The organism is Streptomyces sp. NPDC000594, from assembly GCF_040299965.1.
Classification (GTDB): Bacteria; Actinomycetota; Actinomycetes; order Streptomycetales; family Streptomycetaceae; genus Streptomyces.
The window spans coordinates 114,182-170,524 of record NZ_JBEPCY010000015.1 but is presented as its reverse complement, the minus strand read 5'-3'; the positions used below and the strand labels follow the sequence as shown (position 1 = coordinate 170,524).

The 56,343-nt window shown below is 72.9% G+C and carries 48 protein-coding genes, 1 other RNA gene, 1 pseudogene and 1 riboswitch (2 of these 51 only partly in view); of the genes and pseudogenes, 23 read left to right on the top strand and 27 right to left on the bottom strand.

All coding sequences use genetic code 11. The features are described 5' to 3' along the window. A protein-coding gene (locus ABT354_RS21820) for an MDR family MFS transporter (protein ID WP_351496255.1) crosses the window boundary here: on the top strand, window positions 1-1,518 show its 3' portion. 534 nt of this gene lie to the left of the window's left edge; only the last 1,518 of its 2,052 coding nucleotides appear in the window; the start codon falls outside the window, past its left edge; its stop codon occupies window positions 1,516-1,518. Window positions 1,519-1,551: 33 nt separating this feature from the next. On the opposite strand, the gene ABT354_RS21815 is transcribed toward ABT354_RS21820, so the two are convergent. Beyond that, window positions 1,552-1,905 (bottom strand): antibiotic biosynthesis monooxygenase family protein, encoded by a 354-nt coding sequence (locus tag ABT354_RS21815; RefSeq protein WP_351496253.1) that lies wholly within the window; start codon window positions 1,903-1,905, stop codon window positions 1,552-1,554. Window positions 1,906-2,080: 175 nt separating this feature from the next. On the opposite strand from ABT354_RS21815, the gene ABT354_RS21810 reads away from it, so the two are divergent. Beyond that, window positions 2,081-2,305: a hypothetical protein gene (locus ABT354_RS21810; RefSeq protein WP_351496251.1), complete on the top strand. Its 225-nt coding sequence runs from the start codon at window positions 2,081-2,083 to the stop codon at window positions 2,303-2,305. Further along, window positions 2,298-2,618: a hypothetical protein gene (locus tag ABT354_RS21805; RefSeq protein WP_351496321.1), complete on the top strand. Its 321-nt coding sequence runs from the start codon at window positions 2,298-2,300 to the stop codon at window positions 2,616-2,618. Before ABT354_RS21810 ends, ABT354_RS21805 begins: the two co-directional genes overlap by 8 nt. A gap of 61 nt (window positions 2,619-2,679) precedes the next feature. On the opposite strand, the gene ABT354_RS21800 is transcribed toward ABT354_RS21805, so the two are convergent. Beyond that, a complete protein-coding gene (locus ABT354_RS21800) occupies window positions 2,680-2,877 on the bottom strand; it encodes a DUF397 domain-containing protein (RefSeq protein ID WP_351496249.1) in 198 nt (65 codons plus the stop codon). Between the two features lie 172 nt (window positions 2,878-3,049). Between ABT354_RS21800 and ABT354_RS21795 the strand changes: the two genes are divergently transcribed. Further along, entirely contained in the window at window positions 3,050-4,078 is a 1,029-nt protein-coding gene (locus ABT354_RS21795) for an NAD-dependent epimerase/dehydratase family protein (protein WP_351496247.1), read from the top strand. On the opposite strand, the gene ABT354_RS21790 is transcribed toward ABT354_RS21795, so the two are convergent. Both ABT354_RS21790 and ABT354_RS21785 read right to left on the bottom strand, forming a co-directional pair. Next, window positions 4,060-4,332, bottom strand: a complete 273-nt coding sequence (locus ABT354_RS21790; RefSeq protein WP_351496245.1) for a hypothetical protein — start codon at window positions 4,330-4,332, stop codon at window positions 4,060-4,062. The genes ABT354_RS21795 and ABT354_RS21790 overlap by 19 nt on opposite strands. A 2,597-nt stretch (window positions 4,333-6,929) precedes the next feature. Then, window positions 6,930-7,634, bottom strand: coding sequence for an O-methyltransferase (locus tag ABT354_RS21785; RefSeq protein WP_351496243.1), 705 nt, complete (start codon window positions 7,632-7,634; stop codon window positions 6,930-6,932). 261 nt (window positions 7,635-7,895) lie between these two features. Here ABT354_RS21785 and ABT354_RS21780 point away from each other — a divergent pair, with 261 nt between their 5' ends. Next, the gene (locus ABT354_RS21780) at window positions 7,896-9,953 is read left to right on the top strand and encodes a bifunctional glycosyltransferase 87/phosphatase PAP2 family protein (RefSeq protein WP_351496241.1); all 2,058 of its coding nucleotides are present in this window, start codon (window positions 7,896-7,898) and stop codon (window positions 9,951-9,953) included. A 75-nt stretch (window positions 9,954-10,028) separates the two neighbouring features. Here the strand turns inward: ABT354_RS21780 and ABT354_RS21775 are convergent, their stop codons facing one another. Further along, on the bottom strand, window positions 10,029-11,294 hold the full coding sequence (locus tag ABT354_RS21775) for a cytochrome P450 (protein WP_351496239.1): 1,266 nt from the start codon (window positions 11,292-11,294) through the stop codon (window positions 10,029-10,031). A gap of 302 nt (window positions 11,295-11,596) precedes the next feature. Between ABT354_RS21775 and ABT354_RS21770 the strand changes: the two genes are divergently transcribed. After that, window positions 11,597-12,766, top strand: a complete 1,170-nt coding sequence (locus tag ABT354_RS21770) for a steroid 3-ketoacyl-CoA thiolase (protein ID WP_351496237.1) — start codon at window positions 11,597-11,599, stop codon at window positions 12,764-12,766. Window positions 12,767-12,890: 124 nt separating this feature from the next. Here the strand turns inward: ABT354_RS21770 and ABT354_RS21765 are convergent, their stop codons facing one another. The 7 genes from ABT354_RS21765 to ABT354_RS21735 form a co-directional block, all read right to left on the bottom strand. Continuing rightward, window positions 12,891-13,316, bottom strand: a complete 426-nt coding sequence (locus tag ABT354_RS21765) for an aggregation-promoting factor C-terminal-like domain-containing protein (protein WP_351496235.1) — start codon at window positions 13,314-13,316, stop codon at window positions 12,891-12,893. A gap of 275 nt (window positions 13,317-13,591) precedes the next feature. Further along, window positions 13,592-14,407: an ECF transporter S component gene (locus ABT354_RS21760; protein WP_351496319.1), complete on the bottom strand. Its 816-nt coding sequence runs from the start codon at window positions 14,405-14,407 to the stop codon at window positions 13,592-13,594. A 128-nt stretch (window positions 14,408-14,535) separates the two neighbouring features. Then, complete coding sequence (locus ABT354_RS21755; protein WP_351496233.1) at window positions 14,536-16,167, bottom strand: ABC transporter ATP-binding protein; 1,632 nt, start codon at window positions 16,165-16,167, stop codon at window positions 14,536-14,538. Then, a complete protein-coding gene (locus tag ABT354_RS21750) occupies window positions 16,164-17,519 on the bottom strand; it encodes an energy-coupling factor transporter transmembrane component T family protein (protein WP_351496231.1) in 1,356 nt (451 codons plus the stop codon). The genes ABT354_RS21755 and ABT354_RS21750 overlap by 4 nt, the downstream gene beginning before the upstream one ends. Before the next feature lie 761 nt (window positions 17,520-18,280). After that, the gene (locus ABT354_RS21745; protein ID WP_351496229.1) at window positions 18,281-18,967 is read right to left on the bottom strand and encodes an SCO2322 family protein; all 687 of its coding nucleotides are present in this window, start codon (window positions 18,965-18,967) and stop codon (window positions 18,281-18,283) included. Then, window positions 18,964-20,211 (bottom strand): SCO2321 family membrane protein, encoded by a 1,248-nt coding sequence (locus ABT354_RS21740; RefSeq protein WP_351496227.1) that lies wholly within the window; start codon window positions 20,209-20,211, stop codon window positions 18,964-18,966. Before ABT354_RS21740 ends, ABT354_RS21745 begins: the two co-directional genes overlap by 4 nt. Before the next feature lie 132 nt (window positions 20,212-20,343). Further along, window positions 20,344-20,424, bottom strand: a riboswitch (cobalamin riboswitch). A gap of 376 nt (window positions 20,425-20,800) precedes the next feature. Continuing rightward, window positions 20,801-21,865 carry a Strvi_7410 family MBL fold metallo-hydrolase gene (locus ABT354_RS21735; protein ID WP_351496225.1) on the bottom strand — a complete coding sequence of 355 codons (1,065 nt, stop codon included), beginning with the start codon at window positions 21,863-21,865 and terminating at the stop codon, window positions 20,801-20,803. A 252-nt stretch (window positions 21,866-22,117) separates the two neighbouring features. Here ABT354_RS21735 and ABT354_RS21730 point away from each other — a divergent pair, with 252 nt between their 5' ends. Then, window positions 22,118-23,614: an aldehyde dehydrogenase gene (locus ABT354_RS21730; protein WP_351496223.1), complete on the top strand. Its 1,497-nt coding sequence runs from the start codon at window positions 22,118-22,120 to the stop codon at window positions 23,612-23,614. After that, window positions 23,614-23,847 (top strand): ferredoxin, encoded by a 234-nt coding sequence (locus ABT354_RS21725; RefSeq protein ID WP_351496221.1) that lies wholly within the window; start codon window positions 23,614-23,616, stop codon window positions 23,845-23,847. Before ABT354_RS21730 ends, ABT354_RS21725 begins: the two co-directional genes overlap by 1 nt. A 74-nt stretch (window positions 23,848-23,921) precedes the next feature. Here the strand turns inward: ABT354_RS21725 and ABT354_RS21720 are convergent, their stop codons facing one another. Continuing rightward, the gene (locus ABT354_RS21720) at window positions 23,922-24,569 is read right to left on the bottom strand and encodes a TetR family transcriptional regulator (protein WP_351496219.1); all 648 of its coding nucleotides are present in this window, start codon (window positions 24,567-24,569) and stop codon (window positions 23,922-23,924) included. 256 nt (window positions 24,570-24,825) lie between these two features. Between ABT354_RS21720 and ABT354_RS21715 the strand changes: the two genes are divergently transcribed. The 3 genes from ABT354_RS21715 to ABT354_RS21705 all read left to right on the top strand — a co-directional run bounded on the left by ABT354_RS21715 (window position 24,826) and on the right by ABT354_RS21705 (window position 28,167). Continuing rightward, window positions 24,826-26,232 carry a glycosyltransferase family 4 protein gene (locus tag ABT354_RS21715; RefSeq protein WP_351496217.1) on the top strand — a complete coding sequence of 469 codons (1,407 nt, stop codon included), beginning with the start codon at window positions 24,826-24,828 and terminating at the stop codon, window positions 26,230-26,232. A 130-nt stretch (window positions 26,233-26,362) separates the two neighbouring features. After that, the gene (locus ABT354_RS21710; RefSeq protein ID WP_351496215.1) at window positions 26,363-27,094 is read left to right on the top strand and encodes a class I SAM-dependent methyltransferase; all 732 of its coding nucleotides are present in this window, start codon (window positions 26,363-26,365) and stop codon (window positions 27,092-27,094) included. Continuing rightward, the gene (locus tag ABT354_RS21705; RefSeq protein WP_351496213.1) at window positions 27,091-28,167 is read left to right on the top strand and encodes a prenyltransferase; all 1,077 of its coding nucleotides are present in this window, start codon (window positions 27,091-27,093) and stop codon (window positions 28,165-28,167) included. The genes ABT354_RS21710 and ABT354_RS21705 overlap by 4 nt, the downstream gene beginning before the upstream one ends. Before the next feature lie 58 nt (window positions 28,168-28,225). On the opposite strand, the gene ABT354_RS21700 is transcribed toward ABT354_RS21705, so the two are convergent. Beyond that, a complete protein-coding gene (locus tag ABT354_RS21700; RefSeq protein ID WP_351496211.1) occupies window positions 28,226-29,236 on the bottom strand; it encodes an LLM class F420-dependent oxidoreductase in 1,011 nt (336 codons plus the stop codon). 365 nt (window positions 29,237-29,601) lie between these two features. Here ABT354_RS21700 and ABT354_RS21695 point away from each other — a divergent pair, with 365 nt between their 5' ends. Continuing rightward, window positions 29,602-30,510 (top strand): S1 family peptidase, encoded by a 909-nt coding sequence (locus ABT354_RS21695; RefSeq protein WP_351496209.1) that lies wholly within the window; start codon window positions 29,602-29,604, stop codon window positions 30,508-30,510. A 110-nt stretch (window positions 30,511-30,620) separates the two neighbouring features. Here ABT354_RS21695 and ABT354_RS21690 read toward each other — a convergent pair whose 3' ends face one another. Next, on the bottom strand, window positions 30,621-31,439 hold the full coding sequence (locus tag ABT354_RS21690) for a hypothetical protein (protein ID WP_351496207.1): 819 nt from the start codon (window positions 31,437-31,439) through the stop codon (window positions 30,621-30,623). 347 nt (window positions 31,440-31,786) lie between these two features. Then, the gene (locus tag ABT354_RS21685; protein WP_351496205.1) at window positions 31,787-32,440 is read right to left on the bottom strand and encodes a class I SAM-dependent methyltransferase; all 654 of its coding nucleotides are present in this window, start codon (window positions 32,438-32,440) and stop codon (window positions 31,787-31,789) included. 219 nt (window positions 32,441-32,659) lie between these two features. Between ABT354_RS21685 and ABT354_RS21680 the strand changes: the two genes are divergently transcribed. Both ABT354_RS21680 and ABT354_RS21675 read left to right on the top strand, forming a co-directional pair. Then, on the top strand, window positions 32,660-33,853 hold the full coding sequence (locus ABT354_RS21680) for a thiolase C-terminal domain-containing protein (protein WP_351496203.1): 1,194 nt from the start codon (window positions 32,660-32,662) through the stop codon (window positions 33,851-33,853). A gap of 129 nt (window positions 33,854-33,982) precedes the next feature. Further along, entirely contained in the window at window positions 33,983-35,473 is a 1,491-nt protein-coding gene (locus ABT354_RS21675) for an MFS transporter (RefSeq protein WP_351496201.1), read from the top strand. Here ABT354_RS21675 and ABT354_RS21670 read toward each other — a convergent pair. Beyond that, a pseudogene (locus ABT354_RS21670) lies at window positions 35,433-35,864 on the bottom strand (response regulator); the annotation flags it as partial. The gene ABT354_RS21675 and the pseudogene ABT354_RS21670 overlap by 41 nt on opposite strands. Window positions 35,865-36,341: 477 nt before the next feature. Between ABT354_RS21670 and ABT354_RS21665 the strand changes: the two are divergent. The 3 genes from ABT354_RS21665 (at window position 36,342) to ABT354_RS21655 (ending at window position 39,485) form a co-directional block, all read left to right on the top strand. Then, window positions 36,342-37,196, top strand: coding sequence for a MaoC/PaaZ C-terminal domain-containing protein (locus ABT354_RS21665; protein ID WP_351496199.1), 855 nt, complete (start codon window positions 36,342-36,344; stop codon window positions 37,194-37,196). Window positions 37,197-37,304: 108 nt separating this feature from the next. Then, complete coding sequence (locus ABT354_RS21660) at window positions 37,305-38,381, top strand: Zn-dependent alcohol dehydrogenase (protein ID WP_351496197.1); 1,077 nt, start codon at window positions 37,305-37,307, stop codon at window positions 38,379-38,381. Window positions 38,382-38,546: 165 nt separating this feature from the next. Further along, window positions 38,547-39,485, top strand: coding sequence for a 3-oxoacyl-ACP reductase (locus ABT354_RS21655; protein ID WP_351496195.1), 939 nt, complete (start codon window positions 38,547-38,549; stop codon window positions 39,483-39,485). Window positions 39,486-39,850: 365 nt separating this feature from the next. On the opposite strand, the gene ABT354_RS21650 is transcribed toward ABT354_RS21655, so the two are convergent. Beyond that, complete coding sequence (locus ABT354_RS21650) at window positions 39,851-41,365, bottom strand: hypothetical protein (protein WP_351496193.1); 1,515 nt, start codon at window positions 41,363-41,365, stop codon at window positions 39,851-39,853. Window positions 41,366-41,655: 290 nt separating this feature from the next. Between ABT354_RS21650 and ABT354_RS21645 the strand changes: the two genes are divergently transcribed. From ABT354_RS21645 to ABT354_RS21635, 3 genes are read left to right on the top strand one after another with little or no spacing between them, the layout of a single operon-like run. Further along, window positions 41,656-42,495 (top strand): Nif3-like dinuclear metal center hexameric protein, encoded by an 840-nt coding sequence (locus tag ABT354_RS21645; RefSeq protein ID WP_351496191.1) that lies wholly within the window; start codon window positions 41,656-41,658, stop codon window positions 42,493-42,495. Further along, window positions 42,492-43,235 (top strand): zinc ribbon domain-containing protein, encoded by a 744-nt coding sequence (locus ABT354_RS21640; RefSeq protein WP_351496317.1) that lies wholly within the window; start codon window positions 42,492-42,494, stop codon window positions 43,233-43,235. Before ABT354_RS21645 ends, ABT354_RS21640 begins: the two co-directional genes overlap by 4 nt. Next, entirely contained in the window at window positions 43,235-44,569 is a 1,335-nt protein-coding gene (locus ABT354_RS21635) for a bifunctional RNase H/acid phosphatase (protein ID WP_351496189.1), read from the top strand. The genes ABT354_RS21640 and ABT354_RS21635 overlap by 1 nt, the downstream gene beginning before the upstream one ends. 192 nt (window positions 44,570-44,761) lie before the next feature. Here the strand turns inward: ABT354_RS21635 and eda are convergent, their stop codons facing one another. Both eda and yaaA read right to left on the bottom strand, forming a co-directional pair. Continuing rightward, window positions 44,762-45,379, bottom strand: a complete 618-nt coding sequence (gene eda, locus ABT354_RS21630; RefSeq protein WP_351496187.1) for a bifunctional 4-hydroxy-2-oxoglutarate aldolase/2-dehydro-3-deoxy-phosphogluconate aldolase — start codon at window positions 45,377-45,379, stop codon at window positions 44,762-44,764. A gap of 90 nt (window positions 45,380-45,469) precedes the next feature. Further along, the gene (gene yaaA / locus ABT354_RS21625) at window positions 45,470-46,270 is read right to left on the bottom strand and encodes a peroxide stress protein YaaA (protein ID WP_351496185.1); all 801 of its coding nucleotides are present in this window, start codon (window positions 46,268-46,270) and stop codon (window positions 45,470-45,472) included. Window positions 46,271-46,868: 598 nt separating this feature from the next. Between yaaA and ABT354_RS21620 the strand changes: the two genes are divergently transcribed. Next, the gene (locus tag ABT354_RS21620) at window positions 46,869-48,317 is read left to right on the top strand and encodes an RNB domain-containing ribonuclease (RefSeq protein ID WP_351496183.1); all 1,449 of its coding nucleotides are present in this window, start codon (window positions 46,869-46,871) and stop codon (window positions 48,315-48,317) included. 68 nt (window positions 48,318-48,385) lie between these two features. On the opposite strand, the gene ABT354_RS21615 is transcribed toward ABT354_RS21620, so the two are convergent. After that, window positions 48,386-48,994 carry a hypothetical protein gene (locus ABT354_RS21615; protein WP_351496181.1) on the bottom strand — a complete coding sequence of 203 codons (609 nt, stop codon included), beginning with the start codon at window positions 48,992-48,994 and terminating at the stop codon, window positions 48,386-48,388. Further along, window positions 48,991-49,818 carry a MerR family transcriptional regulator gene (locus ABT354_RS21610; RefSeq protein ID WP_351496179.1) on the bottom strand — a complete coding sequence of 276 codons (828 nt, stop codon included), beginning with the start codon at window positions 49,816-49,818 and terminating at the stop codon, window positions 48,991-48,993. Before ABT354_RS21610 ends, ABT354_RS21615 begins: the two co-directional genes overlap by 4 nt. 77 nt (window positions 49,819-49,895) lie before the next feature. Between ABT354_RS21610 and rnpB the strand changes: the two genes are divergently transcribed. Next, an RNA gene (gene rnpB / locus ABT354_RS21605) (RNase P RNA component class A) lies at window positions 49,896-50,296 on the top strand. A 169-nt stretch (window positions 50,297-50,465) separates the two neighbouring features. Here rnpB and ABT354_RS21600 read toward each other — a convergent pair. After that, window positions 50,466-50,987 (bottom strand): hypothetical protein, encoded by a 522-nt coding sequence (locus tag ABT354_RS21600; protein WP_351496177.1) that lies wholly within the window; start codon window positions 50,985-50,987, stop codon window positions 50,466-50,468. A 285-nt stretch (window positions 50,988-51,272) separates the two neighbouring features. Between ABT354_RS21600 and ABT354_RS21595 the strand changes: the two genes are divergently transcribed. Beyond that, entirely contained in the window at window positions 51,273-52,991 is a 1,719-nt protein-coding gene (locus tag ABT354_RS21595) for an ABC transporter substrate-binding protein (RefSeq protein WP_351496175.1), read from the top strand. 43 nt (window positions 52,992-53,034) lie between these two features. On the opposite strand, the gene ABT354_RS21590 is transcribed toward ABT354_RS21595, so the two are convergent. The 4 genes in view from ABT354_RS21590 to ABT354_RS21575 are tightly spaced (each overlapping or abutting the next) and all read right to left on the bottom strand, a layout consistent with a single transcriptional unit that may run on beyond the window. Next, window positions 53,035-54,216 (bottom strand): C45 family autoproteolytic acyltransferase/hydrolase, encoded by a 1,182-nt coding sequence (locus tag ABT354_RS21590; protein ID WP_351496173.1) that lies wholly within the window; start codon window positions 54,214-54,216, stop codon window positions 53,035-53,037. Beyond that, entirely contained in the window at window positions 54,213-54,950 is a 738-nt protein-coding gene (locus tag ABT354_RS21585) for an SDR family NAD(P)-dependent oxidoreductase (RefSeq protein ID WP_351496171.1), read from the bottom strand. The genes ABT354_RS21590 and ABT354_RS21585 overlap by 4 nt, the downstream gene beginning before the upstream one ends. Beyond that, window positions 54,947-55,723 (bottom strand): SDR family NAD(P)-dependent oxidoreductase, encoded by a 777-nt coding sequence (locus tag ABT354_RS21580; RefSeq protein WP_351496170.1) that lies wholly within the window; start codon window positions 55,721-55,723, stop codon window positions 54,947-54,949. Before ABT354_RS21580 ends, ABT354_RS21585 begins: the two co-directional genes overlap by 4 nt. Beyond that, a protein-coding gene (locus ABT354_RS21575) for a polysaccharide deacetylase family protein (RefSeq protein WP_351496168.1) crosses the window boundary here: on the bottom strand, window positions 55,720-56,343 show its 3' portion. The gene runs 162 nt beyond the window's last position; 624 of the gene's 786 nt are visible here — the last part of the coding sequence; its start codon lies off the right edge, out of view; its stop codon occupies window positions 55,720-55,722. Before ABT354_RS21575 ends, ABT354_RS21580 begins: the two co-directional genes overlap by 4 nt.

The following is a 56,343-nucleotide window of genomic DNA, read 5'->3' as shown; positions in this document are numbered from 1 at the left end:
TGGGTCTTCTACATCAATCTGCCCATCGGGGCGGTCGCACTGGTCGTCATCGCCGCCGTGCTGCATATCCCCGTCCGCTCCACCCCGCACCGCATCGACTACCTCGGCACCTTCCTGATCGCCGCCGTCGCCACCTGTCTGGTGCTGGTCGCCTCCCTCGGCGGCACCACCTGGGCCTGGGACTCGCCCGAGATCATCGGCCTCGCCCTGCTGGGCGCGGTGCTGCTGGCGATCTTCATCCCGGTGGAGATGCGGGCCGCCGAACCCGTACTGCCCCTGCGGCTCTTCCGGATCCGCACCTTCACCCTGGTCGCGCTGATCAGCTTTATCGTCGGCTTCGCGATGTTCGGCGCGATGACCTATCTGCCGACCTTCCTCCAGGTCGTCCATGACATCAGCCCCACCCTCTCCGGGGTGCACATGCTGCCGATGGTCGTCGGGCTGCTGCTCGCCTCCACCGTCTCCGGGCAGCTCGTCAGCCGCACCGGCCGCTGGAAGGTCTTTCCCGTCCTCGGCACCGGGATCACCGCCATCGGACTCCTGATGCTGCACCGGCTCACCGAGTTCAGCACCACCTGGCAGATGAGCGTCTGCCTCTTCGTCTTCGGCACCGGGCTCGGGCTGGTCATGCAGGTACTGGTCCTGGTGGTGCAGAACGCGGTGCGGTACGAGGATCTGGGCGTCGCCACCTCCGGCGCGACCTTCTTCCGCTCGATCGGCGCCGCGTTCGGGGTCGCCATCTTCGGCACCGTCTTCACCAACGGCCTGCACAGCAGACTCGACGCGGTCCTCGCCGGCCGGCCGGTCCCGCCGGGCGCCTCGGCGGCCATCGCCGCCGACCCCAAGGCCATCGCGAGCCTCCCCGCCGCGCTGCGGATGCCGGTGAAGCACGCCTTCTCGGAGGCGATCACCCAGGTCTTCCTCTACGCGGTCCCGGTGGTGCTGCTCGCCTTCGTGGTGGCGTGGTTCCTCAAGGAGGACCCGCTGCGCGGCTCGGTCACCGCGCCCGACCCCACCCAGACCCTTGCCAGCAACCCCGTGGAACGCTCGTCGCGGGAGGAGTGCGCACGGGCGCTCTCCGTCCTGGGCTCACGCGAGGGACGGCGGGAGGTGTACGAGAAGATCACCGCCAGGGCGGGGTACGGGGACATGCTCCCGGCGGCGGGGTGGCTGCTGCTGCGGATCCGCCGCAACGGGACCGTGGAACCAGGACTCCTCGCCGACACCACCCCCGTACCGCTGCGGGCCATCACCGACGCCTCCCGCCAGCTGGAGGAACGGGCCCTGGTCCGCCGGGAAGGGGTCCAGCTGCTGCTCACCGAGGACGGGCTGAGTGCGGCGGTACGGCTGGCCAAGGCGCGCGAGGAGTCACTGGCGGAGCTGCTGGGGGACTGGTGGGGGCCGGACCGGCCCACCGATCTGGTCCAGCTGGTGGAGGAGCTGAACGCGGAGCTGTGCGGCTCGGACCAGGAGCGCCCGAACGGCCAGCGCCCGGCCCGCGACCACCGGGCCCCCTGAGGGACCCTTTTCCCGCGCCGGGCGCCCGGGGCTTCAGCTCTTGGGGGAGGCCGACTGGACGACCTCGAACGACCACAGGGTGGACCCGGTCGCGGCGGGCTTCGGCTGCTCGCCACCGCCCTGTCCACCCGGGCCGCCCTGGCCACCGCCCTGCGGGGCGTGGGCCCCGCGCATGGAGGTCGCCATCCAGGCCTCGAAGTCGGCCTCGCTGCGCCAGCGGGTGTAGACCAGGTACTGGTCGGTGCCCTCCAGCGGGCGCAGCAGCTCGAACCACTCGAACCCGTCCGCGTTCTCCACCATCCCGGCGCGGGACGCGAAGCGCTTCTCCAGCACTTCGCGCTGCTCGGCGGGGACGGTCAGGACATTGATCTTCACCACACTGGCCACGGCACATCCTTATGTCTTGAGGTGATCCCGACCGTACTCCTCCCGGGGCGCGGCGGACCGGGAGGGCCCGGTTTCCGGCCGGGGTGGCCGGGGGTGTCCGGGGTATCGCTCGTTCGGGCGACTGGCCTTCGGTTCGGCCGCCGGTGCTGTCGCCGGGGCGTTAGTACGTGGTGGCATGGGACTCGGTGACCGGCACCAGAAGAAGGACGTGGAGGCTGCCCTCAAGCGGGCGGAGGCGGCAGGGCTCAAGGTGACCCACGACAAGAACCGTCATCGGTGGGGGTGGGTGCTTTGCTGCCCCTGTGACGCGAAGCATCGTGTGGTCTCTACCCCCAAGAGTCAAGGAGACGAGGCGACCAAGATCGATGAGTTCACCAGGAGCCACCGTGGCCATGCGTGACTGGAGTTTCACTCTGCATCTTCAGGAGCCTTTGACTCCGGAGCAGTCGGACACCCTGGATGGGCTGGACAGCTTCAACGACGGGCGCATGAGCCTGGTCGAGGGTCCCGGCTGGGCAAAGTTCAGCTGCATCTTTGAATCCGACAGCCTGAACGGGGCCATTGTGGAAGCGCTGAGCCTCTTCCAGGACTTCCCCGGACTGCTGGTGCGGAGCGTTGCGCTGCCCCCGATCCAGCTGGAGCGCAACGACATGATGACCCCCGCCGTGGTTCCCGCGCCGCCTCCGCTGGAGGAGGCTCCTCCGGGGGCCTGACCGCAGCGGACAGCCCCGCTCCCCTTGTGCCATGGAGGGGGCGGGGCTGTTCTTGTGGCTGCTACACGTCGGCGGTACGGGCGAGGGTGACGAGGCCGGCGAAGGCGTCGGTGGAGAGCATCAGCACGGGGCCGGTGAGGCGCTTGCTGTCACGTACCGGGACGGTGCCGGTGGTGGAGGCGTGGGCGGGTGCCCACTCGACACACTGGCCACCGCCGCCGCTGTACGAGGACTTTGTCCATTTGAGGGATTCAGTCATCACAAGATGCCCTTCGTACCTGCTCGATCATGGTTACGGACTGGGCTTGCGACGGCGCTTCCGTCTGCATGTGATGGTAGGCCCTCAACAGCGGCGGCGCTGTGGTGAGTTCCGGTGACGGAATACTTCTGAGCTGTACGGCACATGACGGTCAGCCCGTAGCGTGTGCTTCATGACGACTTCCGTTCTGGTGATGGGTGGCTCCCACTTCCTCGGTCGAGCCGTCGCGGCTGACGCCCTGCGGCGGGGCTGGTCGGTGACCGTGTTCAATCGCGGCAAGACCGGCAGGAACCCGGAGGGCGTGCACGCAGTCCAAGGAGACCGGACGCGTCAGGCGGACCTCTCCCATCTGGCCGGCCTCGGTCCCTGGGATGCGATCATCGACACGTCCGGTATGTCAGCGGATGTAGTGGACCGCGCGACGCGGACGCTCGCCTTGGCGACGAGCCGGTACGTCTATGTATCCACGGTCTCCGTGTACGCGGGTTGGCCGCTGCTGCCTCTCACCGAGGAGCTTCCGACCCTGTCCGATGCCGGGCCGATGCCGGATGTTCCGAGTGATGTGAACGTGGCCTACGGCCTGGACAAAGCCCATGCCGAGAAGGCGGCCCTGACGAATCTCGGGGACCTTCTCACCGTCCTGCGCCCAGGCGTGATCCTGGGGCCCGAGGAGTACGTCGGCCGACTCCCCTGGTGGCTGAAGCGCGTAGAGCGCGGTGGGCGCGTCCTGGCTCCCGGTGATCCGTACCAGCTCATTGCCCCGGTGGACGCGCGCGACGTGGCGACGTTCGCGTGCGACCGCGCGGTGGCCGCCCGGAAGGCCGAGGTGTTCAATCTGACCGCCCCGAAGAATCACGCGACGATGGAACACTTCCTCAGAGCATGCATCGGGGTCACCGGTTCCGACGCGGCCCTGGAGTGGGTGGACGGCGGCTTCCTGCTCGACCACGGGGCGAAGCAGTGGACCGAGCTGCCGTTGTGGAGGACATACCCGGGGACGTGGGCCGTGTCCGGCGTGCGCGCCCATGAGGCGGGCTTTGCGTGTCGGCCGCTGTCGGAAACCGTCACCGATACCTGGTCGTGGCTGAGCTCCGGGGAGACTGCTGTCGACCATGAGCGGGCAGCCCGGCATGGTCTGACCGAAGAGAAGGAAGCCGCTCTGCTCGCTGCGTGGGATGCCCGTCAGGTGCCGATTTCGTAGCGCGGGCTTCCGGGCAGGGTGGACCTGGCGGAGTCCCGCCCGAAGTCTTCGAGCCGACGCCCCAGCGCCGTAGCCTCACGGTGTCTGTGCAGCGCGGGGACCGTGAGTTGCCTGCGCACACCCTGAAGGCGGGACAGGAGTCCGTCCACCCGCTTCTCGGGTGGCAACTCGAACACCGGGCCCAGAGTCGTTGCTGCGGACTCCAGATCGTCGTCCAGGAGCCGGGCGAGCGCGAGATCTGCGGTGGCTTCCATCTCGACTTTGATCGAACAGTGCTCCCCGGGCCTGGATCGCAGCAGATCGAGCGCGCGCGAGGAAGCGATGGCGGCTTCGGTGCCGTTCCCGACCAGGAGTCAGGAGGTTCCGGCCGACATGGCGGCACGCTCCAGGGAGAACCCGAACTCGCCGCCCACCCCGTCGTGATGGTCATCCAGGACGTCCCTGTCGACCTGTGCTGCCGCTTCGAGTTCGTATCGGACGTGCTCGGGCCTGCCGAGGTGCCCGTATGCGCGGGCGGCGATGCTGTGAAGCCTGAGCTTCGCCGTCCCGGACCTGGCGAGCGCCTGAGCGGATGTGACGTGCTCCAGAGCCTCGGCCGGCCGACCGTCCCAGTAGGCCAGCAGTGCGAGGTTCCCTCCGCACCATGCGAGCAGCGGGGCATGGTCGATGGGCCGGGCGTAGGCGAGAGCGGCCCTGGTGAGGGTCTCAGCAGCGTCCTGAGATCCCAGGTCGAAGGCTGCGGAGGCCAGAAGCGCGCACGACTGCCCGGCAAGGAAAATAGCTCGGAGGTCTGGCTCGGACGGTGTGTGAGGGGCATCCGGCGTTCGATGGTGTCGCGGACGTTCCTGGCCGTGACGAAGATTTCGGCAGCGGGCTTCCGATGGTAATTGCGTGCCAGGCTCTGGAGCCGGCTGCGCAGCAGTTCGATTGTCTCGGGGGTCAGGAACGTGGAAGCGGCGTCGCCGGCATGTGCGGCGGCGTCGTTTGCGGTCATGATCAGATCTTCTTCCGTTATGTGTGGGTGCCGCGCTGTCGAGAGGGGGGACTCCGTCCTTGCCTTCGCCGCGCCCGCCGGAGCCATGAGCCGGTCCACGGGTTGTCCGAAGATCTCTTCCAGGATCAGGCAGGCGTAAGGCTGCGGGGTGACGCCGCCTCCGAGCCAACGGGTCCACTGCCGCGCCCCAACCGTCTCGCGGCTGAGTCTGGGGTCCCCGTTCAGCTGTCCTAATCGGCGCGCTGTCTGCTCGTACCTCGGGAGGAACAGGGCGTGCGACTCGACGCGCCCTGTTCGTGCGAGTGCGCGCAGGAGTGTTTCTTCCTGATTTTCGGTCATGCCGACTCTCCCGGGGCGTGACGAAGTCCTCTTGGAGTATCACCAACCGGGACCCCGGTGATGGGGTGTTCCAGGGCTTCACGGCGAGGAGTCCGGTCGAAGTCCTCCCAGCGACTTCAGCGGCAGTGGCGCGTCCTCAGGTGTCGGCCGTAAGTCGTGGAGAAGTCATTCCGCTGCTCCGATGCTTTACGTCACACCGGAACGGAACGTGGCGACGGAGGCACAGACGGTGGTTCGACGCCTCCTCCCGGGCGGGCCCGCTGTTGGCCGTGCCACCCGCACGTGAACCGCTCCATGGGAAGGGAGCGGGCGGAATGAGCATGACGATCAGGGTCTCCCGGGACGGCGGCAGGACCTTCACCGTTCAGGAGACGTACCGGACGGACAAGGCGAAGCCGCCACCCGTCTTGGCGACTTCCGTATGGCCGCCGTGCCAGTGCCCCGGCTGCAGGGAGAAGCGGTTGGCCTACCAGTTCGCGGCAGGTGCTGATAGCCCGCCGCCACGACCACAGGGCCGCCGCGAGGCTGGACCTGAGCCGGCCGGAGGACCCGGGCGGCTGAACCGGGCATCCCTATCGGGAGGTGATCTGTGAGTCAGCTGCCCCCACCGTTGCCTGAGCCGACCGAGGACAGCCTGCTGTTGCGGACTCTCCGCCTGCGGATACGGCAGGACCACCGCCTGCGTGAGCGATTCGGTCCGTTCCACGACACGGTCAGAAAGGCGCATGCGTGCGAGAGCGGCGAAGCGCAGGGTCCATAGCCCGCACGGTGGCCCTGCTGGCCGTGTGGTCGCTGTCCGTCGGTCTGCACGCGATCTGCGTGGCCGAGCGGATCTGATAGCTCCGTCCTCCGTGGCACCGGCAGGTTCAGCGGTGTTCCTCTCACCAGTGCCGCGGAGGGCGGTTCCAGAACGGCCCGCCCGAACCCCTGCCCTGGGCGGGCCCCGCTCTCGGACGCACCCCGTACGCCCTGGGGTTCCCGGGAGCACCAGGGCCCCGGCCGCTCGCCCCGCACGGGCGGCCGGGGCCCGTCCACGCCCGAGCCGGACCTTCTCTGACCTCTCCCCGTCGCGGACTGCCCGCACCCCCGGGCCCGTTCCTCGTGGCACGAGGTCGGGGGGTGCAGGGTCGCCTCCGCAGGGGACCGGCGTACGACTCCCTTGAACTGAACCCTCTTCCCGGTTCGCCGGCCCCGAGGAGGTGAGCCCGGAGGCCCCCGCCCCCGCACTTGCGAGTCACCTCGCCGCCGCCCCTTGTGGCAAGGGCTGCCCGCACAAATCCAGCCCGATGGGGGTCCCCCCGGACGAAGTCTGGGGGAGTTTGAGGACGGACCCCAGCCCCGAGTCACCTCGGGCGGACGTCGGGGGCCGGCCCCCGAAGCCCCCGCGCCTCAATCGCCGGCGAGGCTGGGATCAAGGCACCTGTCGGGGCCAGCCCCGAACCCCGCTCCTCAAACGCCGGAGGGGCTGAGTCTTGGCTTCCGTCCGGGGCGATCAGCTCGGGCGATCGTTCGACCGGGTCAAGAGCGGACGCGGGCGAGGAGGAAGCCGTCGTACCCCTTCGACCCCACCGTCTGGACCGCCGTCGCCTCCAGGCGGGGCTCGCGGGAGACCAGGTCGAACATCTCGCGCGTACCCCGCACCGAGGGGTCACCGTGCTTGTTCAGGACCGCGCCCCGGCGGATCACGTTGTCGACGACGATCACACTGCCGGGGCGGGAGAGCTTGAGCGCCCACTCGACATAGCGTGGGTTGTTGACCTTGTCCGCGTCGATGAAGAAGAGGTCGAAGGGGCCCGCGCCGGGCTCCGCCGCCAGGAGGGGGAGGGTGTCCAGGGCCGGACCGGTCCGGACCTCCGCCACCGTGTCCAGGCCCGCGCGGGCCAGATTCGCGCGGGCGACCTCGGCGTGGGCCGGGGCGTACTCCAGGGAGATCAGCCGCCCGCCCTCCGGCAGCGCCCGCGCCAGCCAGATCGTGCTGTAACCCGCGAGAGTGCCGATCTCCAGCACCGAGCGGGCTCCCACCATCCGGGTCAGCAGATACAGGAGCTTCCCCTGATTCCCCGCGACACCGATCGGCGGGAGCCCCGCTTCCTCCCCGGCGGCGAGCGCCGCGGACAGCGCCTCGTCGTCCGGGGCGAGGAGATCTGTGACATACCGGTCCACCTCCTCCCAGGGCTCGTCGGACCGGCCGGGCTGGTGGGGCTGCTGACTCCGCTCGCTCATACGTCAAACTTATGTCAGCGAGGGGTTCCCGGGTCCGTCCCGGAGACCGCGATTTCACAGGTCCAACGACCCCTCGCACCCCCTTGGGTCAGGCAAAGAGGGGGCTGCCCGAGTCTCTGTGACCGGGCAGTGCGACGCTCTGGTGACACAGAGCGGGACCAGACAGGACCGACCGGACGAAACGTAGGGGAGGCGCGGCGCGACGTGGCGAACGCGGAGCACAGCGTGCGCGGGAGTGCGACGACGGACACGAGGATGGGCATGGCGAGGATCGCGCTGTGGCTCGTGGCCGCTGTCCTCGCCATACGGCAGACGACGGTGGTTCTCAGACAGCCGCCCGGCGAACGGTTCATCGATCTGGAGACCTGGCTCGGCGAGAACGGGGTCCTCCGGGTCAAGGGCTCGCTCTACGAAACCGACCCCTTCACCGGGACCCCCTTCGCGGGGCTGGTGCTCAGACCCCTGACCCGCTCGGCCGAGCAGGCCCTCGGGGTCGGCTGGACCCTCGGCACCCTGCTGCTGGTCGCGGGGATCGGGGTGCTGATCGCCCGCGCCCTGCCCGGACCGGTCTCCCGCCGCACCCAGCTGCTGGCCGCCCCGCTCGCCATCAGTCTGCTGATGCTCTCGCTGCCCGTACGGAACAGCTTCCACCTCGGGCAGACCAGCATCATCCCGGTCCTTCTCGTCCTCCTCGGCGCCTTCGCCGCCCGGGGCGAACGCACCTCCGGGGTGCTGATCGGTGTCGGCGCGGCCCTCCAGCCCGCCGTGCTGCTCTTCGCCCCGCTGCTCTGGTTCACCGGCCGCCGCCGGGCCGCCGCGAGCAGCGTGGCCACCTTCGCCGCCTGCTCCGCCCTCGCCTGGGCCGCGCTGCCCCGGGACTCCTGGGCGTACTGGATCGACCATGTCGCGGGCGCCGGGCTCGGCACCCACCCCGACGGGGTCGCCAACCAGTCCCTCCACGGCATGCTGCTCCGCTTCGGCCTGGAGGGGCCGCTGGAGATCGCGCTCTATCTGCTGCTCGCCGCCGGGATCGCCTGGCTGGGTCTGCGCCGGGCGATCCGCTACGCCGACGACGGCCAGCTGCTGCTCGCCGTCGCGCTGACCGGCTGTGTCGCGGTCGCGGTGTCGCCCACCACCTGGCAGCACCAGGCCCTGTGGGTGCTGCTCGCGGTGGTCGGCCGGGTCGGCAAGCGGCAGCGGGACCGGATGCTCTGGCCGTTCCTGACGGTGGCCGTGGTCACCCTGCCCAGCAAGATGCTGCTGCCGAACATGCCGGTCACCCTGCCGGTCCGGGAGAACGCGGTGCTGCTGATGGCGGTGGCGGCGGCGTGCGCGGTGCCCTTCCTGAGCCGCACCTCGCCCCAGTTCCACCGGCCGATCCCCACCGAGTACGTCACTCCCGCGCCGTCGCGCTGGAGCCGGGTGCCGCTGCTGCCCTTCTGGCGGCGGGTGGTCAGCCGGCCGAATCTGCTGCTGGAACTGATCGCCATCCGGGTCGGCTACTCGATCTACTCCCAGATCCGGCTCGCGGCCACCGCCGGGGTCGAGGAGGCCCGCGCCCACGGCCGTCAGATCAACTCCATCGAGCAGGCCATCGGCATCGACATCGAGCACTGGTTCAACCAGTGGGTCGTCGGGATCGGCTGGCTGGAGGAGTTCTTCAACTTCTACTACACGTCGTTCCACTTCCCCATTCCGCTGATCATCCTGGGTCTGCTCTATGTCCGCCGCCCGGGGGACTACCGCTGGGCCCGTGCGGCGCTCGCCTTCGCCACGGTGCTGGCGCTGGTCGGCTTCTGGCTCTATCCGCTGGCGCCGCCGAGGCTCATGCCGGGCATGGGCTTCGTCGACACCGTCCACAAGACCCAGGACCTGGCCAACCCCGAGTTCGGGGCGATGACGGCGGTCACCAACCAGTACGCGGCGATGCCCTCGCTGCACTTCGGCTGGTCGCTCTGGTGCGGTGTGGTGATCGTGATGCTGGCGCCGAAGATGTGGATGAAGGCGCTCGGCCTGATCCATCCGCTGATCACCCTCGCGGTGATCGTCGGTACCGCCAACCACTGGATCCTCGACGCCCTGGGCGGCGCCGTGGTCGTGGCCGCCGGCTTCGCGCTCACCTATCTCCTGTCGGGGCGCCGCCGGCTCCTCCCGCCGGGTGCGGAGGAGCCGGAGAAGGAGGACATGGAAGGTACGGGCAAGGGGGCGGAGGTCCCCGTTCCGGTACTGGTCCCGGCGGCCCGGAAGTCCGTATCCCGGGAGTCCGCCGCCAAGGACCCGGGCGAGCCCCAGGAAGAGGCGCCCGTCCCGGCGCAGTAGTCCCGCCCCGCCCCACCTCCGCCGACGGGGGTACGGGTGCCCGTACCCCGGGCACCCGTACCCCCGTCGTCGTCCCTACCGCCCCGTCGTCACGCGCAGCTCCTTCACCCCGTTGAGCCAGGCCGAGCGGAGCCGCCGGGGCTCGGCCGCCAGCCGCAGATCCGGCAGGGCGTCCGCGAGGGCCTCGAACATCAGCTCGATCTCCATCAGCGCCAGGGACTTCCCCAGACAGAAGTGCGGACCGCCGCCGCCGAACCCCAGATGGGGATTGGGGTCCCGGCCGATGTCGAAGACCTCAGGGTTCCCGAAGACCTCCCGGTCGTTGTTGGCCGAGGAGTAGAAGAGCCCCACCCGGTCCCCCTGGGCGATCTCCGCCCCGCCCAGCACCAGATCCTCCGTCGCCGTCCGCTGGAAGGAGACGATGGGGGAGGCCCAGCGCACGATCTCGTCCGCCGCCGTGGGCGGGCGCTCCGCCCGGTACCGCTCCCACTGGCCGGGATGGGTGAGAAAGGCGTGCATCCCGTGGGTGATCGCGTTGCGCGTGGTCTCGTTCCCGGCCACCGCCAGCAGGATGACGAAGAAGCCGAACTCGTCCGAGGAGAGATTGCCCGCGCCCTCCGCCGCCACCAGCCGGGTGACGATGTCGTCGGCGGGACACTCCTTCCGGGCGGCGGCGAGGTTCATGGAGTACGCCAGGAACTCCATCGTCGCCTCCAGCCCCGCCTCCTCGGTGATCGCGAACTCGGGGTCGTCGTACGAGGCCATCGTGTTGGACCACTCGAAGATCCGCGCCCGCTCCTCCTGCGGTACGCCGATCAGCTCGGCGATGGACTGGAGCGGCAGCTCCACCGAGACCGCGCTGACGAAGTCGAAGGAGTCGCCCGTACGGGAACGGGCCACCGCGCCGTCCACGATGGCGCGGGCGCGCTCCCGCAGCGCCGACTCCAGCGACGCGACCGCCCGGGGGGTGAACCCCCGCTGCACGATCTGGCGCACCCGGGTGTGCTCCGGCGGGTCCATATTGAGCATGATCAGCCGCTGGACATCGATCTGGTCGCGCTGGATCGACTCAGTGAACCGGATCACGGCGGTGTTGCGGTACGAGGAGAACAGCTCCGGGTGGGTGGAGACGTGCTTGACGTCGGCATGGCGGGTCACCGCCCAGTACCCCTCGTCGTCGAAGCCCGAGACGCCGCGCCGCTGCGGGATCCAGCAGACCGGGGCGGTCTCCCGGGCGAGGGCGAACTCGGGGTGGGGCACACGGGTGCTCAGCAGATCGGGGTCGGTGAAGTCGAATCCCTCGGGAAGTCCGGACGCTCCGGGAGAACGGGGGCAGCGCATCGGCAACTCCTGGCCGGGTGTCGGCGCCGGGACACCGCGCCGCGCTTGCGATCCCGCCGACGCCTCGTCAGATGCTGGCGGAAAGCTAGTAACGAGTTCTACAACTAGCAAGGCCCGCAACGGGATTGACCGTCCCGTATAGGTGTTCCAGGGACGTGCACGACCCTTGCGTACTCGGGGTAACTCTCATAAGACTGGCGGAGGGGAACGAGAACGCGTACCAGTTCTCGCGTGGTGCGCGGAACGACCTCCATCGCCAGGACCGGACGCCGGGTCCGTCAGGAGAGGACGATTCACGAGTCATGGCCGCGGAACCCGTCATCGTCGAAGCCGTACGCACCCCCATCGGCAAGCGTGGAGGGGCGCTGGCCAACCTCCACCCCGCCTACCTCCTGGGCGAGACCTACCGTGAACTCCTGGGCCGCACCGGGATCCAGCCCGACTGCGTCGAGCAGATCGTCGGCGGTACGGTCACCCACGCCGGGGAGCAGTCCATGAACCCGGCGCGCACCGCCTGGCTCGCCATGGGGCTCCCGTACGAGACCGCCGCGACCACCGTCGACTGCCAGTGCGGCTCCTCGCAGCAGGCGGCCCACATGGTCGCGAACATGATCTCCTCCGGCGTCATCGACGTGGGGGTGAGCTGCGGTCTGGAGGCGATGTCCCGGGTGCCGCTGGGCAGCGCCACCCGCCACGGGCCCGGAAAGCCCTTCCCGGACGAGTGGAACGTCGATCTGCCCAACCAGTTCGAGGCCGCCGAGCGGATCGCCCGCCACCGGGGGCTGACCCGGGAGCGGGTCGACTCCCTCGGTCTGCTCTCCCAGGAGCGCGCGGCCACCGCCTGGGCGGAGGAGCGGTTCAAGCGCGAGACCTTCGCCGTGCAGGTCCCCACCACCGAGGAGGAGCAGGCGGCGGGCCAGGGCATGTGGCGTCTGGTCGACCGGGACGAGGGGCTGCGCGACACCAGCATGGAGGCGCTGGCCGGGCTGAAGCCGGTGATGCCCGCCGCCGTGCACACGGCGGGGAACTCCTCCCAGATCTCCGACGGGGCCGCCGCCCTGCTGTGGACGTCCAAACGGATGGCGCGGGCCCTGCGGCTGCGCGCCCGCGCCCGGGTGGTGGCGCAGGCGCTGGTGGGCTCCGATCCCCGGTTCCATCTCGACGGGCCGATCGACGCGACCCGGGCGGTGCTGGGGAAGGCGGGGATGTCCCTCAAGGACATCGATCTGGTGGAGATCAACGAAGCCTTCGCCTCGGTGGTGCTCAGCTGGGCGCAGGTCTTCGACCAGGACCTGGAGAAGGTGAACGTCAACGGCGGGGCCATCGCGCTGGGCCATCCCGTGGGGGCGACGGGGGCCCGGCTGATCACCACGGCCCTGCATGAGCTGGAACGCCGTGACCGGGAGTTCGCGCTGGTGACGATGTGCGCGGGGGGCGGTCTCGCGACGGCCACGATCCTTCAGCGGCTCTGAGGACGGCCCGCTCCCCGGGTGGGTGCGGACACGGCTGTGGGGCCGGGGCGGGTGCCCCGGCCCCACAGTGGGCCGTGCGGTACGGAAGGATCAGGTCAACGGGACCGGATCAACAGGGACCGGATCAGTACCAGCCCTGGGTCTGCCAGGCGGACCAGGCGGCGCACGGGCTGCCGTAGCGGTCCTTCATGTAGTCGACGCCCCACTTGATCTGGGTCTCGGGGTTGGTGCGCCAGTCCGAGCCATGGGTGGCCATCTTGCCGGCCGGCAGGGCCTGCACCAGACCGTAGGCACCGCTCGACGGGTTGGTGGCGGTCACCTTCCAGTCGCTCTCATGGTCCACGATCTTGTTGAAGCACTGGTACTGCGCGTCGTCCTTGATCACCTTCTTGGCCACCGCCTGCGCGGACGCGACCGTCGGCGCCGCGGGGGCGGCCGAGGCGGCGGGCGCGGTCACACCGAGGACCATGGCGGCCGAGGTCACCGCGAGAGCGGAGCCGACCAGCGCGGTCTGGGGACGGGCGATACGGCTGAGGATGGAGCGGGACAAGGCGGACACCTAACGTCGGGGACAGGGGCGTCACCGGAGCAGGCCGGACCCCGGGGGCGTCCACGGGGGATTCCGGCCGCCGGACGGTGGCGAGCGGGCCGCGGGGGCCGCGCCGCACCGGGCGACCAGACCGTTGTAGCGGTCCGCCGGGCCCCGCCGCAACGACCCCGCTTACTAGCCGGCCTCGGACCCGGCGCTCTGTGACCCGGCCGCTTGACAGGCCGTCGCCGCAGGTCGGCGCGGGGGTACGGGGTGGTCTGGGGGCGCCTTCGGATCTACTGCCCCGGGTAGTGGCGCACCGGGGCCCTGTGGGTCTCCTCACCCGGCCCCGGCCCCGCCGGGGGCTCGAATGTGACCTGGGCCTCGAAGTCCGCCCGGCGGGTGGCCCGGCGCAGCGCCCGCAGTACCGCCGTGCCCAGGGTCAGCGTGAGCACCAGGGTCATCACCGCCCGGCCCAGGTCCCAGCCGAGGGAGGTGGCCACGCAGTACGCCAGGAAGCGGACCAGGTTCTCGGCGAGCGGGTCGCCCGGCTGGAAGGAGATGCCCGAGGACAGGCCGCCGATATAGGTCCAGCCCTGGAGGTTCATGACCGTTCCATAGGCGAAGGAGGCCACCGTTCCGTACGCGCCGAGCATCCACAGCTCGGCCCGGCCCCGGATCCGCTCCTGGCCCGGCAGCAGCCCCGCGCCCAGCGTGAACCAGCCCATGGCCAGCATCTGGAACGGCATCCAGGGGCCGACCCCGCCGGTCAGCAGCGCGGAGGCGAACATCGTCACCGAGCCGAGGACAAAGCCGAAGCCCGGTCCCAGGACCCGGCCGCTCAGCACCATCAGGAAGAACATCGGCTCCAGACCGGCGGTGCCCGCGCCCAGCGGGCGCAGCGCGGCGCCGACCGCCGCGAGGACGCCCAGCATGGCCACCGCCTTGGCGCCGATCCCGGAGTCGGCGATCGTCGCCACCACCACGGCGACCAGCAGCGGCAGCAGCGCGGCGAAGAGCCAGGGGGCGTCCGTGTGGTGCGCGGCGACCCCGGAGTCCGGGTCGGCGAGGAGCGGCCAGCCGAAGGCGGCCACCCCGATCGCGCTGACCAGGGCGAGCGCGGCGGCGGCCCGGGGACCGAGCCGTACGGGACGGTCGGCGGTACGGGAACGGGGTCCGGCGCTCTGGGCAGGAGTGTCGGGGGCGGTACGGGTACGGGGTCCGGCGCCCCGGAGGGTCCTCACAGGGCGCTCCTGACCTGCTCCACCGTGAGCCAGGGCAGCGGCGCCAGCACCTTGGCGATCTGGGGCGCGTACGCGGGCGAGGAGACCACGACCTCGGCGGTGGGCCCGTCGGCCAGGATCTCGCCCTCCGCGAGGATCACCACCCGGTGGGCCAGCTCCGCCGCCAGCTCCACATCATGGGTGGCCAGCACGATGGTGTGTCCCTCGGCGGCGAGCCCGCGCAACACCGTGACGAGCCGCGCCTTCGCCGCGTAGTCCAGGCCCCGGGTGGGCTCGTCGAGGAGGAGCAGCGGCGGGCGGGCGGTGAGCACGACCGCCAGCGCGAGCGTCAGCCGCTGGCCCTCGGAGAGATCGCGGGGGTGGGTGGCGCCGTCGATGCCGGGGAGCAGGGTGCCCACCAGCTCCCGGCAGGTGCCGGGGTCGGCCCCGGCGTCCTCGTCGGCGGCGGCGCACTCGGCGGCCACGGTCTCCGCGTACAGCAGATCGCGGGGTTCCTGGGGGACCAGACCCACCCGGCGGATCAGCTCCGCCGCGCGGGTGCGGTGGGGTTCGGCCCCGCCGACGCGGACGGTGCCGGAGGCCGGCTCCACCAGTCCGACCAGGGTGGCGAGGAGGGTCGACTTCCCGGCGCCGTTCCGTCCCATGAGGGCGACGATCTCGCCGGGGGAGAGGGTGAGTCCGACGCCGCGCAGGGCCTCGATCCGGCCCCGGCGGACGGTGAGCCGCTCCACGACGGCGGGGGCGTCGGCCTTCTCGGGGGCGTCGGGGGCTTTGACGGATGTGGATACGGGTACGGGGGTCTCGGCGAGCCGGTCGCGCAGCCCGGCGGCGCGGCGGCGGGCGTCCCGTACGGTCAGCGGCAGCGGCTCCCAGCCGGCGAGCGCGCCCAGGTCGACCACGGGCGGCCGGACCGGGGACACCGCCATCACCTCGGCGGGGGTGCCCAGGACCGGGGGCAGGCCCCGGCCGGGCAGCAGGATCACCCGGTCCGCGTAGTGCACCACCCGTTCCAGCCGGTGCTCGGCCAGGAGCACCGTCGTCCCGAGGTCGTGGACGAGCCGTTGCAGTACGGCGAGGACATCCTCGGCGGCCCCGGGGTCCAGGGCGGAGGTCGGCTCGTCCAGGACCAGCACCCGGGGGTGCGGGGTCAGCACGGAGCCGATCGCGACCCGCTGCCGCTGGCCGCCGGAGAGGGTGGCGATCGGGCGTTCGCGCAGCTCCGCCAGGCCCAGCAGATCGAGGGTCTCCTCGACCCGGCGGCGCATCACGGCGGGCGGGATGCCCAGGGACTCCATCCCGTAGGCGAGTTCGTCCTCGACGGTATCGGTGACGAAGTGGGCCATCGGGTCCTGGCCGACCGTGCCGACGACATCGGCCAGATCGCGCGGCCGGTGGGTGCGGGTGTCCCGGCCGTCGACGGTGACCCGGCCGCGCAGGGTGCCGCCGGTGAAGTGCGGGACCAGCCCGGAGACCGTGCCCAGCAGGGTCGACTTGCCGGAGCCCGAGGGGCCGACCAGCAGCACGAGTTCGCCCTCGGGCACGGTGAGGTCGAGCCCGCTGAGGACGGGGGCGGCCGGAGCGGGGCCGTCCTGGGCGTAGCGGACCGACACATCCTCGAAGCGGATCACCGGGTCTCCTTTCCGTCCGGAGCGGCGGCTGTCTTTCCGGACGTACGGGTGGTGGGGCGGGCATCGGCGGGTACGGGGGCGACCAGCGCCGGGACCAGCCCGATCAGGACCGAGAGCGCGGGCAGCAGCGGCAGTACGGGTGCGGTCAGCGGGACGAGCGAGGGGTGCAGCGCGCCGGGGGCGTACCCGGTGGCGGCGATCATCAGGGCGGCGACCGCCGTACCGGAACCCGCCACCAGCCAGGAGCGCGGGCCGAAGCGGTCGGGGCGGTAGCGGGTGCGGGGCGAACGCCGTCCGCCCAGCCAGAGCCCGGCCAGGGCGGCGGCGAGCCCGGCGGCCAGCAGGGGCATCCCGTAGGCCGCGCCCTCGGCCGCCAGCAGTGCGTAGGTGCCCGCGCAGACGCCGATGAGCCCGCCGAGGGTGCAGACCGCCGTCAGCCGGCGGACGGCGGGGGGTACGGCGGCGGTCCGTCCGTAGCCGCGTGCGTCCATGGCGGCGGCGACCGCGACGGACCGTTCCAGCGCGCTCTCCAGCACCGGCAGCCCGATCCGGGCGACCGCGCCGATCCCGCCGGGGGACCGGCCGCGCAGCCGGCGGGCGGTACGGAGCCGGGCGACATCGGCGACCAGATGCGGGGCGAAGGTCATCGCGACGACGACGGCGACGCCCGCCTCGTACAGCGCGCCGGGCAGACAGCGCAGCAGCCGGGCGGGGCTGGCCAGGGCGTTGGCCGAGCCGACGCAGATGAGCAGCGCGGCGAGCTTGGCGCCGTCGTAGAGCGCGAACACGATCTGTTCGGCGGTGACCCGGCCGCCGATCCGGATGCCCTGGGCCCAGTCGGGGAGGGGTACCTCCGGCAGGGTGACCAGGGTGTGGGTGCCGGGCAGCGGCGAGCCGAGGAGTACGGAGAAGACGACCCGGATCGCGATCACCGCGAGCCCCAGCTTGAGGAAGGCGGTGTACGAGCGGGCCCAGGGCGCGTCGGTACGGCGGGCGGCGACGACGAGACCGGCGACGCCGACGAGCAGACCGAGCAGGAGCGGGTTGGTCGTGCGCGACGCGGCGACGGCGAGCCCGAGCGCCCACAGCCACCAGGCGCCGGGGTGGATGGCGTTCCCCCGCCCGCTCACAGGCGCCCGCCACCAGTCCTGCCGCTCGCCCCCGGCCCCTTCGCCGGCCGGCTCGCACCCGACCGCGCCCCGAGGGCCCCGTCCGACGATCCGCTCCCGCCGGGTGCTCGCGTTCGCGCCGACGGGGGGACGGCCTTCGGTGACCGTGGTCCGTACGCCGGGCTGTACGCCGATCCGTACGCCGGTCCGCGCGGGGGCGTCGACGGGCGTGGGGCCGTCCATGTGCCGGTGCCCCGCAGGGTCGGGTGAGGGTGCCTGAGGAGGGGCGCCGACCGGGGTACGCCCGGGTGTCGGCCCCCGGTGGGCGGGTGTTCCGCCCGTGCCGGGGCGCGTCGGCCCGGTCCCGGGTGCGGGGGACGCTGGGTGCCGGGTGCTCATGGGCCCGTGCTCCGCAGGCCCGGGTCCGGGCTGGTGGCGGCCACTGCCGGTGAGCGTTCCGTCCGTCCCGAGGCGCGCCGGGTCGGCTGAGGTCGCGGCGGAGCTGGGGTGCCGGGCGTCGGCGGTCCCGGTCGGAGATCCGTCGCGGGGTCCGGCGGTGCGTGTTCCCGCTGTACCGGTTGGCTCGGGGTCGGCCGGAGGCGCGTGCTTCGTGCCGCCGGTGGGTGTTCCGGCGGTGTCGGGGTGCGTGGGGTCGGTCCCGGGGGCCCCGGACGGGTCGTGCCGGGTGTCGGCGGGGCCGTCCGTGGGCCGGTGCCGTGCCGGGTCGGCCGGGGGTACGCGGTGGGTGCCGCCGGTGTGCGCTCCGGCCGTACCGGATCGCCTCGGGTCGGCCGTGGTCGTGGCGGAGGCGGAGGCGGGGTGCCGGGTGTCCACGGGGCCCGCCGGGTCGGCCGGAGGCGCGTGCTTGGTGCCGCCGGTGGGTGTCCCGGCCGTGCCGGGGTGCGAGGGACCGGCCCCCGGCGCCGTGGGCGCGGGGGTGTGGCCCGGGTCCTCCGGGGCGGGCGAGGGGGTCCCGGGGGCTCCCGGGTGGGGGGTGTCCGGGGTCATCGACGGCGGCGGCGGGACTGCCACAGGGCCGCCGCGCCCAGGGTGACGATCGCGCCGACCCCGACGAGGGGGCCCAGTGCGGGGCCGTCGTCGGATGCGGCCCCGGAGGTTGCCTGCGAGTCAGCGGTGGTGTCGGCGGAGGTCTTCCCGGACCCGGTCGCGGCGACCTGCTCCCCGCAGCCCGTGCGCGGATAGCCGGAGATCCCGCAGAGCAGCGCCTGCGTGTTGTAGCGGAGCGGCTTGGCGACCGCCGCCAGCGCCTCCGCCGTGGTCGCGGACTCCGGCACCCGGGCACAGGCGCTCCGGCGCTCCGGCGGGGTCTCGCCGTTCGGGGCGTCCACCCGGGTGCCCGGGTCGATGACCAGGGCGATCCGCTTGGCGCCCGGCTCGGCCGGGGTGGATCCGCAGATGGCCGCGAAGTCCGGCGCGGTCCTCGGCCGTGCCGAGTCCGCGCTGTTCTCGCTGACGGCGAAGCGGAACCCGGCGACGGAGCCGTCGGCGGGCCGGTGGGTCGCCGGGCCCACGGTCGCGTACGTCCAGCTCTCCTTCCCGTCCAGCCAGAACGACCAGTAGCGGTATCCCGCCGCCTGCGCCGGACCGGCGCCGAACAGGGTCAGCGCCGCCGCGAGGGCCAGCACCGCCCCGAGGGCGCGCGCACCCCCCGTACCCGCCGCGCGCCTCATGAGCGGGGCTTGCGGCGGCCCGCGAGGAGGAAGCCCGCACCGGCGCTCGCCGCGAAGAACGCGCCGACGAACCACCACACCCCGGAGCCGGAGTCGTCCTTCTCGCCGGACTTCCCGCTCTTCTCCGCCTGCTGGGCCTGCTGGGCCTTCTCGGGAGCGGGACCGGTCGCGTTCAGGGCCGCCACCAGGTCCGTCCCGCCGAAGTCACGGGGGTCGGTGCCGGTTGCGTGCGCCGCGAGGACCAGCTGTGCGTACGCCGCCGGGCCGGACTCCTTGGCCCAGTCGGAGGCGTTCCGCTCCAGCCAGGCCAGCGGCTTGGCCGCCTGCTCGGTCAGACCCTGCGCGGCGAGCGCCACGACCGCGTCCGCCGTGTTGCCGAAGTCCGGCGCGGGCTTCGTGTCCGAGGCGCCCGGGGTCGGCGGCAGCAGCAGATGGCCGGTCTTCGCCAGGGCGTCGGCGAGATACCCGGCGCCCTGGCGCGCGGCGTCCTCGATCGTCGCCGGGTCGCAGGCGGGCTTGGCCTCGCGGGCCTGCGCGGGGGCGGTCACGACCAGGCCCTTGCCCGCCGAGGCGGTGACGGCGGCGGCGGTCGAGTCGCCGACGATGCCGGGCTGCTTCGGCTGGTAGACGAAGGCCCGGCCGTGCTCGCGGGCGTCGCAGGGCCGCGCGAAGGTCAGCAGCGCGTCGTACGGGCTCCGGTCCTTCGCGGACAGGGTCTTCTCCGGCTCGGCGCCCGCCGCCGCGAGGGCGCCGATCACCAGGGATGTGGAGTTGGCGTCGCTGGCCCCGCCCGGGGTGTAGCTCCAGCCGCCGTCCTCGTTCTGGACGGACTTCAGCCAGTTCACGGAGTCGCGCACGGCCGCGTCCCGCCCGCCGAGCGCGGCGAGCGCCTGGATCGCGGCGGCGGTGGCGTTGGAGTCGGGGAGCGTCTTGGGGCCGCAGTCCTGGGTGGAATTGGCGCGGTACGAGGGGAACGCGCCGCTGTCGCACTGCTGCGCGGTGAGCCAGTCGACCGCCCGCGCGGCGGGGCGTACCCCGGCGGTGTCCTGGGCCAGCAGCGCCAGCGACTGCCGCCAGACGCCGTCGTAGGTCGGGTCGCCCTTCCCGTACAGCCCGGCGGGGACCGGGGCGGGCGGCGGGGTGGTCGCGGCGTGGGCGGTGGGTGCGACGGCGGCGGCGACGGCCCCGCCGAGAACGGCGGATACGGCGAGCGCGGCGATGCCGCGACGGCGGGCGTTGTTCATGAGCGGGGCGGGCCTCTCCTGCGGGAGCCGGGCCGGGCCCTGCGGGGCGCCTGGGCTCCGGCTCCGTATTCCTCGACGGTGCCGGTCACCGGGCGGTACGCCGGTGACGCGAGCCGTCCATGGCCGCGTACGGGGCATTCCGACTCACCGCTCCCGGGACCGGGCGGGCGGCTCACGGCTGCGGGTCAGCGCCGGATTCGCACCGGCTTCCCCCCGTACGGGCGTGATGACGACCTGCCTACTGTACGGGGCCCGTCGCCCCATCCGGAACCTGAACCCCCGCTTCCCCGGCTGCCCGGCCCTTCGTCTCCGGCCCGGCTACCCGGCCCCGGCTGCCCGTGGGCGGATCGGCCGCTACGGCTCCGGCGGGGGGCGTACCCCGGGTGCCGGCTGCCCGGGGCCTGCGGAGCCGCCGTCCCCGGGTCCGCCGCCCGCGTCCGGTGCCGTTCGTCTCCCTGGCCGCCGCTGCCGCTGCCCCTGTCGGTGCTCCTGTCCGTGTCCTGGCAGGACGGCGCTTCCGACGCCCCGGATGTTCCGCTGACCCGGCTCCGGCGGTCGTTCTCCGGCGGCCCCGGCCGGAGGCCCCACGTCAGGAAGCCGGTCCCGTCGCCCGATAGCGCGTCGGGCTGCCCGGCAGGACATCCGCCAGGCCCAGGTGGACCAGGCGGCGCAGATGGGCCTCGGCCTCGGCCAGGGCGATGGTCCGGGAGGCGAAGGGGATCCGGGCCCAGGGGCGGTTCCACTCCATCCGTTCCGCCGCCTCCCAGACCGTCCGGTCCTCCGCGAGCACCGCCGTCAGGGTGCGCAGCCGCCGCTCATGGTGGTCGAGCAGCTCCCGTACCCGCCGCTCCGCGCCGGTGAAGGCGTACTGATGCGCCGGGAGCACCTCCGCCACCGACAGCCGGCCGACCAGCTCCAGCGAGGCGAGATAGTCCCCGAGCGGATCGGCGGACCCCGGGAGCGGCGGGCCGCCCGGGGTGATCGGGTCCTCGTACAGCCCGATGTGCGGACTGATCCCCGGCAGCAGATGGTCCCCCGAGAAGAGCCTGCCGTGCCCCGGCAGCCCCGCCGGATGTTCCTCCTCCAGATGGAGGCAGACATGCCCCGGGGTATGTCCCGGCGTCCAGATCGCCCGCAGCCGCCGCCCGGCGAGATCCAGCAGCTCCCCGGGGACGATCTCCCGGTCCGGCAGGGCCGCCGCCCGCGCGCCCGGCGGGCCGCCGTCGTGCCGGGCGCGGGCCGCCCGCAGCGCCGCCGTGTGCTCCTGGGGCGCCCCGGTCCGCTCCGCCATCCGCGCCAGATACCCGTACCACTGCCCCGGCGGCTGCGCACGGCCCCGGCGGACCATCTCCGTGTCGGCCGGGTGCATCGCGATCCACGCCCCCGACGCCTCCCGCACCCGCCCGCACAGCCCATGGTGGTCGGGGTGGTGATGGGTGACGACCACCCCGGTCACCTCGGCCACCGCGACCCCGGCGGCGGCCAGGCCCGCCGTCAGGACGTCCCAGGACTCCGGGTCGTCCCAGCCGGTGTCGACCAGGACCGGACCCCGGTCCGTGTCGAGCAGATGCACCAGGGTGTGGCCGAGCGGGTTGTCCGGGATGGGGACCCGGATCGAGTGCACCCCGCCCCCGTGATCGGTGACCTCCGCCATCGCTGCCGCCCTCCTGGCCCGGAGCCGCGCCGTCCGCCGTGCCGTCCGCCCGGCCCGGGGGCCGCGCCGCCCGCCCTCCCCGCCGGACGGACGCCCGCACGGAGGCCCGCACGGGCACCGCACAGCACCGCACGGGCACCCGCCGCGCACCCGGACGGGAACGTTGCCCATGGTAACGAGAACTGGTATCAGTTCTGAAAGACCGTCAGAAACACTGCTGGAAACCGCTCCCCGCCGCAGGAGGCAGCCGTCATGACCGACTTTGTCGAGCACGGAAAGCTGTTCGTCGGCGGGCGGCTCACCGACCCGCTCTCCACCGCCACCATTGAGGTCGTCTCGCCCCACAGCGAGGAGATCATCGGCCGGGTCCCGCACGCCTCGCCCGCCGACGTGGACCGCGCGGTCGCCGCCGCCCGGCGCGCCTTCGACGAGGGCCCCTGGCCCCGGCTCCCCCTGGACGAGCGGATAGCCGTGGTGACCCGGATCAAGGACGGCATCGCCGCCCGCCACGAGGAGATCGCCCGCCTCATCAGCGCCCAGAACGGCTCCCCGTACTCCTGGAGCGTCTTCGCCCAGGGCCTCGGCCCGGTCCTGGTCTGGGACACCTTCATCGGCATCGCGCGCGGGATGCCCCAGGAGGAGTCCCGCGCCGGAGTCCTCGGCCCCCTCCTGGTGCGCCGTGAGCCGGTCGGCGTGGTCGCCGCGATACTGCCCTGGAACGTCCCGCAGTTCATCGCGGCGGCCAAGCTCGCCCCCGCGCTGCTCGCCGGCTGCACGGTCGTCCTCAAGCCGTCCCCCGAGGCGCCGCTGGACTCGTACCTCCTCGCGGAGATCGCCCAGGAGGCCGGGCTGCCGGAGGGTGTCCTCTCCGTCCTCCCCGCCGACCGGGAGACCGGTGAGTATCTGGTGGGCCACCCCGGCGTGGACAAGGTCTCCTTCACCGGCTCGGTCGCCGCGGGCCGCCGGGTGATGGAGGTCGCCTCCCGCCGGCTCACCCGGGTCACCCTGGAACTCGGCGGGAAGTCCGCCGCCGTGATCCTCCCCGACGCGGACATCGCCACCGCCGTCGCCGGGATCACCCCCGCCGCCTGGATGAACAACGGCCAGGCCTGTGTGGCCCAGACCCGGATACTCGCCCCGCGCGAGCGGTACGACGAGGTCGCCGACGCCCTGACCGCCGCCGCCCGGGACCTGGTCGTCGGCGATCCGCTGGACCCCGCCACCCAGGTCGGGCCGCTGGTCGCCCGCCGCCAGCAGCGACGCTCCCTCGACTACATCGAACTCGGCCACAAGGAGGGCGCCCGGCTGCTCACCGGCGGTGGCCGCCCGGCCGGCCGGGAGCGCGGCTGGTATGTGGAACCCACCCTCTTCGGCGAGGTCGACAACGCGATGCGGATAGCCCGCGAGGAGATCTTCGGCCCGGTGGTCTGTCTGCTGCCGTACGGGGACGAGGAGGAGGCCGTGCGGATCGCCGACGACTCCGAGTACGGGCTCAGCGGCAGCGTCTGGACCGCCGACCCGGAGCGCGGGATCGCCTTCGCCCGCCGGATCAGGACGGGTACGTACTCCGTCAACACCTTCGGCCTCGATATGCGCGGGCCGTTCGGGGGATACAAGAACTCCGGACTGGGCAGGGAGATGGGGCCCGAGGGATACGCGGAGTACCTTGAGCACAAGACGATCCATCTGCCCGCCGGATACGAGGCCGAAGGCGCTCCGGGCGCCGACGGGGTCAAGGGAGCCGACTGATGGGTGACCGCTGGCATATCGAGGTCGACCGGGGTGTCTGCATCGCCTCCGGGATGTGCGCGGGGACCGCGCCGGACGGTTTCCGGCTGGACGAGGCCCGGCAGGCGCATCCGTCGGCCGCCGACACGGACGCGAGCGAGGCGCTGCTGGACGCGGCGGAGAACTGCCCGGTCGAGGCGATCACCATCACGCTGGCGGGCAGCGGTGTCCCCGTCTTCCCGCCGGACGACTGAGCCGGACCCCCAAGGCGCGGCGCCGACTGGCCGACTGACCGACCGGCCGGGCCCGGGATCCGCTCCCGGCGCCCTCAGTGGTCGCCCGGCGCCCGCCCACGCTCCCGTACCGGCTCCGGCGCCGTCAGGTCGATCAGCCGGCACACCGTCTCGATGTCCCTCTTCACCTGCGCGATCGAGGCCCGCCCCGACAGCCAGGTGATGAGCGCCGAGTGCCAGGTGTGCTCGATGACCCGGACCGCCGAGAGCTGCTCCGGCGTCGGCCGCTCCAGACCGGTCGCGTCCAGGATGATCGCCGTGGTCTGCCGGGAGACCGTGTCCACCTCGGGGCTGACGCTCCGGTCCGCGAAGGTCAGCGCCCGCACCATCGCGTCCGCCAGATGCGGCTCCCGCTGGAGCGCGCGGAACGCCCGCATCAGGGTCTCCGCCACCCGCTCACCCGCGCCGGTGCCCCCGGGGGGCCGCTTCCGCAGGGTCAGATGCATCTGCTGGAGCTGGTCCTGCATGGTGGCGACCAGCAGATGGATCTTGGAGGGGAAGTAGCGGTAGAGGGTGCCGAGCGCGACCCCGGACACCTCGGCGACTTCCCGCATCTGCACCGCGTCGAAGCCGCCCCGGCCGGCGAGCTGGGCGCTGGCGCGCAGAATGCGACGGCGGCGGGCCTCCTGGCGCTCCGTCAGCGATGTCGAGGCGGACCTCCGCGGTGTGGTCTCGGCTGTCATCTGTCCCGCTCTCTCACGAGGTGGGTCGTTCCGTTCCGGGCGTGTCCGGTGGCGGCCACCGGGTGAGTATCGGCCACGGGGCGGTGGAGGGGGACGGCGGTGCGCCCGCCGTGGTGCGAATCACCTGTTCCCGCCCTTACAGCGGGTCTACCTGCCGGTAGATTCAAAGCTTGTTTGAACGGCCGAGGCTGAAACTTGTTCTAGATTAGCGTGAGCGGTTACGCTCCGCCGAAACGCAGTGGGAAGGGGGCCGTGAGTGACCGCTGAGGCCATCGACACCGGCCCTCACGCAGGCCCCACCGGCCGTCCCCACCAGGCCCTGGAGACCGCCGGCGGCGCCCCCGCCGGCCGTACCGGCGACGCCGTCGGACCGGCCCCGGGCGACGGCTCCGGATCCCTGCGGATCGCCCTGCTCAGCTACAAGGGCAACCCCTTCTGTGGCGGCCAGGGTGTCTATGTCCGCCATCTCTCCCGTGAACTGGCCCGGCTCGGCCACCGGGTGGAGGTCATCGGCGCCCAGCCCTACCCCGTCCTCGACACGCTCGACTCGCTCGAAGGCGGGGTCACCCTCACCGAGCTGCCCAGCCTCGACCTCTACCGCCAGCCCGATCCCTTCCGCACCCCCCGCCGGGACGAGTACCGCGACTGGGTCGACGCGCTGGAGGTGGCCACCATGTGGACCGGCGGCTTCCCCGAGCCGCTCACCTTCTCCCTGCGGGCCCGCCGCCATCTGCGCGCGCGGCGCGGGGAGTTCGATGTCGTCCATGACAACCAGACCCTCGGGTACGGGCTCCTCGGCGATCTGGGCGCCCCGCTGGTGACCACCGTCCACCACCCCATCACCGTGGACCGCGCCCTGGATCTGGCCGCCGCCGCGGACTGGAAGCGCCGCGCCTCCGTACGCCGCTGGTACGGCTTCACCCGGATGCAGAAGCGGGTGGCCCGGCGGCTGCCCTCGGTCCTCACCGTCTCCGGCTCCTCCCGCCAGGAGATCGTGGACCAGCTGGGGGTACGGGGGGAGCGGATCCAGGTCGTCCCCATAGGCGCGGACACCGATCTCTTCTCGCCGGACCCCGCCGTCCCCGTGGTCCCCGGCCGGATCGTCACCACCTCCAGCGCGGATGTGCCGCTCAAGGGCCTGATCCATCTGGTGGAGGCGCTGGCCAAGGTCCGTACCGAACACCCGGGGGCCCATCTGGTGGTCGTCGGGAAGCGCGCCGACGGCGGCCCGGTCGCCCGGCTCATCGAGCGCCACGGCCTCGCGGACGCCGTGGAGTTCGTCAAGGGCATCTCCGACACCGAGCTGGTCGATCTGGTACGGGGTGCGCAGATCGCCTGTGTGCCGTCGCTGTACGAGGGGTTCTCGCTGCCCGCCGCCGAGGCGATGGCCACCGGGACCCCGCTGGTCGCCACCACCGGCGGGGCGATCCCCGAGGTCGCGGGCGCGGACGGGGAGACCTGTCTCGCGGTGCCGCCCGGGGACGCGGACGCGCTGGCGGGCGCCCTCGGCCGGCTCCTGGGCGACGCGGAGCTGCGGGACCGGCTGGGCGCGGCGGGCCGCGCCCGGGTCCTGGAACGTTTCACCTGGGCCAAGGCGGCCCAGGGCACGGTGGAGCTGTATCGTGCGGCGCTGACGGGGGCGGCCCGGCGGGGACCGCGATGACCGACGACCGGACCCGGCCCCCGGGCCGATCCCCCCACCGGACCGACGCCTCCCACACGTCCCACGCCTCCTGTGCCTCTCACGTCGCCCACGATCCTCACGACTCTCATGACTGCGAAAGCGGGACCCCGTGCTGACCGTCGACTTCTCCCGCTTCCCGCTCGCCGCGGGGGACCGCGTCCTCGATCTGGGCTGCGGCGCGGGACGGCACGCCTTCGAGTGCTACCGGCGCGGTGCCCGGGTCGTGGCCCTCGACCGCAACGCCGACGAGATACGCGAGGTCGCCCGCTGGTTCGCCGCCATGAAGGAGGAGGGTGAGGCCCCCGAGGGCGCCACCGCCACCGCCATGGAGGGGGACGCGCTCCATCTCCCCTTCCCCGACGAGTCCTTCGATGTCGTGATCATCTCCGAGGTGCTGGAGCACATCCACGACGACAAGGGCGTCCTCGCCGAGATGGTGCGGGTGCTCAAGCCGGGCGGCCGGATCGCGGTCACCGTCCCCCGCTACGGCCCCGAGAAGGTCTGCTGGACGCTGAGCGACGCGTACCACGAGGTCGAGGGCGGCCATATCCGGATCTACCGGGCCGACCAGCTGCTGGAGCGGATCGAGGAGGCGGGCCTGGTGCCCTACGGCACCCATCACGCCCATGCCCTGCACAGCCCCTACTGGTGGCTCAAGTGCGCCTTCGGCGTCGACAACGACCAGGTGCTGCCGGTCAAGGCGTACCACCGGCTGCTCGTCTGGGACATCATGAAGAAGCCCCTCGCCACCCGGCTGGCCGAGCGGGCCCTCAACCCGCTCATCGGCAAGAGTTTCGTGGCCTACGCGACCAAGCCCCAGCTCTCCCGGATCCCGGCGTGACCACTCCCCGCACCGAACATCTGGTGCTGCCCGGGGTGCTCACCGCCGAGGAGGCGGCCGAGACCGTCGCCGCGCTGCTCGCGGTCGCGCGCGAGGACGGCGCCATCCCGTGGTTCCGCGGCCACCATCTCGACCCCTGGGACCACACCGAGGCCGCGATGGCCCTGGACGCCGCCGGGGAGCACGAGGCCGCGTCCCGGGCGTACGCCTGGCTGCTCCGCCACCAGAACGAGGACGGCTCCTGGTACGCCGCGTACCACGACGGGGAGGCCGACCGCCCCACCGACCGGGGCAAGGAGTCCAACTTCGTCGCCTATGTCGCCGTCGGGGTCTGGCACCACTACCTCGCCACCGGTGACGACGCCTTCCTGGACCGCATGTGGCCGGTGGTGTACGGGGCGATCGAGTTCGTCCTGCGGCTCCAGCGGCCCGGCGGCGAGATCGCCTGGAAGCGGGAGGCGGACGGCACCGTCGTGGACGACGCGCTGCTGACCGGCTGCTCCTCGATCCATCACGCGCTGCGCTGTGCGCTGGCCATCGCGGCGGAACGGGAGGAGCCGCAGCCCGACTGGGAGCTGGCGGCGGGGGCGCTGGCCCATGCCATCGACCACCACCCCGAGCGCTTCCTCGACAAGGGCCGCTACTCGATGGACTGGTACTACCCGGTCCTCGGCGGCGCGCTGACCGGTACGCGGGCCAAGGCCCGGCTGGAGGAGCGCTGGGCGGAGTTTGTTGTCCCGGGGCTCGGGGTGCGCTGTGTGCTGCCCAACCCCTGGGTGACCGGGGGCGAGAGCTGTGAACTCGCCCTGACCCTCTGGGCGATGGGGGAGTCCGACCGGGCGCTGGAGATCCTCCAGGCGATCGGGCATCTGCGGGCACCGGGCGGGCTCTACTGGACGGGGTACGTCTTCGAGGGCAACCGCGCCGTCTGGCCCCGGGAGCAGACCACCTGGACGGCGGGGGCGCTGCTGCTCGCGGTGGCGGCGCTCGGCGGGGACGAGGCGACGACCGCGGTCTTCGGCGGGGAGCGGCTGCCCCGGGGGCTGGACCCGGAGTGCTGCGACGGATCGTAGGGACTCCCCGCCCCCGGAGTGCTGCGGCGGGTCGTCAGGGGACGCCCTGGGGGAGGGGCTACAGCGCCAGCTCCGCCAGGGTCCGCAGGGTCTCCGGGTCGCGGGCGGTCAGCAGCAGGTCCGTCACCGGGCCCGCCCGCCAGGCCGCCAGCCGTTCGGCGATCCGCTCCCTCGGCCCCACCAGCGAGATCTCATCCGCGAAGGAGTCCGGTACGGCGCGTACGGCCTCCTCCCGGCGCCCCTCGGTGAACAGCCGGTGGATCCGGACCGCCGCCTCCTCGTATCCCATCCGGGCCATCAGCCCGGCGTGGAAGTTGCGGGAGGCGTGCCCCATGCCGCCGATGTAGAAGCCCAGCGAGGCCTTGACCGGCAGCAGTCCCTCGGCGATGTCGTCGCAGACCCGGGCATGGGCCAGCGGGGCGACCACGAAGCCCTCCGGCAGGCCGTCGCGGGGGAGCGGATACGCGTCGGTGCGCAGCGGCGACCAGTACAGCGGCAGCCAGCCGTCGGCGATCCGCAGGGTCTGCGCCACGTTCCGGGGGCCCTGCGCGCCGAGCAGTACCGGCAGTGAGGCCCGCAGCGGATGGGTGATCGGCTTGAGCGGCCGGCCCAGACCGGTGCCGTCGGCGCCCCGGTAGGGGTGGGGGTGGAAGCGCCCGTCCAGCTCCACGGGCGCGGCGCGCCGCAGCACCTGGCGGACCACGTCCACATACTCCCGGGTCGCGGTGAGCGGACTGCTGGGGAAGGGCTGCCCGTACCATCCCTCCACGACCTGGGGTCCGGAGAGGCCGAGGCCCAGCATCATCCGGCCACCGGAGAGATGGTCGAGGGTGAGGGCGTGCATGGCGGTGGCGGTGGGGGAGCGGGCCGCCATCTGGGCGACGGCGGTCCCCAGCCGGATCCGGCTGGTGTGAGCGGCGATCCAGGTCAGTGGGGTGAAGGCGTCGGAGCCCCAGGCCTCGGCGGTCCAGACCGAGTGATAGCCGAGCCGCTCCGCCTCCTGGGCGAGGCCGAGGTGGCCGGGGGAGGGTCCACGGCCCCAGTAGCCGAGCGCGAGTCCCAGCCGCATGCTCCCACCTCCGTGGTTCCCCACCGCACCCCGCTTGGCTGACGGTGTGTCAGATGACGAGGATGCGGGAAGTCGGGCAATTTTCGCCGATACGGCCATGAGAATGGCTGAAAAAGGCCCCCCGGAGGAATGAACCCCGCTTCGTTATTACGCATCTTTCTCACGCAGACTCAAATAGCTTCAGAGCAAAGGCTGTTGGAAAGAAATATCTCCACGAAACCTTTGACGGAGCGGCCGGACCGCTGTTAGTTTCCAGGAGTCGATTTACCGCAGGGGGTTTTTCGGATCGGGTATTTTCTGGCCAACGGGCAGAAGATATCCGTCCTCTGTGGATTTCCCTTTCTTTGAGGAACGGAGTTCATCCCATGAATCTCGGTGCGTTCAGAGGCCGCTCGGGCCGTATCGCCGCCGCCGGTGTCGCCTCCGCCGCGGCGGTCGCCGTGCTCGCCGCCGCCGCACCCGCCCTGGCCGGACCGCCCACCCCCTCGGCCGAGCCCAGGACCGTCCAGCCCAAGGGGCCGGGCGCGCCCATCATCGGCGGTTCCGCCGTGCCCAACGACAAGTACCCCTTCCAGGCCGCCCTGCTCTTCAAGGGCAAGGGCAGCCCCGTGGACCGCCAGTTCTGCGGCGGCAGCCTCGTCGACGCCTTCACCGTCATGACCGCCGCGCACTGTGTGGACGGCGGCGACCCGAAGGAGATCGAGGTCACGGTCGGTCGTACCGTCCTCAGCAACACCAAGCAGGGCAAGCTCCGCAATGTCGTGGACACCGTCGTGCACCCGCGCTACGGCAAGAACGGCGCCTACGACCTCGCCTTCGTCTACCTGGAGAAGCCGGTCACCGGCATCGCGCCCATCGGCCTGCCGACCGTCGGCACCGACGCCCTGATCAAGCCCGGGGTCAAGGCCACCGTCACCGGCTGGGGCAACACCGACACCGTGCTGCCGAACTTCCCGAACCGGCTGCGTGAGGTCAAGGTGCCGATCCTCTCCCACGAGGAGTGCGAGATCAGCACCGGCGGCTTCACCAAGGGCATCGACCTCTGCGCCGGGGTCCAGGGCAAGGACTCCTGCCAGGGCGACAGCGGCGGCCCGCTCTTCCGCAACATCAACGGCCGGGAGAACGCCATCCAGGTCGGTATCGTCTCCCGCGGCGAAGGCTGTGCCGCACAGGGTGCCCCCGGCATCTATGTCTCGCTCAGCTCCGCCAAGCTGTGGAAGACCCTCTACGAGTCCCCCGAGGGCAAGAAGATAGCCAAGCGCCTCGGCCGCTGACCCTTTCGGGCCGCCCCTTTCGGGGTGTCCCGCCCGAATTCGGGTAAAGCATAAGGCCGTGGCCCCCGCCCTGTTCGGGTGGGGGCCACGGCCATGCATAAGGAAAGAAATCAGCCGCGCTGAATTCCGGAAGTGTCCTGGAGAACTCCGCGACGCCCGTCCTGGGTCTGCGCCACCAGCCCGGCACCCCGCTGCTCCACCGCCAGATACCAGGTACCGGGGGCCAGCTCGGCGATCGTGCCGGGGCTGCCGTCCTCCGCGTACAGCGGACGGGTCACCGGCACCGCGAACCAGAACGGGGAGAAGTCCCCGGTGGCACCGCCCGCCGGGGGCTGCGGCGAGCCGAAGGGCGCCGGGCCCGAGGCGCCCGCCGCCGGGCCGCCGGGCTGACCGCCGAAGGACGGCGCGCCCGGACCCGGGTACCCGTACCCCTGCGGCTGCCCGCCGTAGGGAGCCGGGGCCGCCGGACGCGCCGCGCCCAGCAGCGACGCCTTGAGCGCCGGGACCAGCTCGGCGGCGACCGCGCCCGCCGCCAGCAGCAGCGCGGCGACAAAGCCGAGGATCAGTCCGAGCCCCGCGTCCGGGCTCGGCGCCTCGTCGTACAGCGAACCGCCCGGGTCGAAGATCGCACCCAGCGCGGAGAGGGCGGTGAAGAGCGCCAGCGCCGTCCCCAGCTGGCCCAGGTCGATCCCGAGCACCTTCGGCCGGCGGGGCAGCACCCGGGCCGCCACGATCATCGCCGCGGCGGCGACCCCGGCGAGATAGACCCCCACCAGCAGGGAGCCGCTGTCCCAGCCGGTCGGCGCTTCGGGGCAGAAGGATTCCCGTTCGCAGTTGAGGTCCCACGTATCCAGGAACGAGGCGATGAACAGCAGAACCGCTGCTCCGATCACCACGCCGTCGCCTCTCGTGAGGGAGCGGATATTCACGTATGAAGTCCTTCGCAGGTCGACTCAATCGGGGCGGTGCTCGCTGCCGTCGTCGGCGGTGAGCTGGCACGGAGCCGGGAAACGCTTCCCGTCGTGTTCGCAGGGACGAATCTATCGGTTGGCCGATCCCCCCGTCTGCCGGGTTGTACGGGACCTCCCCGCTCTCCCCACGACCTGCTCTTCCCCGGCTCCTCCACGGCGTGGATTCCCGGGACTTGGGCGCTTCGGGGCGGCCCGGTGCCCCGTTCCCGTACGGCCGGGTGCGCTGTTCCGTACGGCCGGATCCCCGTTTCCCGTACGGCCGGATCGCCGTCTTCCGTACGCCCGGATCGCCGTTTCCCGTACGGTCAGATCCCCGGGCCGGTGCGGCGCAGCACCCGCAGCGAGTCCCGCACCGACACCTCGGTGAACGCGCCCGAGGCGAGGGCCCGCCGATGGATCCGGTACGGGGCCTGTCCGCCGTCGGCCGGGTCCGGGAAGACATCGTGGATCACCAGCAGCCCGCCGTCGGCGACATGGGGCGCCCAGCCCTCGTAGTCCGCGGTCGCGTGCTCGTCGGTGTGGCCGCCGTCGATGAAGACCAGCCCGAGCGGCGCCGACCAGAGCCGGGCGACCTGCGGCGAACGGCCGACCACCGCCACCACGTGGTCCTCCAGACCGGCCCGGTGGAGCGTGCGCCGGAAGGTCGGCAGGGTGTCCATCCGGCCGACCTCCGGGTCCACCACCGACGGGTCGTGGTACTCCCAGCCCTCCTGCTGCTCCTCGCTGCCCCGGTGGTGGTCGACGGTGACCGCGGTGACCCCGGCGGCCCGTGCGGCGTCGGCGAGCAGCAGCGTCGAACGTCCGCAGTAGGTGCCCACCTCCAGCAGGGGCAGTCCGAGCGCCGCCGCCGCCACGGCCGCCGCGTGGAGCGCCAGCCCCTCGGCGCGCGGCATGAAGCCCTTGGCCTCCTCGAAGGCGGCGAGGGTCCGGGGCCCGGGTGCGGCGGTGCTCGTGGTCATCGGGGGGTTCCTCCTGGTGGCGGGGTCGTTCGTCCGGGCCGCCCATGGTGCCGTACGGGCCGGGGGCGGCCGGGCCCGCCCCCGTACCCCCGTACCGGGTCCTGTGTATGTGCCCCGGCGGCGGCGTCGGCGGGCTTCCCTCGTACTGGAACGTGTTCTACTCTTCCGCTCGGCACTGCCGGAGCACCCCGTCGCCCCCGTGGCCGAAGGAGCGAGCCCATGGCCCAGAGCTGGATCGCCGGTGTCGGAATGACGGCGTTCACCAAGCCCGAGACCCGTGACCTCGCCTACTGGGAACTGGCCCGGGAGGCCGGGACCCAGGCCCTCACCGACGCCGGGATCGCCTACGAGGAGGTGGACCAGGCCGTCGCCGGCTACTGCTTCCAGCCCTCCACCGCCGGACAGCGCGCCCTCTATGAACTCGGCCTCACCGGCATCCCCGTCTGCAATGTGAACAACAACTGCGCCACCGGCGCCACCGCCCTGATGCTCGCCCGCCAGCTGGTCGAGGGCGGCGCCGCCGACTGCGTCCTCGCCCTCGGCTTCGAGACGATGCGCAAGGGCCCGCTCGGCGCGGGCGCGGACAGCGGGGACTTCGCCCACTCGCCCGTCGCCCGCCACTACGGGGTGATGGCCGCCGCCCATGGCTTCGCGAGGACCCCGCCCACCGCTCAGATCTTCGGCAACGCCGCCCGGGAGCACAAGGAACGCCATGGCACCACCGACGCACAGCTCGCCGCCGTGGCGGCCAAGAACCACCGTCACTCGGCGGCCAACCCCCGCGCCCAGTTCCGCGAGGTCTGGAGCGCCGAGGAGATCCTGGCCTCACCCGCCGTCCACGCCCCGCTCACCAGGCTCCAGTGCTCGCCCACATCGGACGGCGCGGCGGCGGTCCTGGTCGTCTCGGAACGCTTCGCCGCCCGGCACGGGCTGCGCTCCCGGGCGGTCGCCATCGCCGGGCAGGCCATGACCACCGACACCGGGGAGTCCTTCGCCTCCGGCAGCTGCCTCGACGTGGTGGGGGTCCCGATGTCCCGCGCCGCCGCCCGGCTCGCCCAGGAGGCCGCCGGTCTGGGGATCGACGAGGTCGATGTCATCGAGCTGCACGACTGCTTCTCCATCAATGAACTCCTCACCTACGAAGCCCTGGGCCTCTGCGCCGAGGGCGCCTCCGGGGAGCTGGTGGAGAGCGGGGCCACCACCTACGGGGGCCGCTGGGTGGTCAACCCCTCCGGCGGGCTGATCTCCAAGGGGCATCCACTGGGCGCCACCGGGCTCGCGCAGGCGGCCGAGGTGGTCTGGCAGCTGCGCGGCGAGGCCGGGGACCGCCAGGTGGAGGGGGCGAGGATCGGTCTCGCGCACAACATCGGCCTGGGCGGCGCCGCCGTCGTCACCCTGCTGCGCCGCCCCTGACCCGTACCCGACCCGTCTGCACGATCCGTACCCGGCCGGTGCGCCGCGGTTCGTCCGCGGTCCGTGCGCTACGGGTATGCGCGGTATATGGGATGTACGGGGTGGAAGCCCTGCTGGAACCATGGCCCCATGGCCCACCCCCCGTCCGACGCCCCAGGCGCCCGGAAGACCCTCATATCCAGCTCCCCTTCTTCCCCCGACTCGGCTGGCGCGCCTGCCGCCTCCCCCGTGCCCGCCCGTGCCTGGCCGGTGCTGCTCGCCGCCTGTGCCGGGCACTTCCTCGTCGTCCTCGATGTCTCCGTCGTCAATGTCGCCCTCCCCTCGATGCGGGCGGACCTCGGACTCTCCACCACCGGACTCCAGTGGGTGCTCAACACCTACTCGATCGCGTTCGCCGGATTCATGCTCCTCGGCGGCCGGGCGGCCGACCTCTTCGGCCGTAAGCGCACCTTCCTGACCGGACTCGCCCTCTTCACCGCGGCCTCCCTCGCCGGTGGACTCGCCCAGGAGGGGTGGCAGCTCCTCGCCGCCCGTACCGCCCAGGGGCTGGGCGCGGCCATCCTCGCCCCGGCCACCCTCACCATCGTCACCGCCGCCGTGGCCCCCGGCGCCGCGCGCACCCGCGCCATCGGCACCTGGTCGGCGGTGGGCGCGGCGGGCGGCGCCACCGGTGGATTCGTCGGCGGCGCCCTCACCGAACTGCTCTCCTGGCGCTGGGTCCTGCTGATCAACGTCCCGGTCGGCGCCCTGGTGATGCTCGCCGCGGCCCTCTGGCTGACCGAGAGCCGGGACACCGCCGGCCGCCGACTCGACCTGCCGGGCGCGATCCTGGTCACCGGGGGCCTCGCCGCCGTCGCCTATGGCGTGGTGCAGACCGAGGAGTCCGGCTGGGCCGCCGCCGCCACCCTGGTCCCGCTGCTGGCCGGAGTCGCGCTGCTCGCCCTCTTCGTCCTGGTGGAGGCGCGGACCGCGGCCCCGCTCGTCCCCCTGAGGCTCTTCCGCTCCCGCGCGGTCACCTCCGCCAACGCGACGATGATGCTCTGCGGTTCGGCCTCGTTCGCCATGTGGTTCTTTATGACGGTGTACGCGCAGAACGTCCTGGGATACACCCCTCTGGAGGCGGGGCTCGCCCTCATCCCCAGCTCCATCAGCATCGTCCTCGGCTCCACCCTCGCCCCCTGGCTGATGGCCCGTGTCGGGGCGCGGACCGTCGCCGTCGGCGGGCTGCTCACCGCCGGGTGCGGATTCGCCTGGCAGTCCACGATGACCGCCGACGGCACCTTCCTCGGGACCATCCTCGGCCCCGGCATCCTGATGATGATGGGCATCGGGCTCGCCGCGACCCCGCTCGCCGCGGTCGCCACGGAGAGCGCGGCGCCCGGTGAATCCGGCCTGGTCTCGGGGCTGGTCACCACCTCCCGCACGATGGGCGGCGCGATCGGGCTCGCGGTCCTCTCGACCATCGCGGCGGCCCGGACGGGCGGCAGCGAGGACCCCGTCGACCTCACCGCCGGATACGCCCAGTCGTTCCAGGTCGGTGCGGGGCTGATGCTCACCGGGGCGCTGGTCAGCCTGGTTCTGCTGCCGCGAGCGCCGGGTCGATCACGGTCTCCCCGGTGAGCACCCGCCGTACCGCCCGTGCCAGTTCCTCCACCGGTCCGTCCTTCACCAGCAGCCCCACCGCCCCCGCCGCCAGGGCCCGGGGCAGCCGGCCCGGCCGGGCGCTGTGCGTCAGCAGCACCACCCGGCACTCGGGCACCTCGTCCCGCAGCGCGGCGGCGGCCCCGAACCCGTCGAGCCCCGGCAGATCGACATCCAGCAGGGCCACATCGGGGCGTACCTCCAGTGCGGTACGGGCCACCTCGTCGCCCCGGCCCACCTGGCCGACCACGGCGAACCCGGTCACCAGACCGAGCCGTAACGCCAGCGCGCCCCGGGGCGTCCCCTCGTCCTCGGCGAGCAGCAGACGGACATCACGGCCCGGACGATGGTCCCGGGGGATCTCTTCCACGGGCGCATCGTAGGTCGGGACGGGTCCGTACTCCGGGAGCCCCGGCCGGGGCGGTCGGTCCGGGTGGTACGGGTGCGAGGGCGGGGCGGTCGGTCCGGGTGGTACGGGGGCGAGGGCTGCGTGGTCGGCTCGGGTGGCCGGGTGGCCGGGCGGTGCGGCTGCGCGGGTGGCGCGGTGGGCGAGGGCGGCGCGGGTGGCCTTCCCATCGCTTGGAGGCTGCGTTATACATAGGCAGCCGGTCCTAGAACGCGTTCTAGAACGAGCGCCGGGCCGGTCCCGTGCGACCTCGGCGCGGCCGACGGTGCGGACGGCCGTGCCGGGGTCTTCTCCGCCCGGGGCCGAGGGCCTCCTCCGCCCGGGGGCCGTGGCGACACGGAGCCACCGGCCCAGCGGCCCCGTACCGGCGCGGTGGAGCGGTTGAGCGGAAGCGATCGGGCCGGTGGCCCGGACCGGCGACCAAGGGAGCTGTGCACCGATATGCCCATCGACCCCGCCACGGCCCTCGCGGCACCGCCCCGCAGCGCCGGGATCAGCTGGGACCACAAGGACGTCCTGCTCTATCACCTCGGGATCGGCGCCGGAGTCCCCGCGACCGACCCGGACGAACTGCGCTACACCCTGGAGTCCCGGCTCCAGGTGCTGCCGAGCTTCGCCACCGTCGCCGGGGCCGGCCAGGGCCTGGTGGGCGGGCTCGACGCCCCCGGTATCGACATCGACCTCGCCGCCGTGCTCCACGGCGGCCAGTCGGTCCGGGTGCACCGGCCGCTCCCCGCCCGGGGCACCGCCGTCTCCACCGCGCGGATCGCCGCCCTGTACGACAAGGGCTCCGCGGCGGTGCTGGTGCTCCGCGCGGAGGCGGCCGACGCCGACGGCCCGCTGTGGACCAGCGACTCCAGCATCTTCGTCCGGGGCGAAGGGGGCTTCGGCGGCGAGCGCGGCCCCTCCGGCCGCGCCGCACCCCCCACCGGCGACCCGGACCGCACGGTCGAGCGGCCGATCCGCGAGGACCTGGCGCTGCTGTACCGGCTCTCCGGGGATTTCAACCCCCTGCACGCCGACCCCGGTTTCGCCGCCCTCGCCGGCTTCGACCGGCCGATCCTGCATGGGCTCTGCTCGTACGGCATCACCCTGAAAGCGGTGGTCGACACCCTGCTGGGCGGGGAGGCCGTGCGGGTCCGCTCGTACCGCACCCGCTTCACCGGGGTGGTGTTCCCGGGCGAGACCCTGCGGATCCGGATGTGGGCCGGGGACGGTGCGGTACGGGTGACGGCGGTCGCGGTCGAACGGGACGAGGCCCCGGTGCTCTCGGACACCGTGGTCGAACACGGCTGAGCCCTCCGGTCCCCCGTACCCCCGGTCCCCCCCCGGTCGCTCTCCCGGCCGTCTTGCTCCGGCCGATCCACACGTACCAGCGAACACACACAGGACAGGAGCCTCACCATGCGCGCAGCCGTGCTGCGGAAGACAGGCGGGACCGAACTGGAGGTGCTCGACGGCGTCGAGACCGTGGGCTTCGGCCCGGGAAAGGTACGTATACGCATACGGGCCACCGGGCTCTGCCACTCCGATGTCTCGGCCATGTCGGGGGTGCTGCCGATGCCCGTACCGTTCGTCCCCGGTCATGAGGGCGCGGGTGAGATCGTGGAGGTCGGGGAAGGGGTGACCGGGCTGAGCCCCGGCGACCGGGTCCTGATCGGCTGGCTGCCCGCGTGCGGCGGCTGTCCGTCCTGCGAGCGCGGCCAGAGCCAGCTCTGCCTCAGCGGCTTCATGAAGGTCGGCACCCCCGCCTTCGTCCACGCGGGTCAGGACATCCTCGGCTTCGCGGGCATCGGCACCTTCGCCGAGGAGGTCGTCGTGGACGCCGCCAGTGCCGTACCCATACCCGACGATGTGCCCTTCGACATCGCCGCGCTCATCGGCTGCGGGGTGACCACCGGTATCGGTGCCGCGCTCAACACCGCCGATGTCGCCGCCGGTGCCTCGGTCGCCGTGATCGGCTGCGGCGGCGTCGGTCTCTCCGCCCTCCAGGGCGCCCGGCTGAAGGGCGCCGCCCGGATCGTCGCCGTCGACCCGGTCGCCTCCCGCCGGGAGGCCGCCCTGCGCTTCGGCGCGGACGAGGCGGTCGCCCCGGACGCCCTCGCGGACGCCAAGCAGCGCCTCACCGGGGGCGAGGGCTTCGACTATGTCTTCGAGGTGGTCGGCAGGTCCACCACCGCCAGGGCCGCCTATGAGGCCACCCGGCGCGGCGGCACCCTCTGTATCGTCGGCGCGGGCGCCACGGACGACTTCCTCAAGCTCAGCATGTTCGAGCTGTTCTTCGACGAGAAGCGGATCCTGCCCTCGCTGTTCGGCGGCGCCGACGCCGTCACCTCGTACCGGCGGATCATCGAACTGTGGCGGGCGGGCCGGATCGACCTCGCGGGTCTGATCACCCACCGGGTGCCGCTCGACGGGATCAACGACGCGCTGGAGCAGATGCGGACCGGGGTCGCGCTGCGGACCTGCATCGAACTCTGATCCCCCGGGTGCACCGGATCTCCCGGGTGCACCGGATCTCCCGGGTGCACCGGATCTCCCGGGTTCATCGCGTCCACCGGATCGACCGGGTCCCCCCCCGGCTCCCCCGGGCGTTTCCGCGTCCTTCCCGCCCAGGCCGGCACCACCACCGAAGGGAACCGCACCATGCCCCAGCCACTCGACGGACTCTCCGCGATCGTCACCGGCGCCGGGCGCGGGCTCGGCCGCGCGGAGGCGCTGGAACTCGCCCGGCTCGGCGCGGGGGTCGTCGTCAACGACTACGGCAGACCCGGCCGGGACGGATCGGGCCGGTCGTCGGCGGCCCCGGCGGACGAGGTCGTCGCGGAGATCCGGGCGGCGGGCGGCACCGCCGTCGCCCACCACGGCGACATCGGCGACCACGCCACCGCCGGGGAGCTGATCGGCCTGGCGGTGGCCGAGTTCGGGAAGCTGGACATCCTGGTCAACAACGCGGGCATCCTCCGCGACCGGATGGTCTTCTCGATGAGCGAGAGCGAGTGGGACGAGGTGATCCGTATCCATCTCAAGGGCCACTTCAACACCACCCGTTTCGCGGCGGCGCACTGGCGCGAGCGGTCGAAGGCGACCGGCGGACCGGTCCACGGACGGATCGTCAACACCTCGTCCGAGTCCTTCCTCAGCGGCTCGCCGGGCCAGCCCAACTACGCGGCGGCGAAGGGCGGCATCGTCGGCCTCACCACCTCCAGCGCCACGGCGCTGGCCCGGTACGGGGTGACGGCGAACGCCATCTGCCCCCGCGCGCGTACCCGTATGACCGAGGATGTGTTCGCGGGCTTCCCGCCGCCCGGCGACGGCGCCCCGGACCCGCTGGCGCCCGAGCAGGTGGCCCCGCTGGTGGGATATCTGGCCTCCCCGGCGGCGAGCGGGGTCAACGGCCAGCTGCTGGTGGTGCACGGCGGGATGGTGGCGGTCGTGGAACGCCCCAAGGTGGCGGCGGTCTTCAGCGCGGCGAAGGACCGCTTCGCCCATGAGGAGCTGGACGGGGCCCTCGGGCCGTACTTCGCCGAGCGGCCGGAGGGGTTCGCCGCCCCGGAGATCCTCGCCCTCCGCCGCGCGGACTGACCCGGAGTCCGGTCGGGCCGGACGCACGGTGGGCCGGGTGCACGACGGGCCGGACGTACGACGGGCCGGACGTACGACGGGCCCCCGGCTCACAGGGAGCCGGGGGCCCGAGGGGTCGTTCAGGGCCGCCGGATCAGGCGGCGGTGTCCGCGCCGGCGGGCCTGCGATGCCTGCCGTGCGGCTCGTCCTGGGTGTTCTCGGCCGCGGCGGCCACCCCCCGGTGCCTACCCGCGCCCTCATCGGTCGTGTCTTCGTGGTTCGGTCGGGCCTCAGTCGTCTCGGTCCGGCCATCTGGCATAGGGAGTTTCCCCCGTCATGTACGTGTGCGGTCGCTGAAAATACTGAAAAAACACAGGGCGCAGAGTTTAACGAAACCCCAACCGTCCTACGAGGGGCGCCTGCTGCAACGGGACCGGCCGGTGCGCGCCCTGTGCGCCGGGAGCCATCGGCGCTCCCGGGACGACCGGCGCCATCGGGCCCACCGGGGGTGCGGGGGTACGGTGCGCGGTCGTCGTCACGGTCGGTGCGGCGGGGGCCGCCGGAGCCGGCCGGGGGGCCTGTGCGGGGGCCGGCGGGGCCATCGCCGCCGGGGTCATCGCCGCCGGGGGAACGGGCTCCCGGCGCTTGGCCATCGTCACCCCCCGGCCCGAGCCCGGGGACCCGGCGGGCCCGGACGGCGCACGGCCCGGCGCGAGAGCGGGCCGCGCGGTCATCGCCGGGGGCCTGCGGTGCACCCGGGGCGGCAGCGGGGCCTCCCCGGCGAAGAGCGCCGCCGCGTCCACCCGGGCCATCCCGCACCCGTCCGCCCCGGCGGTGTACGGCAGCCGCAGCTCACCCTCGCCGCTCCACAGCCCCGTACCCGTCAGCCAGCCCTGGGGTGCCGCCAGTTGATGCAGCCGCCGCCCCGCGGGCCGCCAGACGCCCAGCCAGCTCCCGGAGGGCCCCTCGATCCGCAGCGCCACACCGGAACTCTCCGGCACCAGGGCCTGCCCCGGCTGCACCGCGAACGGGGTCACCGCGCAGTGCGGCAGCCGCAGACAGTCCGGGAAGCGCACCGGGCGGTCGCTCCCCATGACCCCCCAGCCCAGCCGCTCCTGGCCCGCCGCGTCCGAGCGGATCAGCAGCAGCCCGCTGTCGGGGTCCGCCAGCAGCAGCCGGTCCTGGCTCTCCTCGGTGATCTGGAGCAGCGGCGTGGTCTCGCCGCCCCGGGCCAGATCGACCGCGACCGTCTTCACCGGCCCGTCGCCGTCCCGCCGGTCCAGCGCCAGCAGCCGCCCGGCGCGGTCCAGCCAGACACCGCCCGTGCAGTGGCCCGGCACCTCGGCGACATACTCGGGGCCGAAGGCGGCACCCCCGGCGACCAGCCACACCGCGCTGGACCGAGCACCCGGGACGACCACATAGGCACGGGCGCCGTCCGGGGACGGCGGCAGCAGCAGCGCGGGACGGTGGGTCTCGATGCCGCCGAGACAGACCTCACCCGTCCCCGGCCCGGCGGGGTAGACGAGCGAGAACATATGGCGTCCCGCCACCCGGCGCCGGATCAGCACCCGGCCGTCGCCGAGCGGCAGCACCCCCGTGCTGCGCTCCTCGGGCTGGCCGAGCGGGAGCGGTACCGCGTACGGCTCCGGCCCGTCGAGTGTCCACCGCTCCGCGAACAGGGCCTCACCGTCGCCCGCGAGCCGCGCCGCGTAGGCGCCGTCGGCGGTCATGGCGATCCGGCCCTGGCCGCCGACGCCGAGCGGGTCCCCCGGTACCGGCCGGACCGTAGCGGGGTCCGCGCCATGACCGGTGGCGAGGGCGGTCAGGACGGATCCGTTGGCTCTGGCGGAGTCAGCGGACTCACGCGTCCCCCTGGTCTCAATAGCACAGGCTGTCATCGGACAGTCACCTCCAGCCACGAACGTAGGTTTCGCACTTCCTGCCGAACAACGCGCCACCGACCCGTTCACACATAAGGGTGGTCATGGGGGTAATCAGCTGAGAAAGGGAGTCATATGTGATCCATGTGCGGCCCGTGGGTCGGCCGGGACCCCCTCCGCGACGCCCCCGGGCTCCGTCCGGCGCCGTCGTGGGGCGGCGCGGGGCCGGGGGAGGGGCGCGGGCGCGGCGCCGGAGCCCGGCCGGAGGCCCAGACCGGGCGGGTGCCCGGCGCGGGTAACCTGTTTCCGTGCCCCGCCTCTCCGAAGTCATCGCCGCCCTCGACGCCCTCTGGCCCCCGTCCCGCGCCGAGCAGTGGGACGCGGTCGGCACCGTCTGCGGCGATCCCGACGCCGGGATCGAGCGCGTACTCTTCGCCGTCGACCCGGTTCAGGAGATCGCCGAGGAGGCCATCCGGCTCGGCGCCCAGCTGATCGTCGCCCACCACCCCCTCTATCTGCGGGGGACCACGACGGTCGCCGCCGACCACTTCAAGGGACGGGTCGTCCACACCCTGATCAAGAACGACATCGCCCTGCATGTCGCCCACACCAACGCCGACAGCGCCGACCCCGGGGTCTCCGACGCCCTCGCCGGCGCGCTCGACCTGCGGGTCCTCGGCCCGCTGGTGCCCGATCCCACCGATCCGGCGGGCCGCAGGGGCCTCGGCCGGATCTGTGAGCCTGAGCACCCCGAGACCCTGGCCGCCTTCGCCGAGCGGGCCGCCAAGCGGCTTCCCGCCACCGCGCAGGGCATCCGGTTCGCCGGTGACCCGGAGGCGGTCGTCCGCCGGGTCGCGGTGAGCGGCGGCTCCGGTGACAGCCTCTTCGACGCCGTGCGCGCCGCGGGCGTGGACGCCTTCCTCACCGCGGATCTGCGCCACCACCCCGTCTCCGAGGCCACCCAGCACTCACCGCTCGGGCTGGTGGACGCCGCGCACTGGGCCACCGAGTGGCCCTGGTGCGAGCAGGCCGCCGCACAGCTCGACGAGATTTCCGACCGGCACGGCTGGAACCTCCGGGTCCATGTCTCGCACACGGTCACCGATCCCTGGTCATCCCGATTCTCTTCTCCTGGAGCCCCCAACTGAACGCCGCGCCCGCCGACCAGATCCGACTTCTTGAGGTCCAGGCCCTCGATCTGCGCCTGTCCCAGCTCGCGCACAAGCGCAAGTCGCTGCCCGAGCACGCCGAGATCGACTCCCTCACCAAGGACCTCACCCAGCTCCGCGATCTGCTGGTCGCAGCCCAGACCGAGGAGAGCGACACCGCCCGCGAGCAGACCAAGGCCGAGCAGGACGTGGACCAGGTGCGGCAGCGCGCCGTCCGCGACCAGCAGCGGCTGGACTCCGGTGCCGTCAGCTCGCCCAAGGACCTGGAGAGCCTCCAGCGGGAGATCGTCTCGCTGGCCCGGCGCCAGGGCGATCTGGAGGACGTCGTCCTCGATGTGATGGAGCGCCGCGAGGCCGCGCAGGAGCGCGTCAACGAACTGACCGAGCGGGTATCCGCCGTTCAGGCCAAGGTTGACGACGCCACCACCCGCCGGGACACCGCTCAGGGCGGCCTGGACTCCGAGGCGGCCTCGGTCACCCGCGACCGCGAGGCCGTCGCCACCGCCGTGCCGGCCCCTCTTCTCGCCCTCTACGAGAAGATCCGCGTCCAGCAGGGCGGCGTCGGCGCGGCCCGGCTCTCCCAGCGCCGCTGCGAGGGCTGCCGCCTCGAACTCGACATCACCGGCCTGAACGAGGTGCGCTCCGCCTCCCCCGACACCGTGCTGCGCTGTGACAACTGCAGCCGCATCCTGGTGCGTACCGCCGAGTCCGGCCTCTGATGCGCACCTTCGTCGTCGAGGCCGACGGAGGCTCCCGGGGCAACCCGGGACCTGCGGGGTACGGCGCCGTGGTGCTCGACGCGACCACCGGTGAGACGCTGGCCGAGACGGCCGAGTACATCGGCGTCGCGACCAACAATGTCGCCGAGTACAAGGGTCTGGTGGCCGGCCTGAAGGCGGCCCTCGCGCTCGACCCCACGGCCAGTGTCCGGGTCCGGATGGACTCCAAGCTGGTCGTGGAACAGATGTCGGGCCGCTGGAAGATCAAGCACCCGGACATGAAGCCGCTGGCCGCCGAGGCCGGGCGGGTCTTCCCGAGGTCGTCGGTCAGCTACGAGTGGATCCCGCGCGAGCGGAACAAGCACGCGGACCGGCTCGCCAACGAGGCCATGGACGCGGGCCGGCAGGGCAGGCAGTGGGAGCCCTCCCGCTCCCGGGCCGAGCAGGCGACCCGGGACGAGGGCGCCGCCCGGGTGGTCGGTGACGCCACGGCGGGCGCGGCCAGGGCCCGCGCGGCCCTCTCCAGAACAGCCGCCTCCACGGCAGCCCTCTCCGGTACGGGCACCGGCCCGGCGGTCCCCGCGGGTACGGGCACCGCCGCCACGGCGGGGCGCTCCGGGGCCACCGCGCTCCGGGAGGAGCGGGACACCACGGCGGCCCGCGCCGCCGCCCCGGCCCGGGGATGGGCGGCCCCGGCCGATCTGGGCGCCCCCGCCACCTTTGTCCTGCTGCGGCATGGTGAGACCGCCCTCACCCCGGAGAAGCGCTTCTCCGGCAGTGGCGGCGCCCATGACCCGGAACTCTCCCCGGTCGGCCGACGCCAGGCCGATGCCGTGGCCGCCGCACTGGCCGCCCGTGGCACCGTCCAGGAGATCGTCAGCTCACCGCTGCGGCGCTGCCGGGAGACGGCGGAAGCCGTCGCCACCCGGCTGAACCTCGACGTCCGGATCGAGGAGGGGCTGCGGGAGACCGACTTCGGCGCCTGGGAAGGGCTGACCTTCGCCGAGGTGCAGGAGCGTTACGGCGCTGACCTCGACGCCTGGCTGTCCTCCCCGAAGGCGGCTCCGACCGGCGGCGGCGAGAGCTTCGCCACCGTCGCCCGCCGGGTCTCGGCCGCCCGCGACCGGCTGGTGGCACGCTCCTCGGGCCGTACGGTCCTGGTGGTGAGCCATGTGACCCCGATCAAGACCCTGGTCCGGCTCGCCCTCGGCGCCCCGCCCGAGTCCGTCTTCCGGATGGAACTCGCCGCCGCGTCGCTGTCGGCGGTGTCCTACTACACCGACGGCAACGCCTCGGTGCGGCTCTTCAACGACACCGCCCATCTGCGCACCTGACACCCTCCCTGTCACACCGCACCGCCCGGTCCGCCATCTCCGGTGGGCCGGGCGGTGCGCTGTACGGGGGTACGGGTGCACGGGTGCAGGGGTGTGCCGCACGGGGTGCGCGCGGCACGGCGCTGGGTGTTGCCGGGTGGTACGGGTGTGCCGGGCGGGCGGGCGGTACGGGTACGGCGCGGTGGGGTGCGCTCAGCCGCGCAGGGCCGCCGCCCCGGCCGCGAGGGAGCGGACCCGGTCCCAGTCCTTGGCGGCGAGGGCGTCCGCCGGGAGCATCCAGGTGCCGCCGACACAGCCCACGTTCGGCAGCGCGAGATAGGCGGGTGCCGACGCCAGGGAGATCCCGCCGGTCGGGCAGAACCGCGCCTGCGGCAGCGGACCGGCGAGGGACTTGAGATACGCCGTCCCGCCCGCCGCCTCCGCCGGGAAGAACTTCATCTCGCTGACCCCCCGCTCCAGCAGGGCCACCACCTCCGAGGTGGTGGAGACGCCGGGCAGGAAGGGCACCCCGGAGCCCTGCATCGCCGTCAGCAGCCGGTCGGTCCACCCCGGGCTCACCAGGAACCGTGCCCCGGCCGTCACCGCCGTCTCCACCTGCTCGGGGGAGACGACCGTGCCCACACCGACGACCGCCTCAGGGACCTCGGCGGCGATGGCCCGGATGGCGTCCAGTGCCGCCGCCGTCCTCAGGGTCACCTCGATCGCGGTCAGCCCGCCCGCGACCAGGGCCCGCGCGAGCGGGACGGCATCGGCGGCGTCCTCGATGACGACGACGGGAACGACGGGAGCGAGATCAAGAACGGAGGTCATGGCCTCATCCTGCCGTGGCCCCGCACACCTCGCAACGCTCGTTGCGTCCTCTGCAATGCGATGGCTTTGTGAGGCTGACTCGGTGGATCCTCAGTGGATCTCGGTCACCACTACATCCAGCGCCCAGGGCCGCCCCGCCCGTGCCGGGGCCTCGGCCTCCACCGCGTACCCCAGCTCCCGCAGGGTCCCGACCAGCTCGGCGGGTCCCTTCGGCTTCGCCCCCGCGTTCAGCAGATCGCGCACGATCCGTCCCTTGGTCGCCTTGTTGAAGTGGCTCACCACGGACCGCTTCTCCACACCGTCGACCATCTGCGCGTGCAGCACCCGGACCGTCGCCGTGCGCTCCGCGACCTCTCCCTTCGGCTTCCAGGCGGCCGCATACGCCGACGACCGCAGATCGAGTACCAGCCCGCTGCCGGCCGCCTCCGGCAACGCCTTCTCCATCGGGGCCCGCCAGTGTGCCCCGAGTGCCCCGAGCCGGGGCAGCTTCACCCTCATCGAGCAGCGGTAGGAAGGGATCCGGTCACCGATTCCCACCGCGCCCCACAGCCCGGAGAAGACCAGCAGCGAACGCCTGGCCCGGCGCCGGGCCTCCGGCTCCAGGGTCGCGAGCCCCAGCGCGTCGTACAGCACCCCCGTATAGATCTCCCCGGCGGGCCGTGCGCCCGCTGTCCGCAGTTCGGTGTTCTTCGCGATCTCGCCGCGCAGGCCCTCGCTCAGCCCGAGGACCGTCCGCGCCCGCTCCTCGTCCGATGCGCACATCTCGACCAGCTCGTCCAGGACCGCCGTACGCGCCTCGGCCAGCGCGGGCAGCGACAGCGACTCGACCTTGAGCGGGGCCCCGCGCCCCGACGCGGCCTTGCCCTCGGACGGCGGCAACAGTACGAGCACGGACGCTCTCCTCACGGCGCGGGCCGCACGCCGGGGACGTGGGGCGCGCGACGGTGTTGGGGGAGGGCGGCCCACCGCTCGCGCGGCGCCGCCCCGCGCCAGGGTACGCGCCCCGACCACCCTGACCTCGACCGTCCCGCCCCGCATGCCCCGCCCGGATGCGCCGTGTGTCCCGCGCGATGTGTTCCGTGTCGTGTGTCCCATGCCCGGTGTTGCCACTGTGTCCCGCGCCGCGTGGTCGGCCTCCTCTCCGTCCGTCGAGTGCTCCGTCGGCCGTGTGCGCTGCCCGTCCTGTGCCCTGCCGGTCGCTCGCCCTGCCGGTCGGGTGTCCTGCCCGTCCCTGCCGGCCTGCCCGAGTGCCGCTCCCGCAACCTCTCCCACTTCTACGATAAGTAATGAGATGTGTTCACGCAGTCACTCGTCCGGGTGATTGATCGCCCGCGCTTCCGGAAGCGCGCGTTCCCCTGCGGCCGGCGGCGAACGACGCCCGGCCACCGGGAATCGGGCCCTCCGCGCAGGGAACCCGCAGGAAAACCCGTGGGAGCAGCGGCGGCGCGCGACCGTGCCGGGCATCCCCACCCCGCCTAGGCTCACTGTCATGCCCCGCCGTCCGATGCGTACCACCGGCGCAGCCGAGGCCCCGCTGACCGCCGCGCTGCGCGCCCTCCGGACCGGTCTGAAGCTCCCCGGCGACTTCCCGCCCGCCGTCCTCGCCGAGGCCGAGCGGGCCGCCGCCCACCCCCGCCTCCCCGGCGCGGGCCCCGGGGCCGACGCCACCGACCTGCCCCTCTTCACCATCGACCCGCCCGGATCTGCCGATCTCGACCAGGCCATGCATCTGGCCCGCCATGAGTCCGGCTACCGCGTCCACTACGCCATCACCGATGTCGCCGCGTTCGTCGGGCCCGGCGGCGCGCTCGACTCTGAGGCCCACCGCCGGGTCCAGACCCTCTACTTCCCCGACACCACCGTCCCCCTCCATCCGCCCGTCCTCTCCGCCTCCGCCGCCAGCCTGCTCCCCGGTCACCCGGCACCCGCGCTGCTGTGGCGGATCGACCTCGACGCCGAGGGCCGGGCCGTCGCCGCCGATGTCCGCCGCTCCCTGGTGCGCAGCCGGATCCGGTACGACTACGCCACCGCGCAGCGGCTGATCGACACCGGTACCGCCGAGGAACCCCTGGCCCTGCTCCGGACCATCGGCGTGCTGCGCGAAGCCCTGGAACGCGAACGCGGCGGGATCTCCCTCCAGGTCCCCGAGCAGGAGATCGGCGAGGAGGACGGTGCCTACCGGCTCAGCTACCGCGCACCCCGTCCCGCCGAGGGCTGGAACGCCCAGATCTCCCTCCTCACCGGAATGACCGCCGCCGAGATCATGACCGCGACCGGCACGGGCATCCTGCGGACGCTCCCCATCGCCCCCGACGGATCGGTGGCCCGGCTGCGGCGTTCGGCGACGGCGCTGGGCATCGACTGGCCGCACCATGTCCCGTACGCGGAGATCATCCGTTCCCTCGACCCCCGTGAGCCCCGGCACGCGGCCTTCCTCCAGGAGTGCACCGGACTGCTGCGCGGTGCGGGCTACACCGTCTTCACCGGCGGCCGGCTCCCGACCCCCAGCGTGCACGCGGCGGTGGCCGCCGAGTACACCCACTGCACCGCCCCGCTGCGGCGGCTCGTCGACCGCTACACCGGCGAGATCGCCCTCGCCGCCTGCGCCGGCCGGGGCATCCCCGAGTGGGTGCTGGCCGCGCTCGACACCCTTCCCGCCGAGATGGCGACCGGGTCCCGGCGGGCCAATACCGCCGAACGCGAGACCGTCGACCTGGTCGAGGCGGCGCTGCTCCGGGACCGGGTGGGGGAGGAGTTCCCGGCGGTCGTCATCGATGTCCAGGAGCGGGACCCCGCTCTCGGGACCGTCCAGCTGGAGGACCCCGCCGTGGTCGGCGCGGTCGGGGGCACCGGGCCCCTGCCACTCGGCGACCGGGTCCGGGTGCGGCTCACCCAGGCGGAACCCGGGGTGGCGAAGGTTCGTTTCGCCCTGGTGTGACGGGTGGCCTTGGCCCGGCGACATGGCCCGGCGACGGGACCGGGAGACACCCGCAGAGGCGCCCGCCGTCAGGAAGCGATCGTTCCGGTACGTCTCGCGCGGACCGCCGCCACCAGCGCCGCCGGGTCGTCGGCATGGAAGCGGACGGTGTGCGCCGTGCCCCGCCGTCCCAGCGGCCGTACGTACTCCACCGGCGCCACCAGCTCCACCACGACCGTGGTCTGCCCGGCGACGATCACCTCCAGCGACCCGTCGTCACACGGCTGCACCACCTGTCCCGCCGGAAACCGCCGCTCCACCCGTACCGCCTGGATCTCCGCCGCCGCGAGCCGCAGATCGAACAGCGCCCCGTACCGTATCCGCAGCCCTCCATCGGCCTCCACCACATGCGGCCGGACGACACAGGCCGCGTGCAGACCGACCGCCATGAACAGCCCGTACACATCGATCACCAGCATCACCCGGTGGATGACGGGCCAGGGGATCAGCACCGCGAGGGCGATCGTCTCGATCACCGACACCACGATGAATCCCCACATCAGCGCGGTTTGCGGACCGGTGTACGGGGCAGGGTGCGCCCCCGCGTTCACCCCATGGCGCCGCCGGACCACCCAGAGACCGATGCCGTGCAGGGTCCGCAGCTCATGGACGAGCAGCCGGGCCGTGATCCCCCTCATGCCCCGCCCTCCGGGCTCTTCCCGGGACGCCGCCGCGCGCGCTCCGCCACCCGTACCGCGAGCAGCTCCATCATCCGCCGGACGACGGCCGCCTGCGCGGGCGCGAAATCGGCGAGGAGCGCCTCGCCGAAGGCGCCATCGAGCCCCTGTGTCGCCGGGCCACCGCCGGTGTCGTCCTCCATCAGCCCGAGCAGCTCGTCCGGCATCAGCCCGGCCAGCTCCTGGGCGAGCGGCTCGATCCGCGCGTCGTCCGTACCCGCCGTCGCCAGCGTGTCGAGCCGCTCGTAGAGCCGCTGGGTCCGGGACACCCGCCCGGGGTCGTCCACCAGAGTGTGCAGCGCGGCGAAGAACCCTGCCCGCCGGTCCTCCGGCACCATCGTGTCCAGCAGCGTCAGATGGGCGCGGTCCTTGGCGGCGATGGGTGAATCACTCGGCCCGAGCCCGCCCAGCAGCCCCGCCAGCTCCTCCGACACGGGCCCCTCGGCGGGCAGCCGGCCCTCGCGCGCCTGCTCGATCAGGACCGCCAGCCGCTCGCGCCGCGCGGCGATCCGTGCCTGGTCCCGTGCCAGATCGGCGTCCAGCTCCGCCAGGACCTCCACCAGCTCCCGCCCGGCCTCGTCGGCGAGGACGTCCCGTACCTCCGCGAGGCCGAGTCCCAGCTCGGTCAGCCGCCTGATCCGGGCGAGCAGGACCGCGTGGCGCAGCCCGTAGTCGCGATAGCCGTTGGCCCGGCGCTCCGGCTCGGGCAGCAGACCCTGGTGGTGATAGTGGCGAACGGTACGGGGGGTGACCCCCGCCATGTCGGCGATCTCTCCGATCCTCATGCCCCCAGTGGAAACCATGACGTCGCGACAGGGTCAACGCCTTCCCCGCCGCCGGGTAGCATGGTCGACACGGCAGACGAGCCGGGCGGGCGGCCGCGTGGGGACCCTTCGGGGGCCTCCCGAGGAACGTCCGGGCTCCACAGAGCAGGGTGGTGGGTAACGCCCACCCGGGGTGACCCGCGGGACAGTGCCACAGAAAGCAGACCGCCGGGGACCTCGGTCCCCGGTAAGGGTGAAACGGTGGTGTAAGAGACCACCAGCGCCTGAGGTGACTCAGGCGGCTCGGTAAACCCCACCCGGAGCAAGGTCAAGAGGGAGCGCCCCGGCGCTCCTGCGCGGACGTTCGAGGGCTGCTCGCCCGAGTCCGCGGGTAGACCGCACGAGGCCGGTGGCAACACCGGTCCTAGATGGATGGCCGTCACCCCGACGACCGCGAGGTCCCGGGGTACAGAACCCGGCGTACAGCCAGGCTCGTCTGCCCCTCAGGGCTTCTGACCAGCAAACATGCAGGTCAGAAGCCCTTTTTTAGGAGACGGTGAGATTGGCCCGCTCCCTGTGCATACCGGTGCAAAACGGGACCGCCCAGGTACGAACGTAGCCACGAAGGTAGCCACGAAAGTAGCCACGGGAACAACGGCAACAGCGGTCTAGCCCGGGTGGTCGCAGGTCATGTCGCGGGAGGCGGGGAGGTCCGCCGCCAGGCGGTCCCAGGCGAGGGTGGCCTCCGCTCCCGTGAAGGACTGGACGGGCTCCTTCGGGAAGCGGGAGACGCTGATCAGCATCCGCTCGCCCTCGGGGAAGTAGCCCGCCTCGGCGCGTGGCACCGTGAACGTGGTCTCCTCCGGGCCCCGCTCCGGCTTGAGATAGCGGGCCACGTCGAGGACCACCCGGCTGCGGTCGCCCTGGGTCTCGGTACGGGCCACCGTGCCCTCGGCAATCACCTTGGCGCAGGCGACCTCGCCGGCGGGGGTGAGCTTCGCGGAGGCGGCGACTCCGCCGCTCTCCTCGGTACCGGCGTAGTGGACGGCCGCGACCGTGCCCGCCGCGACGGCCCCCGCCGCACCGACGGCGGCGACCAGCGTCAGCACCCGCCTCCGCCGCGACCACCGCCGCCACCTGTCCTTCGGGCCCGGGGCCGCGCCCGGGTCGTTTGCGGTGTCCTGTGCCATCCACATCACCTCGTCCACTCGGAGTCACGCGTACCGACCGGCCACCCTGGGCGACCGACGCCCCGCTCCCCGGCCTTCTACGGTGTTTCCCCTACGACGCGACACCACCCCTCATCGTTCGCCCTGCCCGTCCCCGCCGTCACCCCCGTCTCCCGATCCCGGCCGCTATGGCCCCATCCGCCCCATTCGGTCTAAGGTGCATGCGCGGGGTCCGTCACCCAGCGGCGGGTCGGAATCAGGGAAGTGGGGCCGCTCGGGCAGGGGGCCTGGACGAGAGGAGCCGTCGTGCGTTCGCTTCAGCCTCAGCCCCTCGGTGTGGAGACCGGCGCCGAGCGTTCCTGGGATGTGACCCTCACGCCGGTGGACGGCCCCGGGCCCGGCCAGGACGGAGCGCTCGGGCTCAGCGCCGCGCTGTTGCGGCGGGTCGCCGGGTTCCACGCGAGCGGACTGCGGGCGGCCCAGTTCCTGTGGTGCGAGGACGGGCGGTGGGCGTGGATCAGCCTGGAGATGCGGCCGGTCGCGCGGGCCGTGGTCTCGCTCAGTGTGCGACCGCTCAGCGGGCCGCCCGCAGGGCTCACCGCGCGGGAGATCGACATCATCTCGCTGGTCGCGCTGGGGCTGTCGAACCGCGAGATATCCAGCCGCCTCGGCACCAGTGTGCGCACGGTGACCACCCAGGTCGAACGGCTGCTGAAGAAGCTGGGCCAGGACTCCCGCGCCGGACTCAGCGCCCTCGCGGTGGACCGTGATCTGATCCGGCTGCCGATCCCCGGCGGAGTGGAGATGCGCTCCGGGGTACGGGTGCTCGACATCGAGCGGGACGCCGGCACCGCGCGCACCATCGCCACCCCGGCGCCGCGCCGCTTCCGGTCGGCGGGCCGGGACACCCTCAGGATCGGGACGATCGCCGTCGGCGGCGCCTTCGCGGCGGACGGCCGGGAGACCGCGCAGGGCGCCGAGCTGGCCGTACGGAACATCAACGCCCTGCTCCACGAGGACGGCCGCTCGGTCGAGCATGTCGTCGTCCATGTCGACCCCCTGGACGACACCTCGGTACGCGACGGGCTCGCCGCCCTGACCGCCGCCGATGTCGACGCCGTGACCAGCAGCTATGCCAGCGCCCTCAGCCCCGCCGTCTTCGGCTTCGCCGCCGACTTCGGCCGGACCTTCCTCCACACCAACACCTGGACCCGCAGTGTGGAGGCGGTACGCGAGGACCCGCGCCGCTACGGGCACGTCTTCCAGACCTGCCCGTCGGAGACGGCCTACGGCTCCGCGCTCCTCGCCTATCTGCGGTCCCACCCCGCGACCGGCGGCGCGGACCGGCCCAGACTCGCCGTGATCGAACTCGACGGCTACGGCTGCGCCGTCACGGACGGCACCTTCGCCACCCGGGTGCACGACATCGGCTGGACCGTCGCGTCGACCCATGGCGTGGGCCTCGCCGTCGACGACATCGACACCCTGATCACCGAGGTCCTCGCGGACCGGCCCGACATCGTGGTCGTCTCCCACCTCAACGTGGAGACCGCCGCCGAGATCCAGAACGCCCTGGTCGCCCGGAACCCGCACCAGCGCACCTACCACATCTACACCCCGTCGGTGCCGGGCTTCGCCCGGCGGCTCGCCCCCACCACGGGTGACGCCGAGGTCATCTGGTCCACGGTGACCGGCCGCCCCGACGACCCGCTGGGCCGCCGCTTCAGCGACTCCTACGCCCGCACCTTCGGCACCCCGCCCGGCCGCAGCCAGGCCAGCGCCGCCTATGACCAGGTACGGATGCTGCACGCCGCGTTCTCCGTCACCGGCTCCTTCCGGCCCGAGGCCGTCGACGCCTACCTCCGCGACTCCGCCTACCGGGGCGTCAACGGCACCTACCTCTTCGCCGGCCCCGGACAGTCGTCCTGCGGCTACCCCTACGACACGGCCGACCAAAGCCTCTCCCAGCCCACCCTCACCTACCGGCTCTCCCGCACCGGCCAGGAGGTCATCAGCGTGGCCTGAGCGGGACAGCGGCACCGCGCCGCTCCCTGGGCCGCTGTCCCGCTCAGGCGGCGAAGAACTCGCGGTAGTCGTAGGTCACCCGAGGCACCGCGCACGGATGCCCCAGCACCAGATGCATCAGCCGCTGCGCCGGCTCGATCACCACACTCGCCACCGTCGACCCCTGCTCCAACTCGTGCTCCGCCGGATCCGGGTGACAGCAGATCGCGTCCGGGAAGTTGGCGTGATCACTCAGCACCTCGTGCCACCCCGCCACCGACGGCGTCGGCATCAGCTCCGCCAGCGCGAGCGCCCGCTCCCGCCGGAAGAGCGTGTCCGGCATGACCCGGGGACCATGGTCCGTCCCCGGCTTCGCGAAGACCGACTCCTCACTGGTGAAGTGATTGCAGTGGATCAGACAGCCGTCCTGGCCCACCCGCTGCCAGGCGATCTCGTCCCCGCCGCCCGGACGCGTCTCCGCGTCCACCCCACGGCCCTCGCCCACCAGGAGGTAGTTGGCCGAGGACGCCCGGTCGGCATCCCGCAGCACCGCCTCGGCCGCCACCACCGACTCCGACTCCAGCAGCGCCCGCAGCATCAGGTGGTACGGAACCCCCGGCTCCCCCACGTCCAGCGAGGTCACCAGGGCGTTGGTCAGCACCGTCACCCCGGCGGAGTTCATCCCGAACTTCGCGAGCAGCCCCGCCTCCACCACCGAAACCCACCGGGGACCGTGCTCCGGCACCGCCTCCAGCACCACCACCGTGTCGTGCGAGAACGGGATCCAGTCCCAGTTCTGCCCCACCACCGGCTCCGGTCCGCGCAGATCGCAGAAGGCCGTGCACTCGCCGGGCGTCCGCACCCCGGTGGCCTCGGCTATCGCACGGGCCTTGCCGGAGAAGAGGATCTCCGTCCGCAGATTCAGCGCCAGAATGTCCTCGAACGACACCCCCGCCCCCAGCGCGATGCCCTCCATCTCCTCCAGATACTCCGGCCGCCACGCGGAGATCACCGGGACGAAGGTCTCCGCGAGCGCCGTCGCCTCCTCCCACCGCAGCCCGGCGAAGGTCGTGTACACCCGCTCGTAGTTCTCCATCGAGAGCAGGATCCGGTCCTTCGCGGCCACCCCGTAGTACCGGCCGCGCTCCCGGGGCCCACCGTGCGCCCGGATCACCAGCGGGTGCGAACGCCTCGCGGCCGAAGGGTCCCCGGGAACCGGCGGGATCGTGGCATCTGTGGTCGTCATGACGCGCTCTGTCCTCCATCCACGGCGATGATCGTGCCGCTCACATAAGCCGATTCCGCCGACGCGAGAAAGAGGCACACCCGCGCCACCTCCTCGGCCGTCCCGAGCCTGCGCGCCGGAATCCTCCGCAGCACCTGCTCGAACGCCCCGGGATCGCCGGACACCGTCGTCATCGGCGTATCGATCACCCCGGGCGCCACCGCGTTGCAGCGGATCCCGTACGGGCCCCACTCCACCGCCAGCTGCCGGGTCAGCGACTCCACCGCGCCCTTGCTCGCGCTGTACGCCGCACTCGGCTCACCCGCGTCACCCCGCGCCGCTCCGATGGACGACAGCAGGGTGACGCTCCCGCCCCCGCCCTCCCGCATCCGCCGGGCGGCGGCCGACGCCACCAGCAGCGAACCACGGGCGTTGATCGCGAGGACCGCATCCCACGCCTCGGCCGTCGTCTCCAGGGCGGGCCGGAACCGGTAGACCCCCGCACAGTGCGTCAACGCGTCCGGCGCGGCCCCCTCCCACACCTCGTCCACCCGGGCGAAAGCGTCCCGCACCGACCCCTCGTCCGTGATGTCACAGGCGATGATCCCGGCCCGCCGGTCCTCGGCCAGATCCAGCCCCAGGACCGACCAGCCGCGCTCCCGGGCCAGCTCCGCCGTGGCCCGGCCGATACCCGAACCGGCGCCGCTGACCACCAGCCGACGCGGTACGGAAGGGACCGTACTCATGAGGCTCATGAGGTGAGCACTCCTCCATTCACATTCAGGGTCTGCCCGGTGACATAACCGGCACCCGACAGCAGATAGTGCACGGCGTCGGCGACATCCGCCCCGACCCCATGACGGGCCAGCGGCACCTGGGCCACCACCCGCTCCCGCTCCTCCTCGAACGAACGCCCGCTGCGCCGCGCCCGCGCGTCCAGCTCCTCCCGGTGCATCTCGGTCATCACATAGCCCGGCGCCACCGCGTTCACCGTGGCGACCGGTGCCAACTCCAGCGCCAGCGTCCGCATCAGCGAATGCGCCGCCGCCTTGCTGGCGCTGTACGCCCCGGCACCCGGAACCGGCTGCTGGGCGAAGAGCGAACCGATGATCACGATCCGTCCCGGAGAACCGTCCTGCCCGAGCAGCGGCCGGACCGCCTGGACACAGTGGAGCACCCCGAAGACATTCACCTCGAACACCCGCCGGATCTCCGTGTCCGGTGTGTCCAGCAGCGCGGTGTCGGGACCGCCCACCGCCGCGTTCGCCACCAGCGCGTCCACCCCGCCGAAGACCTCCACGGCCGCCTCGGCCAGCCGCGCCGCGTCACACGCCCGCGACACATCCGCCACCACACCGACCGCCCGCCGCTCCCCGCCGCCGGACCCGTCCAGCTCCCGGGCCACCGCCTCGACGCCCGGATCGACATCGCTCAGCAGTACCCGCCAGCCCTCCTGGAGCAGCCGCCGGGCGATACTCCGCCCGATCCCGCGCGCGGCACCCGTGACCACGGCGGTACGCCCGGTCATGACCGCGCTCCGGAGGCCGCGGCACGGGTCGCCCCGGCCACCTCACCGCAGGTCGCCAGCCAGACCGAACCGTCGTCGTACGCCCGCACCCCGGTCAGGAACCGCTCCAGCATCCGCAGCCGCCCCGGGCGCCCGATGATCTGCGGGTGGACCGTGAGCGTCACCAGCCCCCCGCCGTCATGGATCGCCGTGGCCTCCTCGCCCCACACCTCGGCCACCTCGCGCGCCGACCGGATCGTCCGGTCCCAGCTCGTGGCGTCGAACCAGAAGTGCGGGGCGTCGTCCAGCGTCCAGTGGACCGGTATCTCCACCAGGTCATGACCCGCGTGGACATACGGCAGCACCGCGTCCATGAGGTTGGAGGAGTACGAGAAACCGTGCTCCACCAGCAGATCCAGCGTGTGCGGGCTCAGATCCCAGGACGGCGACCGGTACCCCGCCACCCGGTCCGTGAACTCCCGCAGCACCGCCAGCCCACGGACCAGCTCCTCCGTCTCCTCCTCCCGCGCCATCAGATGCGGAGAACGGTGCGAATGGCCGTGATGGCCGATCTCATGCCCACGGGAAGCCACGGATTCCAGCACCGACGGATACCTCTCGGCATCCCGGCCACAGACGAA

Bases quoted from the DNA above. Each gene is read 5' to 3' on its own strand.
- ABT354_RS21810 (WP_351496251.1), top strand. From the start codon at position 2,081: ATGGGACTCGGTGACCGGCACCAGAAGAAGGACGTGGAGGCTGCCCTC.
- ABT354_RS21805 (WP_351496321.1), top strand. From the start codon at position 2,298: ATGCGTGACTGGAGTTTCACTCTGCATCTTCAGGAGCCTTTGACTCCG.
- ABT354_RS21800 (WP_351496249.1), bottom strand. From the start codon at position 2,877: ATGACTGAATCCCTCAAATGGACAAAGTCCTCGTACAGCGGCGGCGGT.
- ABT354_RS21795 (WP_351496247.1), top strand. From the start codon at position 3,050: ATGACGACTTCCGTTCTGGTGATGGGTGGCTCCCACTTCCTCGGTCGA.
- ABT354_RS21790 (WP_351496245.1), bottom strand. From the start codon at position 4,332: ATGGAAGCCACCGCAGATCTCGCGCTCGCCCGGCTCCTGGACGACGAT.
- ABT354_RS21785 (WP_351496243.1), bottom strand. From the start codon at position 7,634: ATGAGCGAGCGGAGTCAGCAGCCCCACCAGCCCGGCCGGTCCGACGAG.
- ABT354_RS21780 (WP_351496241.1), top strand. From the start codon at position 7,896: ATGGCGAGGATCGCGCTGTGGCTCGTGGCCGCTGTCCTCGCCATACGG.
- ABT354_RS21775 (WP_351496239.1), bottom strand. From the start codon at position 11,294: ATGCGCTGCCCCCGTTCTCCCGGAGCGTCCGGACTTCCCGAGGGATTC.
- ABT354_RS21770 (WP_351496237.1), top strand. From the start codon at position 11,597: ATGGCCGCGGAACCCGTCATCGTCGAAGCCGTACGCACCCCCATCGGC.
- ABT354_RS21750 (WP_351496231.1), bottom strand. From the start codon at position 17,519: ATGGACGGCCCCACGCCCGTCGACGCCCCCGCGCGGACCGGCGTACGG.
- ABT354_RS21745 (WP_351496229.1), bottom strand. From the start codon at position 18,967: ATGAGGCGCGCGGCGGGTACGGGGGGTGCGCGCGCCCTCGGGGCGGTG.
- ABT354_RS21740 (WP_351496227.1), bottom strand. From the start codon at position 20,211: ATGAACAACGCCCGCCGTCGCGGCATCGCCGCGCTCGCCGTATCCGCC.
- ABT354_RS21735 (WP_351496225.1), bottom strand. From the start codon at position 21,865: ATGGCGGAGGTCACCGATCACGGGGGCGGGGTGCACTCGATCCGGGTC.
- ABT354_RS21730 (WP_351496223.1), top strand. From the start codon at position 22,118: ATGACCGACTTTGTCGAGCACGGAAAGCTGTTCGTCGGCGGGCGGCTC.
- ABT354_RS21725 (WP_351496221.1), top strand. From the start codon at position 23,614: ATGGGTGACCGCTGGCATATCGAGGTCGACCGGGGTGTCTGCATCGCC.
- ABT354_RS21720 (WP_351496219.1), bottom strand. From the start codon at position 24,569: ATGACAGCCGAGACCACACCGCGGAGGTCCGCCTCGACATCGCTGACG.
- ABT354_RS21700 (WP_351496211.1), bottom strand. From the start codon at position 29,236: ATGCGGCTGGGACTCGCGCTCGGCTACTGGGGCCGTGGACCCTCCCCC.
- ABT354_RS21695 (WP_351496209.1), top strand. From the start codon at position 29,602: ATGAATCTCGGTGCGTTCAGAGGCCGCTCGGGCCGTATCGCCGCCGCC.
- ABT354_RS21685 (WP_351496205.1), bottom strand. From the start codon at position 32,440: ATGACCACGAGCACCGCCGCACCCGGGCCCCGGACCCTCGCCGCCTTC.
- ABT354_RS21680 (WP_351496203.1), top strand. From the start codon at position 32,660: ATGGCCCAGAGCTGGATCGCCGGTGTCGGAATGACGGCGTTCACCAAG.
- ABT354_RS21675 (WP_351496201.1), top strand. From the start codon at position 33,983: ATGGCCCACCCCCCGTCCGACGCCCCAGGCGCCCGGAAGACCCTCATA.
- ABT354_RS21665 (WP_351496199.1), top strand. From the start codon at position 36,342: ATGCCCATCGACCCCGCCACGGCCCTCGCGGCACCGCCCCGCAGCGCC.
- ABT354_RS21660 (WP_351496197.1), top strand. From the start codon at position 37,305: ATGCGCGCAGCCGTGCTGCGGAAGACAGGCGGGACCGAACTGGAGGTG.
- ABT354_RS21655 (WP_351496195.1), top strand. From the start codon at position 38,547: ATGCCCCAGCCACTCGACGGACTCTCCGCGATCGTCACCGGCGCCGGG.
- ABT354_RS21650 (WP_351496193.1), bottom strand. From the start codon at position 41,365: ATGACAGCCTGTGCTATTGAGACCAGGGGGACGCGTGAGTCCGCTGAC.
- ABT354_RS21635 (WP_351496189.1), top strand. From the start codon at position 43,235: ATGCGCACCTTCGTCGTCGAGGCCGACGGAGGCTCCCGGGGCAACCCG.
- eda (WP_351496187.1), bottom strand. From the start codon at position 45,379: ATGACCTCCGTTCTTGATCTCGCTCCCGTCGTTCCCGTCGTCGTCATC.
- ABT354_RS21620 (WP_351496183.1), top strand. From the start codon at position 46,869: ATGCCCCGCCGTCCGATGCGTACCACCGGCGCAGCCGAGGCCCCGCTG.
- ABT354_RS21615 (WP_351496181.1), bottom strand. From the start codon at position 48,994: ATGAGGGGGATCACGGCCCGGCTGCTCGTCCATGAGCTGCGGACCCTG.
- ABT354_RS21610 (WP_351496179.1), bottom strand. From the start codon at position 49,818: ATGAGGATCGGAGAGATCGCCGACATGGCGGGGGTCACCCCCCGTACC.
- ABT354_RS21600 (WP_351496177.1), bottom strand. From the start codon at position 50,987: ATGGCACAGGACACCGCAAACGACCCGGGCGCGGCCCCGGGCCCGAAG.
- ABT354_RS21590 (WP_351496173.1), bottom strand. From the start codon at position 54,216: ATGACGACCACAGATGCCACGATCCCGCCGGTTCCCGGGGACCCTTCG.
- ABT354_RS21585 (WP_351496171.1), bottom strand. From the start codon at position 54,950: ATGAGCCTCATGAGTACGGTCCCTTCCGTACCGCGTCGGCTGGTGGTC.
- ABT354_RS21580 (WP_351496170.1), bottom strand. From the start codon at position 55,723: ATGACCGGGCGTACCGCCGTGGTCACGGGTGCCGCGCGCGGGATCGGG.